Below are 54,850 nucleotides of genomic sequence, written 5' to 3' on the forward strand. Positions count from 1 at the left end.
GTTTCAATAATAGGTTGTGAATTGCTTTCAATTTCAAATTAACTTTGGTCTTTGACAACGGATTCCACAGACTTATAATGTGTCTACGTGTTGTGAATTGCTTTCAATTTCAAATTAACTTTGGTCTTTGACAACTTGTCAAATCTGCAGGATTAGAAGCTATCAGGTTGTGAATTGCTTTCAATTTCAAATTAACTTTGGTCTTTGACAACTCCATTCTTCTACATTCCCTGCGGAATATGTTGTGAATTGCTTTCAATTTCAAATTAACTTTGGTCTTTGACAACTAGTCATTCCATATATCACAGAAGCGGGCGGTTGTGAATTGCTTTCAATTTCAAATTAACTTTGGTCTTTGACAACGTATGCCTTCAAGTGCATGAGCTGCAGGATGTTGTGAATTGCTTTCAATTTCAAATTAACTTTGGTCTTTGACAACTCAGCTACACCAATAGATGCAAGTCGTAGTGTTGTGAATTGCTTTCAATTTCAAATTAACTTTGGTCTTTGACAACGAATTAGTATTGTTAATCCGGAATTCCTGGTTGTGAATTGCTTTCAATTTCAAATTAACTTTGGTCTTTGACAACGCGCCAAATGCTGATCCAAAGCCTGCAGAGTTGTGAATTGCTTTCAATTTCAAATTAACTTTGGTCTTTGACAACGGGCCCTGTTTTCGTGTATCTGCTCAAAAGGTTGTGAATTGCTTTCAATTTCAAATTAACTTTGGTCTTTGACAACAACTTTGTCGTACAGTTTAATCTTTTTGGTGTTGTGAATTGCTTTCAATTTCAAATTAACTTTGGTCTTTGACAACGGCTTCCCATCTAACACATCTACCATCTCAGTTGTGAATTGCTTTCAATTTCAAATTAACTTTGGTCTTTGACAACGTAGTACCGTTTGCCTGCTTAATCCGGCGTGTTGTGAATTGCTTTCAATTTCAAATTAACTTTGGTCTTTGACAACAGTCAAATAATCACATTTGAAGCGAAACTGGTTGTGAATTGCTTTCAATTTCAAATTAACTTTGGTCTTTGACAACGCCAGTGATAGTACCACCAAGAGTTTTTTGGTTGTGAATTGCTTTCAATTTCAAATTAACTTTGGTCTTTGACAACAAAATTTAATCCAATGACTGGCTAACATGCGTTGTGAATTGCTTTCAATTTCAAATTAACTTTGGTCTTTGACAACTCGGTCAATACATCATTGACGCAGTACATGGTTGTGAATTGCTTTCAATTTCAAATTAACTTTGGTCTTTGACAACCGATTCTAAATACGATTCTGATTCAGAATGTTGTGAATTGCTTTCAATTTCAAATTAACTTTGGTCTTTGACAACTAAAAGCTTTTTCGAGCTCATAGTCTTCCCAGTTGTGAATTGCTTTCAATTTCAAATTAACTTTGGTCTTTGACAACGGTGACGGTCTGTCTATAAGTGCCCAAATAGGTTGTGAATTGCTTTCAATTTCAAATTAACTTTGGTCTTTGACAACGGTTTTCCTTAAGACCTTTTTAAACAGCTTGTTGTGAATTGCTTTCAATTTCAAATTAACTTTGGTCTTTGACAACTAATGCCTGATTGTGTTATTAACCCATGGCGTTGTGAATTGCTTTCAATTTCAAATTAACTTTGGTCTTTGACAACCATTCTCTTCGAATTCTTTATAATCCATCAGTTGTGAATTGCTTTCAATTTCAAATTAACTTTGGTCTTTGACAACACGATTCTAAATACGATTCTGATTCAGAATGTTGTGAATTGCTTTCAATTTCAAATTAACTTTGGTCTTTGACAACACGATGGCGTCAGTGAAGAAGTTCCCATTAGTTGTGAATTGCTTTCAATTTCAAATTAACTTTGGTCTTTGACAACGAGCTTACAATGACGGAAGCAGCAGCACTAGTTGTGAATTGCTTTCAATTTCAAATTAACTTTGGTCTTTGACAACTGTCCTCATGTATGGCAAACCCAAAAACGGGTTGTGAATTGCTTTCAATTTCAAATTAACTTTGGTCTTTGACAACTAAAGTTTGCAAATAGTCAACCACCGGATGGTTGTGAATTGCTTTCAATTTCAAATTAACTTTGGTCTTTGACAACGTTGGGTAAGATAAAAAGTCGGTTCTACTTGTTGTGAATTGCTTTCAATTTCAAATTAACTTTGGTCTTTGACAACGCGTTTTGACCAAACCCTTAACAGCAAAGGATTTCAGGTTGTCAACAGCATAAAAAAACGGGCTAAATCGCCCGTTTTTTTATCGTATTTCCTCCTTTTTATATAAACCAATCGACTCTTTTCATATCAAAATAATTCTAATTGCTGTGCCGGCACCAGGGCTTCTGCTGCTTCCTTACCGTTAAATATCTCCATTTGTCCGAATTGCTTGTCGGTAATGCACATAATGCCGATATGGCCCTTTTGTGGCAGGATCTTTTTTACTCTTTGTACATGCACTTCAGCATTTTCACGGCTCATGCAATGACGGATGTACATGCTGAACTGGAACATATTAAACCCGTCGTCCAGTATCTGCTTCCGGAATTTCGCGTAACGTTTGCGGTCCGCTTTGGTTTCGGTAGGCATGTCGAACATAACAATCACCCACATAATCCGATAAGCATTTAACCGTTCAAAATTCATTTTAACTGAATGACGATGGCAGAACAGGATACAACAGCTTACGGCTGTTCCCTTCAAAACATTTGGCCAGGCTTGCCGTGGTACGTTGTACCGCGTTCATCAACGGACTTTTCTCTTCGCCAATCATTACATCCATAGCCGGAATACTTAACAGCTGCTGCTTCATGGAAGGGGTCATTTCCAAAAATTTGCCGTTTGTGCGCACTATTTCCCACACTACTTTATCCACATAAGGCCGGTAAGGCTCCATGATATCATCTGCCAGGCAATAGGCATTGTACTGGTTACGGTGAAAAATGCCCAGGGTAGGCAATAACCCGCTGCCAATTAAATTTCTCGCGACTATAGCCCGCAGAACAGCGTATCCATAATTCAATAAATTGTTCGGCGGCTCTCCTTCCCGGAATCGCTTGAAGCCGGGGAACAGGGGAAATACATTTTTCCAGTAATAGTTGGCCGCCTGGGCCTCGCAATTATCCGCATCCCCGCTTTTTACCCGGGCGGCCAGGTTCAGCAATATTTTGTTAGCAATACGATATTGGGCCAGCAAATGAGCCTGGTTGGTAATTTTAGCTATTACGGTTTGCTGCCATAGTTGTTTTTTCAGCGGTACCGAAGCCTCTATCTGCAGCTGGAAGCGCTGGCTTTGTAGCGTATGCCCGTCTAAGTTCAACATCAGTCCGGTAGGCAGGTGAATATCATCGCAGGTGATCAATGCCACATTATTGGCCAGCAATTTGGCAATAACGCTGTGCGTAATAGTGATCTGCTGATGGTCTAAGATCAGCACTCCTATATCTTCGATAGCGGCTGTTTTTACCTCGCCGGTATCGGCCAGCTCTACCAAAAGTTGTTCGTTTTTGGTTTTGAGATAAGCCGGGTTGCCGAAGTATAGGGTGCGTTTGATCATATAGCTTAAATTAGGTCGTTCTCCAGTTTCTTATATTCCTCGAAATAGATTTGCTTGTCTTGATGTAAGGTATTGTATTGTTCGAGATTTGTAAATAGCTGTTCTGTTAACCCAGGATAGGTATTGGGGAATGTCTTCCATGAGTTCCAGGGCCAACTGCTCATTTCTTTTACGAACCCATGTTTAACAGGGTTAAGATGAATGTACAGAATCAGACTACGCAAATAAGCATCATCGGTCACCTCCTTCCTTTTAAAATTCTTTATAAATAAAGAGCCACGTCTCTTATAAACTTTATTAAACGATTGAGTATAACTGCTGAAAAAATTAGAAAACTGTTTACTTAAAAAAGCGCTGCGCTGCTCAAACTTTTCTAAAGTTCCGAACTTTAGAAAAGTTGATGCTACCGCTTCTTCGCTTTTTATTTTTACCAGCAGATGAAAATGGTTCGGCATCAGGCACCAGGCAATGGTTTCAGCTATTGGGTCAATATGCTGATGATATTTCTTTTTAAAGAAATTGTAGTTTTCTTCTTCCCGAAATAGATTATCATCGCCATTGGCGTGGTTATAGATGTGATAATATGTTGAAAAAAGAAGCATGAGTTTATGCTTTTGAAACGTTGCCTAATCTATCCACGTCAAGTTTGAAACATAGCTCTTTATCTTTTATAAATTCAATTTTGTTCAATTGCGTATATTCAAATTTATTCACAATAACGGTTGCTACAGATACGGGAACAGCATATAGCCGGTTCCCAGTGAAACTAACGATTTTATAAATCCTGTTTACTTGCTCTTTCGACAACTTACTGAAATCTATCCCATGATCTCCTTCCTTTTCGTCTTCTGTAGGCACATACACCAAATCATTAGGAGATAAGTAGAATAATAACTGATGTCCTTTTTCATTAGTATCAGGCACAGAGCCTAAACCTTGCTTTTGTCTTTCGATAACAATATTCAATGGAATCGTATCATAGGATCTTTTTCCATCATTATCTGCATAAACGGCAAAAAACAGGTTCGTCCCTTTTGCCGCTTCAACATATTTGTGCTTCTTATTACCTGTTTCTCCAAGCGCAAACTTGCTTCCCAACTCAAAAATGCGGGCTTTATAAATAGGCTGATGCGCCTTACCGTCATTAAATTGAGCTATATTTTTATTCATTTCCTCTAACCCCTCCGGTGAAAATGCAATTTCTGGGTTATTACCTTTGAAATCGAGGTAGTTTTTCAATATCTTTTGAATGCCTGTATCAGTTATAGATTCAATGATTTTCAAATCAAATGAAGAATCGACATTCTTTCTTGTTGCCGTAAGCATCTTTCCTTTAGGAACTTTTATCCGTGGTAAATCAATTTTTCCGGAAACAGTGTCCTTATGCATCGGTTTGCGGATAGCCCAACTATCTCCTTTGGTTTGAGAAACAAGCTCACTGGTTATCTTTCCATTTTTTTCTACAAACTTCTCATATTTATTACTCGTTTTGTTGATAACACGAACGTTTTGTTTAAAGCTCACCACTATTTTGCCCAATTGAGCTTTGGTATCTTGCGTAAAGGTTTCCCACGGTTTTAAATAGTCTTTTGGCACTCGCTTTTCTATTTTCTCTTCAGACTTGATCCAAACATCATTATCAGCCTTCTTCCACTTGGATACTTCAATCGTTTCCATTTTACGAAGTTTTTGTGCAAGCCCCATCTGAAGGTGATATTTTTGAGATTTGGCATTTTCATTGTTCAGGTATTGAATATGCTCCCTGGTTGCACAGGCAATCACCAAGGCATCTAATGCATGATGTCGATGGTCGATACGCTTTTTTTGAAAACCTTTGGACAATTCCAATGGTACAGTTGGAATAGTTTTTCCTTCAGTATTTTTGGATGTAAACTGGTCTGAGTCGGACAACTGGTTCATTCTTTCAAACCGTGGAAGTATCAATTCATTCCAAATATCATTCAATCCCCAATCCTGACGAAGTGTTTGGGTGATCTTACCATTACCGGGCAGTACATTTTTACTTCTGAATTCTTCATCCTTTCCGCCCTCATTACGTACAGTATTTGACAATATATTAGAAATAAATTTACTGGTGTAACGTGTATCATTCAGTTGCCGCTCAATCATGGCATCAGGAATTTCTTCAAGTAAAAGTTTTCTTTTCTTGGACTGGTTTTTGGAATAATGATTTTTGACAAAATCTTTATACTCCGATTCTGTAAGCACTTTAAATTGCTTATCGCCATCCTGTACAATTTCGCCAGAATGTTTTTTTATAAATGCAAGCCCCAGTTGTTTATCCTTCAGTTTATTAACTGCCGATTCACAAATAATTTTATTGCTAAAGCTATCATCAAAATATCGCGACTGCGGAATGATATGTTCTATTTCATATTCAGATGTAAATAGTTTACCCAACGGAATTATTTTGCCTGTGTAAGGCGACCGGTAACGCTGTTCCAGCCACAACTTGTATCGCTGCAATTCAGATCTGGATGGTTGTGCTGTTTTGCTGATCTTTAAAATATCATCCGGCACATCGTAGGTACTCAAAGCCCCGTCTTCAAATATTTTCAACGCTTCCTGTTGCATTGGTGAATGAGGACGTACATTTTCAACATTCAGTTTACCGTCTGAATTTTCTTTTAACTCAATCAAAAGCTCTTTCAATCTTAAGTTGGTCGCTTCATTATCAGAAACGATAGCAGTCAATCGTTTTCTCTCTTCGGCAGTATTACGCATTTCGCGGCCGAGTTCTACGTGAATTTCATTGAAAAAATCTTTTTTACCGCTGCCGTATTTCTCCCAAATATCTCCCACCACACGCAAAGTTTCCATCACTACCTGCTCAACAATCGGATTGCGTAATGAGTGTTGTTTGAATTCTTCCAGATATTTTTTAAGCTCTTCTATTGATTGCCATTTGCCCGTAATTTCAGCTTCTGAATGCCGGTCATAAACTACATATTGTGCCAGCCATAGCGGTAATCCCTGAAAATCGATTTCCGTTTGCAATTGATTTTGAACTGCTTTCTCACGTACCCGGTTTTTGATGGTTTCGTCAAACTCTCCATTTATTATGTTCGCAATTCTTTTTTGCGTTGGCAGGTCTATATTTTTCCAATTCCAATATTTGCCGGTACGCATTAAAGGCAACAGTTTTTTAATCGCCTTTTCAGAAAAAGAACCATACTCACTTTTAAACGGCGGAAATTTTCTGAAATTTTCGACAAAAGAATTTTCGTCTAGATGATGTTTAGCAGCAAAGGAGTGCAATGCTTTTTCAAATTCAACTTTATCTGTAACTGAATAAATGAGATGCCATAATTGAAGCTCTTTTTCCGTAGTGAGAAAATCATCAGGAATATTTTCAACTTTGGCCAATCTTCTCCGTAACTCATACCCTGTTTCGTTCATCGGATATTTTTTCGATTCATCCTTTTCGTTATCATACACGTAATTCCAACGGTATTTCGAAATTTCTGTCGTCAAATTTTTTCCTTTCAAACCCTGCGGTTCCAATAAATATTTGATAATATTTTTATGATCAACCTCTTTTTGTTGCATCAGAAAATCAAATAAGCGAACCCTATCTTCATCACTATTAATATAAATTTGCGTAACATCCGCCTCATCTTCCCGTCTAAAAATTTTCAGGTTATACATCCATTGCCAAATGCGAAATTCCTGATATAACGGATGCGATTTCGGAATGGCTTTCAGGTATTCCTTCTTATCAAATTCTTTTCCGTCTTTACCTTTTGCTTTATGAACGCGGTACTCCAGGGCGCAATTGTTGATGGATGACTTTTGGCTTTTTAAAGGACGCTGATAAAAAATAATATCATTCACAAACAAATGCACAAAGTCCCGTTTACTCAATTGTATTTGATGCACTTCATTATTTCGATATAATTCCCTGACGCAATCACTGTATAAATCATCGGTAAATAATTCCGACTGTAGTTCAATTTGTTTTTTAAGTATAGTTTCCAGTTCTTCCTTATAAAACTTACGTTCTATTGTACGGACTAATTTGCCTTTTATTTTTTGTTTAGGATTGAGCAGTAAGTTTTCGTATATATAAGTGCCGACGGTTTTACCGGAGTGTTCAATATCCTGTTCTGTTTTCTTCTTAATCAATGTCCAGTCTTCCTCACCAGGCGCACGAAAACTTCTTCTTTCGTTCCCTTCTTTATCCGTTTTTACAGAGCCATCATCGTTTAGTTCTGTCGTTACAATAAAATCCCTGATTTTATTATTCCAGTCATATAAATCAATTTTACTCGATCGCCTGTAAATCCACCCGTTTTCCAAATGTATAGAATACCATATCTCTCCTTTCCTGTTAACCTCCGGATCAGGAACCACGTCCACCACCTTTAAGGAATAAAATTCTACCAGTTTATTGGCTTTTTCTTCCTCCTCTTCACCACGCAGTTGATAGTATCCACGTTTTTGGTTGAAATTCAAGATAAGCCATGCTAATTCTTCTTTACTTATTTTATGGGTAATGGCTTTTTTACGCAGGTAATAAATCGTCCAGTCATAAGGTGTTTTAATATCCTGGCCGTTGGCTTTAAAATCTTCCAGCATTTCATGGAAAGATTGCTGAAAAAGGAATTCAAATTTTCCTTCTTTATTTTTCTTCCAGGCAATTTTGGGCTCCGTTTCCTCCACAAACTGCCCCAACCTGTTTTCAAAATCAAGCTCATTCGCGTAATGTTCGGGTAAAAAACCAAGCACATTCAATACCCGGTGCAGGCGGTAACGGCGTAATAAATGGCGTTCCCGCAGACGGCGTGTACTTCTGAATCTTGTTCTGTCTGCAGTTTGGGATACAGAATTTCCTTTCCCGAATTCATCTTTAATATCCTGTGTCATTGGAATAATCCGGCTGCCCATTCCGAGTATTTTTCCTTCTTTATTTTCGAAATCGTTCTGGATAAGTGCCCACCCTATTGAGTTGGCTCCCAAATCAAGTCCAAGAATCGTTTTGCTCATAACAGTATCAATTTATTGCCAATAAAATTAAGATTAAATATTACTGTTGTTTACGGGTTTCCGTATTGATTAATAAAAACACTGTTTTATATTTGTACCTGAAAGCAATTCACAATAAGGATTATTCCGTTGTGAAAACATTTAGCGCCTCGCCTATCTGCGGGGCATTTTTATTTCACCCCCAAAACGCGAAACGCCCCGTTCCCGGAGCGTTGATCCCCGGGCGTTATCCGGGAGCTGTTCTGTAAATTCAATGTGTATTTATTTTCTCTACGAGGCTTTCCTCACTTCAATAATGGGCGCACCCAATTCGGCCTCCAGTTTGGCAATTGTTTTCAGTGTAAGGTTGTGATTTCCCTTTAACCATTTATTAATTTCTGATGGCTTCTTATTCATGCGCTCGGCAAGCTCCTTCTGTGTATAGCCTTTTTGCTGCAGCAGCTCATTAACACGCACGACAATATCCGTATATTGTCGAACAAAAATGCGCACTTCTTCCTGGGTTTCCTCCTGTATCCTTTTTGCAACCTTGCTTTTCATTTTAATTGAATTTATAAAATAATTTCACCGCTGTTATCGGATGCTATTAATTTCCGGTTCTTTATATCAACAATTATTTCCCCGGTACTTATTGCTTCTTCTATACGTTTTGCAAACCGACAGGCTTCCCTCCATTTGATATTTAAACTGCCGCTTTGTTGATTAGTTTGAGCTGATTTTATACCTCCATTAAACAACACCACCAGATCTTTCCGGTCTTTGATTCTTAAAGCATAAAGGCGAAGCGGAAAACCCGAATAACAAAATACAATTTCACCAACCCGTACTTTACTTATATTAGGCAACCCTACTACTTCATTCTCAAACCTGTTAAATAAAACATCAATAGCACCATGATCATCGCCAATACTATCCAGTATAAAACTCAACAACTGCTGAACAGCCGGCTTATATTCCGGTAACTGATCATATTTATTAAAGAATTGATCTGTTTCACTTTCTCCGGCATCGCTTTTACGAACCGTATAAAAAGTGCATTTTAATCCTTCATCATCTCATACTTCTAATGCAAAGGTATTCACTTATAAGTTAATTAACAAGGTTAGCAATCTTTTTTAAAGAGATTTTATTTAAACAATTGGTGTTGAACGTGTTTTATTTGTAGTACAGGGCCAGCAACGTGATCATTTTCGAATCTTGAGAAAGGTTTTCCTCCGATTATTTCTTTTCAATCAATTGCTCCAGCTTCGCCATCATCTCATCCTTTTCCTTCAACATGCGTTCATAAAGCGCCATTTTTTCATCATGCATTTTTAAAACAGCTTCAATTGGATTGAAAACAGGATGATGATTAAAAAATGCAGGCTGTTGACAATTCTCAAAAGTAGCATTGTTGGAAATCAGATTAATTGCCTGCTCCTCATCAAAATTCTGAAAAGCCTCCACGGGTATTTTTAAAGCCTCAGCAATCTGTTGCAGTAAGGGAACATCAATTGTTTCCTTTTGCTCCAATAAAGATATTTTCTGCTGGTTCCATGTTCCTTCGCTATGCTCAGGACAGGCTCTGCCCAGCTCGTAAGCCAATGCATCCTGTTTTATGCCCAGCATTTCGCGGAAGCGTTTTACATTTCGTCCTTCGTGTATCTTGTTAGGGTGTGCAGCAGAGTTCATAGGCAAATTTAAGCGTTATAAGTATATTAGTTAATACTATAAAGTTACAAAAAATGCAGGCTCTGCGCTTCCAAATCCTTAAAAAATATTTCCTCTCAATTACAATAACTCCTGTCCACATATACTTTACTACCTCCAGCAGTGTAATAATAACAGCCGCCTCTTGGCCCGCGGTAATAAACACGGCCACCAGCAGATTTGCGGGTTGTGGTTTTCTTTTTAACGGTACCGCTTTTTTTACTGCTGCTAACAACGCCAGAACTATAGGAGGAATTATCGGTATCTGAACTGCGCGAAGAAGTGGAAGGCGAGCTGCTGTACTCCCAGGTGTAGTCGTTGTACAGCTTTACAGTAGCACCGTCTGTAGTTTTCATTACGTGCTTTACTGCCCTTTGGGCGCAGGAAACCTGGGTGAAAAATGATAGCAGTAGTAATATAAAAATCCGATTCATTATATATAGTATTATATTTTGCTTTATACAAATTTATATGCGGGTAGCATGTTGCTTTTACGGGAAACTGCAACAGAGAATATGTTTGTTCGGGTAGGAAAGCCGAAGATCCCATCAGAGCGGAAACTTCTGTTTCATCATTCAAATATTTCGTAACGTTTTGATTGCATGCTGGTAATTCAAAAATGCGTTGGCAAAGGTTTCTGCATATTCATAATTACTGAATTCATATTCCTCATTTAATCCGGTTGGAGTTTGAAGCGAAATGTTACCATAACGCACAATTGGTATTTCATAATTGTTTTTAAACCTTTTATCCGGAGTTCCATTTTTATTAACTTTAGCCCATGTTCTGTCGATAATTTTGCTGTCGTTTGGAACTGCTCCGGTCTCCACAAAGCGGACTGGTGTGAAATTAAACAATAGTTCATTCAGCCCTATGATTGCAAATTTCTGCCTTGACGAATACACAATAATAAAGTTTGGATAAAAGTATATGTCTGCTCCATTACCATTCTGAAAATATAGTGGATTAAAGTTTGACTTAATATCAGGAATTGCTTTTATGTCAAGCCGGACCATTTTTTTATTTACTATGGTTGATGCGGCAGATCTAGCAATAACTCTGTCTTGATTATAAGCACTTGTTACATCCCAAATTTTATTGGAAGTGCACAATCTTTTAAAACAGTCCACGACGCCACTATAGCTTTTTAGAAAATCGTCTTCAAACTCAAAATCAAGTCGAACCGCACTATTTTCAATTTCCTCCTGAATTTTAATAATTGCAATTTTTTGGCTGGAAATATTTTCCTTTATCTTTTGTGAAATCGACTTTTTGATCAGTCCATAAAGAAATAGATAACTAACCGTTAGTTTATTTTTTGATTTGGACAAGGCTCTTTGAACGTCCTGTAAATCGTTATTCAGTAATATTCTTTGTGCATGAGCTGCAAGTATGGCTTCCTTAACCCCTTGCATATCCTGGGAAGTAATTTCCTGAGGATCAGCACTAAAAATATTGTCAACCGCTAAATTGGGCGCATCATTTAATTGTGGCGCTGGTTGATTGTAGTTTTCCGGAGCTATATCTATACCGGGCTTATTGCTTCCAGAAAGTTTTTGCCTATTGTAAATACCTAATCCGGGAATGCCTGAGTTTAAATAAGCTCCTTTCTTACCTAAAGTTAAACTGGCGCCTTTAACACCAATAGATGTACTAATACCACTTTTACTAAAGTTTAAATGTACACCCGGGATTATTTTTATCCTCCGCCTGTAACTCCATGCCATAAAGTAAGAGTTTATTTTAATTGAATGCTATTGGCTATTGTCGTAATTATATTACCGCCTGATTGATTAGCTAATGCTGATTAAACATTTACCGGATAGTGATTTAATTTCCTTCTATTGCTATTTTACCAGTTGATCTAATGTTCTGATTTTTTGTTTTAATTGATGTTCCACAACCAGATCGTAGTCAGATTTGGTATCTCCAATCTTACTTACAACAACAAATAATTCCAAAAACATTAAAAAACCGAAGAGAATCAGGTAGAAGAAAAGGGCGACTTTTCGTTCCGCCAAAATTTCTATAATTGCATTTAGTTCTTCAAGAAAACCCTGTTTAGTTTTTAACTCCTGCCTCAAAGTCGTTTCTGCCTGCATTTTACGTTGTGTATATGCTTCCTTTTGCTTTCGAAGCTCGTCTAAATGCTGGGTATTAACCTCTGCCTCTTTCACCTTTGGATTGGGAATTGGCGTAGTTGAAATAGTAGTTTGAGGTCTGGTAATACTACTTCCGTCTGCTTGCTTCATTTGTGTCGTTGTGGTTGTTCTGGAAACTGTAGGGATAGTTGGACGTCTGGATATCTCGTCATAAAGTTCCAGGTTTTTCCGGTCCAGCGAATCTATTTCGATCTGCAACTCCTGTAGCTTTTTATCAATAATTGTTAAACGATTAGGTAATTGTTCATTCACCTGCCGGTCTACTATCTGGATCATTTTCTTCTCAATATCATCCTTGAAAATAATCTGGTCCAGAATAGCCGACCCCAGTATCGCCATAATAAAAGCAATAACAAAGCGGAACAAGCCGAGCCATTTATTTTTTCCCACAGTAAGGATAATCTGTCGCTCAATTTGTACAATGATAATAACAAAAATAACAGCAGCTATTATACATCCCCACCAGGGAGCACCTACATACCTTTGGGCAAATAAATACCCGATCAAGGCCCAAAGAATGATCAATATTAAAATCGCTGAAGAATATTTTTTTAGCTGCTTCCTGCTCGCCTCTGTACAGGTTCCCAATATCTCATAATTCCATCCGGTTATCAAGCAACCTGTTTTGGTCCACCAATTGATTTTCATAAACTGTTGTCAATTTTTAAGTTATGCAGAGATATGGAGGCCAACCCGCGGGTAAATCCTACTTCGTACGATTTAAAAATACCCATCATATATATTTCTTCTTTGTCCAAATCTTCTTTCATAGTTTGTAACTCTTCCAAATGCTTTTCGTAGGTGTTTCTTTTCGACTTTAGCAGTTCAACTATATCTGTTAAACCTGCCTGGCTACGGGAATGAATATGAAAATCTATCTCGCGTAGCATATCTTCATATTTCAAAAACACCTGCTTGAACTTTATTTCCAAATTGCTGCGCACGATTGCCAGGTTTGTTTCTTTGTAAGATTTATCTGGATTCGTTAAAGCATCATTGTACGCTTTATTTTCATAGTCTTCTTTCAAAAAGCCATAAATAATATCAATTGGCAATTTGGATCCAAATTCTACCGAATATGTGGAAGTGCTTTCCTCTGCCGGCTCCGAATCATCAATAAAATCTTCCTCTTTTATTTCAGGAAGTATTGTACTCCTTGTTTCGTCTGGCATCTGTATAGAAGTTGGTGCTTTCTTTTTGAAAAAGTTGAAAAGTCCCATTGTGTTAATTCTTTTTTTGCGTAAAAAATATTAAATGTATTTGAAGGGTATTTTATACCTGTAATGGCCCCGGCTATGGCAACTTTCACAAAGTGTGGTTAAGAGGCTATCGTTATAATCCCAGGGGTTGGCATGTTTTTGTAGTCGCTTTATATAATGATACTGTTTATGGTGAATATGCAGTTTTCCTTCTGACTTACCACATATAGTACATTGGTTATTGTCTCTGTGTAAAATGCGCTTTCTTTTCTCAATCCACCTCGGATCAAAAAGCTTTTCTCCATAATATACTTTATCTATCATTGGAGGCCTCCTCTGTTTCAATTTTTTGCTGATAGTTATTGATTGTCGCCAACAACTCTTTCCTGTATTTATAAATATCGTCAAGGGATGCTAATAGTCTTTTCTCCCCGTTGTCTTTTCCCTTATGAAAAAGCTCCAGGTACTTCTTGGTGTAATTGAAGTGTAACCTCGCCAGTGGTTTCCGGTTATTATCGTCCAGCAGAATACCAAAGTAAGATTGTGTATCTCTAAAAGCAATCCGCGCTGCCGATACCACTTCTCTTAAAATGGCTTTTATGATTTGTGACCCTTCTATTTCTTCTTCAGTAGTGATAAACTTAGGAGCATCAGTATTTTCATCAATAGGATCCATTTCCTCATTCTCCTGCCTGGAAGGAATTTTTTCATTGATGCTTAAAGCATTTTTCAGCCGGAAGCTGATAGACTCGCTGATGGAGTTAGATATGGCCCTTTTGGTATATTCTTTAAAAGTAACTAACCGGGATGCGGTCAACGGCTTCTCAAAGAACCTGTTTACCAAAAGTTTTACCAGGTCGTCTGACGGCTCCCCGAGCTCCTTCTCAAATTCATTACGTATAGCCTTAATGTATTTAAGCGCTTCTGCCGAATCTAAAATACTTTCGAGGCTGTAGCCATTCTTCGTAAACATTTCAAGTATCTTGATATTAGCGTCTTTCAGGTTGGAAAGGTCTAAAGTAAAGAAAGGCTTATCGTCCATAATGTTGGGCCGTTCCAGGTCTGCATAAAAATTATAAACATGGCCGTTGGTTAATACCCCAAACCTGGATTTGGAAACATGGTAGTACCTGTGCAACTGGGAGTTGTGCGCATCTGCATTCTCTTTCCAGTGTTTACACTCGATGATTAAAATGGGTTCATTGTCTTTCTTAATCACATAATCTATTTTCTCTCCTTTTTTGGTCCCTATATCACAGATAAATTCAGGAATAACTTCTGTTGGATTAAAAATATCGTAACCGATTATCTGTATAAACGGCATTACGAAAGCATTTTTGGTGGCTTCTTCAGTATTGATCTGGTCTTTTAATGCATCTACCCTCTGGTGCAGTTGTTCCAGCTTTAATTTTAAATCATTTTCCATATCGAGGACATTTATTTTAGCAGTAACTGATGCTAAAATAAACAAGCGCTACCCCAATAAATTACGGGAAACCGTAAACAGTAGTTTTTAGGAAAATAAAAGGCGGGTTAAATACTTTTATCTGCGCCGCCAGTTCCAGGGAGCAATAGGAGTTTTATCTGCCCAAAGTCCAACCCTCTTCTTCCTGGCTGCTACTTCAAGTGCTGCATAGGCGGTATCATCAGAATACCTTTTAAAATGCCAGGCCAGGCCGTTCTTTACCAGCTCTTTGTTAAGATTTCTGCCGTCTTTCAATATCACTTCGGCTATCAGTCTTTTATTCCGATCGTAATTATTGTTATGGATGAGCGAAATCTGTTTTCCAAAACACGCATCAGAAGCAAATTGCTTTGCTTTATTTCCAAAGGGTTGCTTCTTTTCGGGGCAATCTATATGTGCCAGCCTTATAACCTGTTCTTTGCCGTTCATGAACAATACAAAAGTGTCGTCGTCTTTTATGCCTATGACTTTGTAACCTGTCTGCTCACTATTACTCACTGTAGCATATAGGCCGGCACTGCTGTATCGATTGCCTGTCGGGTCTTTACAGGCAATAAACAATACCACTAGCAATATTGCATAACGTTTCATTTATTGGGCGTATTATACAAAAATGAATGAGCATTAAAAAGTGCAACAACAGGAAGGACAGTAGAATTACCTTTTCTGTGGAAGAATGTATTTATCAAACATAAATTTTGTCAAGGGCTTTAATCGTTTATGTGTATACACAGGGTGAAAACCAGTATCGGTGTAGTACTCTATCCGGCCATCTAATTTTATATAAGCCACCCGGCCAATGTCGTCTTTGGTTATAATTTCCGGACGAATGATCTTCTTCAGCCGGAACAGCTTTGCCGAATCCAGCTCAACCAGTAAAGTATCTCCTCTTTTGGGTGTACAGGGTGTGGGCTCATAATGATCGCCCGCCCAATACATACAATGGCCGGAGTTGTGTAACGGGGAGCCTGCAAAGATGCCCATTGGCAGCGTATTTCCTTTTTCCTTATAAATGAAAATACCGGCCAGTACCACGATGGCAATCATTACAGGAGTTGCTACTGTTTTAAAATTCAGCTTCTTTTTTACACGAACCAGTGCCGGCGCTTCAGGCAAGTATAGTTCATTTTGAGGTTTTGCTGACTGTCCAAATGACATTTCAGGTTCAGTATCGTTATTCTCCGGATCATGCGGATGTGTTCCTTCATCGATAATTTTTCCACCGGCTTCACCTGGGTTGTAAACCCTCCCCAGCTCAAAAGGCCTCGGGTTAAAATCGATCAGCCAGGCAATCAAATCTACATTTTTCTTCTTCGGTTCATTAACCCCTCCTTTTAAAAATTTAACCAGCGGTCTGAATTTATCAATGGAATGGTTTCTTATACATTGCAGTCCCTCGTCTCTATTGTTAAACTGCCCAAAGAAAGTTTTCAAAATAATAGCATCAGCGTGATTGTAAGGCTTTTCAAAAGCAGCCTCGCATTCGTCTCTTAGTTCAGCCGGGCTTGGGTGAGCTAATCTCGATGAAAGTGAGCCATTTTCCCGTTTAGTATTATAGCTCTGTAGTACAGCTTTGGTATAATCGATAAAAAGCATTTACAAAGATTATTCTCTAAAACTAACGGAATTTCCGGAATCCCGTAAACTTTACCGGAGCGAGCAAGAATTTACCGAAACTACCGGATCAATCTGTTAACCAGCACATTATCTCAATCGATCTTCGTTTTCGCAATCAGTTAAGAAAAAGCTCCCTTGCTAAGAGCACTACTGTACAGAACTGGTTGCCACGGGCATTGAAAGCGGTTGTAATTAACCGGCCTGGGAAGCGTTTAACGGCTTCCGCGATCGATGCCCCACCCCACTTCCCAAATGCGTAAGAAGCGCTTCTTACCGCACAACTAATCATCTGCGCCGGAACCGGTGGCAGCATTCATTTACTTTTTTAAATTCTAAAACAATGATAGAGTTAATACTTGCATTCTTGCTATCGTTATGGCCTGGCCATACACATAATACGGGAACAAATAATAATGGACAGATAACCATTATGAGTGATACAGGTGGGGAAACAGAACATATTCCTCCCACACCGCCATCATCACCCTCAAATCCTAAATAGTTGAATAGAAAAAATAAGGCAAGCTCAATTCTTGCCTTATTTTTAAGAAGTTAATACCAAAGCACAATATGTCATTATTTGACTTACTTTTAAGGTAAATAACTTTTGTGTCAAAACTGCCTTCTTTCCTAACAATACTCATTGCTATCTGCTATTTGCCCGCTTGTAATCAATCACATGAAGAAACTACAATTAGTACATCTGATGAATACAAAATAGGCGAATCATTGTTCAACAAAAAAAGCGATTCTGCATTTTACTATTTTAATAAAGCCGCTAATTCATCCAGAGATAGTTTGCAAATCGCCATGGCTTATACTTATATGGCAATTATCCAATCTGATGCAGGAGACTATTTTGGTAGTCAGGAAAACTTGCTCCAATCATTGAAATATTTGAATGAACACGAAGAAAAAGATCGCCATTGCCTTTTATCCAACTTTAATGAACTGGGTAGCACGAGCATGAATATGAAAAAATACGATGCAGCAATAGGCTATTATGACAAAGCATTGGAGTTTATAAAAGATGATAATCTCAAATTAGTTGCTTTGAGTAATAAAGCTGTATGCTATCAGAAAATGCAACAATATGAACAAGCCATTTCTTTATATCAATCTATCATCAAGCAGACTAAAAACAATAATAAGAGATACGCTCGAATTTTGTCTAATATGGCTTATACAAAGTGGCTACAGAACTCTGGTTATTATGCAGCTCCGGAATTGCTTGAAGCTCTATATGTCAAAGAGAATGAAAAAGACAACTGGGGCTTAAATGCCAGCTATGCGCATTTATCGGATTACTATACCCAATCAAGGCCCGGTTTAGCACTAATGTATGCTGCAAAAATGTATGATATTGCAAAACAGCTTAACAGCCCCGGTGATGAACTGGAAGGGCTTCAAAAATTAATCGTACTAAGTCCATCTAATTCGGTGAAAAGATATATTGCCCGTTACCTCTCACTAAACGACAGCTTGCAAACCGCCCGCAACAGCGCCAAAAACCAGTTTGCATTGATCCGTTATGAAACAGAAAAACATAAATCTCAAAACCTGGCACTTCAAAAGGAAAACGCAGAAAAAAAAGTCCGGATTGTAACACAGCAGGTGATGATTGGCGGGATAGTACTCTTTTCTTTTGCAGTGTTGTTCTGGTACAGGAAACAAAAGCAGCAAGCCCTTAAAGAGCAACAGCTAAAAACCTCGCAAAAAGTGCATGATGTAGTAGCAAACGGCTTATACCGGATAATGACCAGAATGGAATACCAGCCTGGAATAGAAAAGCAACAACTATTAGACGATATGGAAATTTTGTATGAGCAGTCGCGCGACATTTCTTATGAAACAATAGAAACGCCAAAGCAAAGCTTCAATAACGAGATAGCAGAATTGCTGAAATCCTTTTCTACCGAACATACAAGCATTTCTATTGTTGGCAATACCGCTCACATCTGGAACGGGCTGAACGAGAGTGCCCGGGCTGAGCTGAAGCGTGCATTGCAGGAACTGCTGGTGAATATGAAAAAGCACAGCGGAGCAAAGAACGCTGTGATAAGGTTTGAGGAAACCGGAAACGGGTTGAATATCCGGTATACAGATGACGGCAAGGGAGTTCCTGCAGATTTTAGGTATGGCAACGGTCTCAGGAATACGGAAACCCGTATCAAAAATATTGGCGGACAGTTTACTTTTACTCCCCCGTCAGCCGGGGGCTTAAACATTCAAATATTTATTCCGATTTCATGACCCGAATGATACAAAAAGTACTAATTGCCGAAGATCACGAAAGCACCAGCATTTCTGTGCAAAAAACACTGGAGGAACTGGGCATTGGGCATACAGATTATGTATATTATTGCGATGATGCATTACTTAAAATTAAAAAAGCTATTCAGTCGGGCAGTTCTTATGACCTGCTTATTACAGATCTCTATTTTGATAAAGATCACCGGCCACAGCAACTATCGGGAGGGGAGGCCCTCATTGAAGCAACGCAAAATGTACAACCTGATCTAAAAATACTGGTGTTCTCTGCTGAAAGCCGACCTGCTATTATTGAAAATTTGTTTAGCCAGCTGCAAATTGATGGCTATGTACGCAAAGCCCGGGGCGATGCTAAAGAATTATTAAAAGCCATCAGCAGTATGAATAATAATCAGCGTCATATGCCGGGACTTTTAGCAGATCAGGTGAAGTATAAAAAAGCACACGAGTTTACTCCGTTTGACACAACTATTTTATCTCTGATGGCTGAAGGAAAAAGACAGCAGGAAATTTCGGACTATTTGAAATCAAAAAAGATACAACCTTCAGGACTTAGCAGTATTGAAAAAAGATTGGGCCAGATAAAAGATGCGCTCGGTTTCTATACCAATGAGCAACTGATCGCGCATTGTGTAAAAATGGGCATTATAACTGTAAGCACCTAAAGATCATTTAAGGAAAACAAATGCTTGCAAGTAACCTGTAGGAGTATCTTTATACCGGAACTTATCGCAGCTTCAGCTGCACCACATTTTCTATGTGAAGCGTATGCGGGAACATGTCTACAGGCTGAATTTTCGTTACAGTATATTTCTCATCCAGCAATGCCAGATCGCGGGCCTGTGTGGCCGGGTTACAGCTTACGTATACTACTGTGGGCGCAGCCATTTCATTTATTTTCTGCACCAGCTTTTCGTGCATGCCCGCGCGGGGCGGATCGGTGATAATTACATCGGGGCGGCCATGATTGTTGAAAAAATCATCATCGCAAACCTTTATCACATCGCCGGCATAAAAATGGGTTTTATCAAGATTGTTCAATGCTGCATTTTCTTTAGCATCTTCAATAGCTGCGTCAATTACTTCTACGCCAATAATTTTACAGGCATTTTCACTGCAAAAAATACCAATGCTGCCGGTGCCGCAGTACAGGTCGTATACGGTTTCTTTACCGGTAAGCCCGGCAAATTCACGCGTTACTTTATACAATTCTTCGCCCTGTCTTGTATTGGTTTGAAAGAAAGATTTCGGACCGATCTTAAACTGGAAATCTTCAAGCTTCTCTATCACATATCCTTTGCCGTGGTAAACTACCGGCTCCAGGTCGTGCAGGCTGTCGTTCCGTTTGGTATTAATGGTATAAAGCAGCGAGGTGATACCGGGAAACTGCTGCAGCACAAACTGCATTAATCTTTCAATCTTTTCCGGGTCGTCCTCCCCCACTATAATATTGGCCATCCATTCTCCTGTTTCGCAAAGGCGCACCTGCATGGTACGCAAAAAACCGTGCTGCTCCCGCAGGTTGTAAAAGCTCCAGCCGTTTTGTATGGCAAATCTTTTTATGGCCAGCCTGATATCATTAGTAGGCTCTGCCTGCAGGTAGCAGGTTTGTATGTCCACTACTTTATCCCAAAATCCTTTGGCATGGAAGCCGGCGGCTCCGGGACCGTTCTCATTCCCTGCTCCTGAAGTGGTGCGCATCGCTTCTTCCTTGCGTTTTGCAAATTCTTCTTTCGTTAAAAATTCATCGGTACCAAAAGTATATTCTATTTTATTGCGGTACCGGGTTGTGTTTTTTGCTCCGATAATTGGCCATATTTCAGGCAATTGGACTTTTCCTATCCTTTTCAGATTATCCTGTACCTGTTTTTGTTTGTATTGTAACTGCAGCGCATACGGCAGCATTTGCCACTGGCAACCACCGCAGGTTCCAAAATGACTGCAAAAAGGCGCTACCCGTTTATCGGAATAGCTATGAAAACGCAAAGGCCAGCCTTCTCCCCAGTCTTTTTTATTTTTGGTAAGGCGTATATCTACTATATCACCAGGAACAACCTGTTCTATAAAATATACCTTACCATCTATACGGGCCAGCGAACGGCCTTCGGCAGCATAGTCTTCGATTAAAACTTTTTCGAGCGTTATGTTTTTCTTTTTCCGGGACAAGATATATGATTTACGATGTATGGTGTATTTAGCATGCAGGATATTGCAGATGCACGTATTGCATATAAAAACTATATTTTCTTTATTACATTAGCCACCATTCCTGGTTTGCCCAGCGTGTAATAATGCAGCCCGGGAACACCGTTCTTCTTCAGGTCGCGGCTTTGCTCCAGCAGCCACTCTTCTCCTACCTTTTCTACATCTGTATTGTTTTTGCACCTGGAAACTTCGTCAGAAAGCTCCTGCGGCAGGTCAATAGAAAATATCTTGGGTAAGGTGGTTAATTGCTTTTTATTATATATAGGCTTAAGACCGGGCACAACAGGCACATTGATGCCGTTAGCACGACAAGCCTCTACAAAATCATAGTATTTTGCATTGTCGAAGAACATTTGTGTAACGATATATTCGGCACCTGCATCTACTTTTTCCTTCAGATATGCCAGATCGGTTTGCATATTGGGTGCTTCAAAATGCTTTTCGGGATAACCCGCCACACCAATACAGAAGGAAGTTTTGTTGCTGCTGATGAGCTCTTCTTCCAGGTAAATACCATGATTAAGGTTTACCACCTGTCTTAAAAGTCCTGACGCATATTTATGCCCATCAGGATGAGGAATAAAGGCGGTTTCATTTTTAGCCGCATCACCACGCAGCACCAGCACATTGTCGATACCCAGGTATTGCAGGTTGATCAGCGCATCTTCGGTTTCACTAACGCTAAAGCCACCACAAATAAGGTGCGGAACAGTATCTACATTATATTTATTCATAATAGCTGCACAAATGCTTTCCGTTCCGGGTCTTTTTCGTATGGTTACCTTTTTAAAAGACCCATCAGGATTCTGGCGGAACTCATGCTCACTGCGATGGTAAGTAACATTGATATATGCGGGCTTAAACTCCATTAACAGATCTAGATGATCATACACCCCTTCAATACCTTTACCCTTTAACGGTGGCAGTATCTCAAAAGAAACCAGTGTTTCCTTCTTCTCCCGCGCCCTGTTTATATGCTCTATTACCTTCATTCCAGTTTTTTAGAGTGCAAAATTACGGGTCACTGCTGTAAAAGCTGTATTATTTCACTATTTCCGCACTTTCGATACAATGAAGTAAACTTTTTATAAAAAACAGGCCATAACCTGTAACATTTTTATGGTTCTTACGACTACCAGTTATGCACATCCTATCGTACCCGCTATTGAGATATCTGCTGTTTTTTACTGTATTTGCCCTGTTTGCTGCTGCGCCTGTTTACGGGCAGGGATCCCTGTCAGGAAAGCTTGCAGACGCTGCTACACAAAAGCCCTTATATATGGCCACAGTTACGGTGTTTAAGGCATCAGACACCTCTGTGGTTACTTACAGGTTAAGCGCAGAAGACGGCGGGTTCAGGCTGCCCGGCCTCGCTACAGATATTCCTTACAGAGTACTTGTTTCTTTTACAGGATACGCAGTGTACAGAAAAGAGTTCCAGCTTACCAAAGATTCCGCCAGCTTTGATTTAGGCACCATTTTTTTACACCCTGCTGCAACGGAACTTGATGAGGTTTTAGTAGTGGCAGAGCGACCGCCCATGATCATCAGGAAAGATACCGTAGAGTTTAATGCCAATGCATTTAAAACCCTGCCCAATGCCATGGTAGAAGATCTGCTGAAGAAACTACCCGGGGTACAGGTAGATAAGCAGGGGAATATTATGGTGAACGGGAAGCGGGTGAACAGGATACTGGTGGATGGCAAGAACTTTTTTGGCAGCGACCCTAAAATGGCCTCCAGGAACCTGCCTTCCAATGTTATTGATAAAATACAGGTTACGGATGACAAGGATGAATTGCTGGAAAGCGGCGATGATAACCTGAACAATGTGGGAAAAGTGATCAACCTTACTTTTAAAAAGGGGGTGAAGAAAGGAATGTTCGGAAAAGCTTATGGCGGCGGCGGCATAGGCACGAATGGTAACAGGTTTGAGGCGGGAGCTATTGCCAACGTGTTCAGAGATACGCTGCAGGTAAGTTTACTGGGCTATAGCAATAACCTGAACAGGCCCGGTTTTGGATGGAGCGACCTGATGCAGACAGGTGGTCTGCAAAGGAACCGGGAGGTATCCGGCGGGGGCTATAACAACAGCAACAATAGCAATTTCGGGTCAAACATTAGTATCAACGGTATTAATTTCGGGGGCATGTCGCGCCTGGGAGGTGTAACTACCAGCAACGGGCTGGGTTTTAATCTTAATCATTCTCCTAATAACAAAAAAGCATTTTTTGCCCAGTACTATTATGGCAAAGTACGAACCGATCTTGAATCGAACAACACGACTCATATTTTTAATGGAGATACGACCATTACCAATAGCTCCCTGTATAATGCACTTGTAAAAGGCAACACCCATACATTTGGTATTGGCCTGAACCTGAAGCCAGATACGCTGACTACTATTACAGCCACTGCCAATTACATATTGGCTAACGAAAAAACACACAGCCTGAATACACAAAGCGGATCCAACAACTTTACAGGCAATTTAAATACAGGTGAAGTGAATATTAAAGGAAGAACAGATAATAATATCCTCCGTCAGAACTTTTCTTTAACCCGGCTGTTTAAAAATAAAACCGGCAGGCGTCTCTCATTTGCACAGGGCGTAACCCTCAATAGGCGTGATGTAAATAATTATACGGATGCGCTGATACAATACCTGCACCCTGCACAGTTTGACAGTACCACGAGCCAGCTAAGAGCAGAAGACGTTCCGAGCTGGTATGCATTTGCCGGCGTCAATTACCGGGAGCCTTTAAGTAAAAAGATTTTCCTGCGGGCAGGCGCAAGATATGAATATGAAAATCTTAAAAATGACATCACTACTTTTGATAAAAAAGAGGCCGGTTATAACAACAAAAACAATAACCTGAGCAGTGCCTTTTCGCGTAACAGCAACCGGTATTTTTTAAGTACCGGCCTTGAGTTTAAATATAAAAGCCTCGCCATTACGCCCGGTGTTCGTTATCAATACCAGCAGTTTAATAACCAACTGTCTTTTGTCGCCGACCCTGTTGTTCAAAAGCTGAATAATATTTTGCCGCAGCTTGAAATCACTTACCGGAAGCTGACTGTTAATTATAGCAGGGATATTGTACTGCCTGATTATAGTTATATGATCCCCGTAAAAAATAATACCAACCCTTATGTGGTAAGATTAGGTAACACCAATCTTTTGCCGGCCATCATGGACAGGGTCTATATGAACCTCAATACCTTTAATCCTAAAAACAACCTGAATGTATGGAGCTGGGGCGAAGCATGGATCGCCAATAACGATGTAGTGCAAAGTATTACTATGGACGAAAGCGGCCTGCAAACCACCCGGCCTGTGAATGCTGACGGCAGCAAACGTATAGCCGCTAATTTTGGCCTCAACCAGGATATTAAGTATAAGAGCAGCTTTACTTTTTCGTGGAATATAGGCACCTGGACAGAGTATCGTCAGAATTCTTTTTACTATAATGACGAGCCCAGTACCCAACAAAGGTTAATAAGCAATGTATGGAGCAACATAGGGCTTAACTGGAACGACAAACTGGAGCTGGGACCTGCTTATTCTTTCTCGTATATGAATGTAAAGAACACCAACCCGCTCTTTACGCCTAAAAACAGCTTTGAACAAACCATCGGTATAGAAGCCATTATGCGTTATATCAAGCATGTAATATTTGATTCGGAGCTGCGGTATATTAATAACAACGCCTTCCCAACAGCCAATCTCAGGAAAATATTTATGTGGAACGCCGGCCTCAATTTTACTTTCTTCAAAGATGAGCGGGCGGTATTGCGTTTATATGCCAACGATATACTGAACAAGACCATTAATACCGATATTATCCCCAACCAGAATACGCTGCAAACCTCGTACAGCAATGTACTGGGGCAATACTTCCTGGCTACTTTTACGTATAACCTGCGCCCGTCGGGCGCCAAAGGAAAAGTGGGTGGCGGATGGTCTTTATGGTAAAAGATTACACTACCGTAGCGCCTTTGGTTTCGGGATCATTACCATTGACAAGAGACTGAATATTGTTATAGGTAACCGTTGCGATCTGCTCCAGGGCTTCTTTGGTAAAAAAGGCCTGGTGGGCAGTAACCAGCACATTTGGAAAGCTCATCAGGCGCTGTATCATATCGTCCTGTATAATATCCCCGGAAAGATCTCTGAAAAATATCTGCTCTTCCTGCTCATACACATCAATGCCTAAATAACCAATATGTCCGCTTTTTAAAGCATCAATAGCAGCTTTGGTGTTGATCAGCTTTCCCCTGCCGGTATTGATAATCATTACCCCTTTTTTCATTTGGTCAATCGTTTCTTTTCTTACCAGATGGAAGGTATCATCCGTAAGCGGGCAATGTAAAGAAATAATATCACTTTGCTGCAGTACCCCTTCCAATGTATAGTAAGCTACCCCTGTTGCTTCCAGCGCCTTATCGGGGTACATATCATATGCTATTACCTTACAACCCATTCCCAGCATAATACGGATAAATGCTTTACCAATATTACCGGTACCAATTACCCCGACTGTTTTACCATAAATATCAAAACCTAACAGGCCCTGTAAAGCAAAATTCTGCTCCCGTACCCTGTTGTATGCCTTATGGGTTTTACGGTTAAGGGTCATGATCATTGCCAGCGCATGTTCTGCCACTGCTTGGGGTGAGTAAGCAGGTACGCGGCACACTTTAATGCCTAATTCTTTAGCAGCTTCTATGTCCAGATTATTAAAACCCGCACAACGCAGGGCTATGACCTTTACATTTTTAACTGCGAGCGCTTCCAGTACGGGCCGGGTCAGTTTATCATTAACAAACACACAAACCACCGTGGCATCTTTCACCATTTCAACTGAATGAGGCCCTAAGTGGGTTTCGAAAAATTCAAGCTCAAAATTATAGGGCTCATTAGTTTTGGTAAAACTATCCTTATCATATCTCTTTGTAGAGAAGAATGTAATTTTCATTCGCAATATATTTTTTAATGCTGAAGAAACCCAGCGTGTATTTTAACGCGCTAAATTAGGCAAATGTAACCTAAGAACAACTACAGGCTCTAACACTTCTGCAATATTTTTATACTGCCGAACTATTACACATTTTTGCTACCGCGATGAAGTAATAAAAAAAGCTGCGCCTCTTAAACGCAGCTTCAAAAAAACCTCTTACCTATCAGGCAGGTACGTCTTCTTTGATTTCTTCTATCATTTTTTCATTGAATGCCGGCAAATCATCTGGTGTGCGGCTGGTTACCAGGCCATCATCTACAACTACTTCCAGATCTACCCAATCTGCCCCGGCATTAATAAGATCCTGGCTGATGGACTTTACAGAAGTCATTTTGCGGCCCTTCACCAGGCCTGCATTAATGAGTGTTTGCGGGCCATGACAAATAGCAGCGACAGGCTTTCCCTGATCAAAAAAACCTTTTACAAAGCTTAATGCAGCGGCATTTACGCGCAGCTTATCCGGATTAATAACTCCACCGGGCAGCACAAGTGCATCATAATCGCCGGCATGTGCTTCATCCAGCGTTTTATCTACATCATATTCCGGTCCCCAGTTTTTATCTGCCCAGGCTTTGATCCTGCCCTTTTCAGGGCTTACAATATGCGCCTCCCAGCCTTGCTGCTCTATTTGCTCCTTGGGAGATTTTAACTCACTTTCTTCAAAGCCATGAGTGGCCAGTATAGCTATTTTCTTACTCATAATTAAAAAAAATTTAAATTGATGATTGTTGTTTTTTATTAACCTTTTCAAAAACCACACCTTAAAAAACAAAAGCTGTTTTTATTGTGTTAAATAATTATCAAAGCAGAAATAGTACCTTATTACTTTCCATTTTTAAGATCAGATTTAGTTTATTTATAGTATGGAAATCATTTTATATCTATCGGCGGGCATTGTAGCAGGATTGGTAGTCGGCTGGCTTTCAGGTAAAGGCCGTGCAGCAGCAGGCATACAGGCTGCTAAAGATGAAGCCCTCGCCCGGCAGCGTGAACTGGAAAAAGCATTGGCTGCCTTACAAGCCAGCTCTTCTGCCCGGCTGGAAGCGGCTAATAACACTTTAATAATGCGCGACCAGGACATTATTGCTCTACGGAAAGAGATTGCTTCCATTGGCGCTGAACTCGATCATACCCGCCAGCAGCATGCCTCGGTAAAGGCGGCTTATGATACATCGAGACAGCATCTTATTGAAAAGAACAACGACCTTTTAAGGGTTCGCATCCAGGCAGAGCAACTGCTGGCGGAGCAGGTTACCCTTCAGCAGCAATTAGCCACTGCAAATGCCAACAACAACGCTTTAGCCGAAAAGCTGCAAACCCAGAAGGAAGAAATTGAAACACTGGGTAAAAAATTTAATACAGAATTTGAAAATATAGCTAATAAAATCCTGGAAACCAAAACCGGCACATTCACAGAGCTTAATAAAACCAATATGAAAAACATACTGGAGCCGCTGGGTGAACATATACGCGAGTTCAGCAAACAGGTACAGGAGGCCTATGGCAAAGAGAGCAATGAGCGTTTTTCCCTGCAAAACGAAGTAAAGAGCCTGGTGCAGCTGAACCAGCAATTAAGCCAGGAAGCCCGGAATCTTACACGAGCCTTAAAAAGCGAATCAAAAACACAGGGACGCTGGGGAGAAATGATCCTCGAAAAGATACTTGACAAATCGGGCCTGCGAAAGAACGAAGAGTTCTTTATGGAATACCAGCTTTATGATAAGAACGGGAACGTATTGCTTAGCGCTGTCAGCGGTAAAAAAATGAGACCGGATGCGCTGATCATTTACCCGGATAACCGGCACGTGATCATTGACGCCAAAGTGTCGTTAACCGCTTTTATAAGATATGCTGAAGCAGAAGATGAGACGATTCAGGAAGCTGAGCTTTTATCGCATGTACGTTCGGTAAAAGCACATATTGATGAGCTGCATTTAAAGGCCTATGATGATTACGATAAATCGATGGATTTTGTAATGATGTTTATGCCCAATGAAGCAGCTTATTTTGCTGCGTTGAAAGGCGATGCCCATCTCTGGGAATATGCTTACGACAGGAGGATCCTGTTAATAAGTCCTACCAATTTAATTGCGGCGCTAAAATTGCTTGCCGATTTATGGAAACGGGAAAGGAATGACCGCAACAGCGCGGAAATAGCCAGCCGGGCCTTAAAAATGTACGAAAAACTGGTGAGCTTTACAGATAACCTGGATGCCGTAGGTAAGCACCTCGACAATGCAGTGAGCAAATATGAGGATGCCATAAAACAGCTGCATACCGGTAAAGACAATTTCTTTTCACAGGCCGGAAAAATGAAGCAGCTGTTACATTATAACAGGCCCAAAGATTTTTCCCAGGCGAAGCTGGACCTGGGAGAGGACAATGATAATGCCAGCAATTAAGCTATAAAAAACATATCTTAACATATTCATAAATATCTGTTACGCATTTTAGACGTCTTATATTTATACTGATCTTATAACTACAAAAAATAAATATAGCTATGACTGAAACCCTGATCCCAAAAGAGGAAATCTCTCATTTAACCCTTATACCAGCCGAAGAAAACAGGACCGGTTATTGGAAGGAAAAGCTGGAATACGCACAAAGACTGGGTAACGAGTTTAAAAGTAAAACCAGCATCACCTTTAATACAGCAGAAGGCCCGCGAACCGTGCACACTACTGTATGGTCTTTGACCGAACATTATATTGTGCTAAAAGCAGGGGTGCTCATTCCTTTAAACAGCATTGTAGATGTTCATTTCTGACGGAGATTATTTTATAAACAAATTGCAATGGTGTGGAACATCATACCTGCGTCAGAACGTCAACAGCTTAAAAGGGTCTTCCTGAAAATTCGAGGGCGTTGAGAATTGCATATTTCAAAACACATCGAACCGATATTGGGAATTTTTAATTCTCCAGCCACTTAAAAAACACTTTTCGTTGTTTTTTAAGGTCTAACCATCAATTAGTTGAAAATCAATGCTGCCTCAAAATAGCCGTTTTTACAGGAAAAGGCTCATTTTACGACCATCAAAACCTCTTGAAACTTAATGCTGGCGCGCGTTTCCCATTTTCAGGTAAACCTTTAAAAGGATGGAGGGTTGGGATTAGTTGTGAGTACGGGGGAAGATACTAAAGATCTGATCTACAAATAATGGTGAAAAAATAACAGGATCGGGATTAAAAAATCTTTATTCACCTGCTTTCGCCGTTTAAACTCATTTTATGTCAGATCTAAAACCAGCTTTTTTTCTTTCGGCTCCCTCCGCTCAGGCCTATAGCACCCAATAATGAACGCACAATGGTATTACCTGCAGTACGGGCCACGCTTCTTACAATAGGGTTATCCAAAATACCTTTTTCCTGCTTTTGCGTTTTGGCGGCTTCTTTTTGTTTTACAAGCTCTGTATTTCTGTCAGCAGCTTCCTGTAATTTCTGATTGAGTATTTCGTAGGCACTGTGACTGTCTATTGTTTCATTATAAAAACGGGCAATTCTTGAGTTATTAACTATGGCATCAATTTCAGCCTCTGATAATACATCCATACGGCTTTGCGGTGCACGCAACATACAATGCACCAATGGTGTGGGAACGCCCTTTTCATTCAGCATAGTAATTAATGCCTCGCCAATACCCACCTGGGTTAGCAATACATCGGTTTTATAAAATTCGCTTTCAGGGTAATTCTCCGCCGTTTGTTTGATCACCTTCCTGTCGGCCGCTGTAAAAGCACGCAAGGCATGCTGTACTTTCAATCCTAATTGAGACAACACAGAAGCCGGTACATCCATTGGGTTTTGCGTACAGAAATAAATACCAATCCCTTTGGAACGTATCAGCTTTACAATAGTTTCTACCTGGTTTAACAGCGCAGCGCTGGCCTCATTAAAAATAAGGTGGGCTTCATCTATAAATAGCACCAGTTTGGGTTTTTCCGCATCACCCTGCTCAGGACTGGAGGCATAAAGCTCTGCCAGCAACTGCAGCATAAAAGTTGAAAACAGTTTGGGCCTGTCCTGCAGGTCGGTAACCCGTACAATAGAGACCATACCGCGTCCATCACTGCTGATACGCATCAGATCTTCCACGTCAAAGCTTCTTTCGCCAAAAAACAGGTCGGCGCCCTGTTGCTGCAGCTCAATTACCTTCCTTAAAATAGTTCCGGTGGAAGTAGTAGAAACTTTCCCATAATCCTTTTCCAGCTCAGCCTTACCCTCCCCACTTACGAACTGGATCACTTTTATAAAATCTTTCAGGTCCAGGAGCGGCAGCTTATGATCATCGCAATATTTAAATATCATTGACACAAGCCCGCCCTGCGTATCATTTAAATCCAGGATCTTTGAAAAAAGTACAGGGCCAAACTCGCTTACCGTAGCCCGTAGCCTTGTGCCTTTTTCATGGCTCAGCGTTAAAAACTCAACAGGATAAGCAGCCGGCTCGAAGGTTATGCCCAGCTGCTGGCAGCGTGAATTAATTTTATCATTGGCAGCGCCGGGAGCGCCAATACCACTCAGATCTCCTTTTATATCCATCAATACAACCGGTATGCCGGCATCGCTTAAACCCTCAGCCAGTACCTGTAAGGTTTTTGTTTTACCGGTACCGGTAGCGCCGGCTATCAACCCGTGCCTGTTCAATGTTTTGAACGGGATAAAAACATCTGCGCCTTCTACTACCTGACCATCCAGCATCGCCCTGCCTATCTTATAATTTTCCCCTTTAAAAGAATAACCGTTTTGTATTGTTTCCAGGAACTTTACCGCGTCTGCCATAGAAAATTTTTTTGAAATATACTATAAGCTATAAAAAACTTAAAATTAATTTATACAGATGTTTTAAAGGAACCACTTTAACAAAAAATTGCTTATGTATTCAAAAGCATTAACTTTATTTGCCGTCAAAGAATTATTTATAATAAACTGATAATAAATGGAAGCAAATAAACCACACATTTTATTATGTGAAGACGATCCCAACCTGGGCAATGTGCTGAAGAATTATTTAGAGCTGAATGATTATGATGTTACCCTTGAAAGGGACGGAAGGTTGGGCCTTGCCGCTTTTCAGAGAGAGAAATTTGACCTCTGCCTGTTAGATGTGATGATGCCGCACATGGACGGCTTTACGCTGGCAGAAGAGATCCGTGATATTGATGCCGATGTTCCTCTTTTCTTTTTGAGTGCCAAAACCATGAAGGAAGATATCATTCAGGGATACAAGCTGGGAGCAGATGATTATATTACCAAGCCTTTTGACAGCGAAGTATTGCTACTAAAAATAAAAGCTATTTTAAAGCGCAATGAAGAGCTGAATAAAGAAAGCGAGAATAAGGAATATAACCTTGCCAGCTATCATTTCAACCCTAAACTTCGGCAGCTTATACATAACGACAATACGCAAACGCTTTCTCCTAAAGAAAACGAGTTGCTGAAAATGTTAGCAGAACATTTAAATGACCTGTTGCCGCGCGAGCAGGCTTTAAAGAAAATATGGGGCAGCGATACCTACTTTAATGGCCGCAGCATGGATGTGTATATTGCCAAGCTGCGTAAATACCTGAAAGACGATGAAAAGATCGAAATCGTGAATATTCATGGTAACGGCTTCAGGCTGGTAGTACAACCGTAAAAATATTTTTGAACTTTTTTACAGCCTCCTGTATTTGTTTACAAATTATGGGAGGCTTTGTTTTTATAATGCCCCAATTAAAAAATAATACGATATTTCATGGTTTGGGGAAATAGTGTTCAGTGTCAAAGTTAAAAAGAACAGCTGGCCATTGCGATAGCTAATTTGCCGTAGCCTTTTTCCCTGCGGGAGCCAAAAGCCTTATGCTGTACACTTCCGGCTACGCGCCGCTGCCGCCATCCAAAATATTCCTGCCCGGATGATTGCACACATCGTACACCGTACATAAAACGGCTAATTCTTCTTCACATACTTTGTTAAGATCACAATTACCTGCTCATTTATTTTCCCTTCGATCTGCCCGGTATTATCAGGCACTAACCTGATCTTTTTAACAACGGTACCCTTGGGCGCGCTGAAGCTGGTACCTTTTACATTTAATGCCTGGGTAAGTACTACAGTGTCGCCATTTTCCAGCGTGTTACCAAAAGCATCTTTATGTGTATCGGCCACTTCAAAAGCGCTTAAGGCCCATTGTACAGTGCTCTCATCCAGCTCAACAGAGCTTAAAACATCACTGGCCCATTCCTGGTCTTTACAGGTATACAAAATACGATAGCTCAGTGCCTGCACTGCCGGTTCGGGATTCCAGATGCTTCCTTCCAGGCATCGCCAGTAATCGCTGGTATCGCCACTTGTAATGTTGCTTAAACAGCTATCGCAAATAGCCACCTGGTTCTCTATTGTGTCATCACTTTTAGGACTTACTGTATATTCCTGTGTAGCAGGCAGGTTGCTGCATAGCTCGCAAGTGCCGCTGCTGCGTTCATTCAGCCTTACATTAATGCTCATAAACTTTTTGTTTTTTAAAATCGCGGCGAATGTAACATTATTTGTATAAATGGATTTTTGAAATGAATAGACCTTCCTGGTTAAAACTCGAAAGGTTATATAGTATTTACATTAATAAGTGCAGCTCCGTTCAGTTCAATTGATAATAATCAGGAAAAAGTGTAATTGAAGTCATGGTTTTCTGCCGCGGAAAAGACTACGTTGTAAAAGTATTTTTGATTCTCTAATCTGATTTTTTATGAGAAAAGTTGTTATAACCCTTTGTTTGCTGTTGAACACATTAATAGCTACGTCACAAACCAATGCTTTATCACCGTACACAACCTTTTTGAAAACACAAAATCAGTCTGCAAAAGAATATATTTTGGGATTGTTTGACCGGCATGATATCGTGATCATTTGCGAAAGGCATCATGGCGATATGACGCAATATGACCTGATTACTGATATAATTTCTGACAAAAGATTTTACGAAAAAGTAGGAAATGTTTTTACAGAAATTGGCGTAAGTACTTTAAACCCTAACTTAAATACATTCATGCATACTAAAAACCTGCCTGAAGATACAATTGCCCGACGCATCAAGCTCTTCCAGCAAAATTGCAGCATTTGGCCGGTATGGGGTCATAAAAACTACTCCTTTTTCTTAGATAAGATTTACAGGCTAAATAATATCATCCCCCGAAAATATGCCATAAACCTTTATCCATCCGACATTCCTTTTTCCTGGCCTACAGCAGACAGTACATCAATGCCAAAGCTGAAGAGAATGATAACAAACAGGGATAGTATTATTGCCGCTCAGGTGATTTCAAAGTTTAATGAAATAAAGCAAACGAAGACCCAAAGGAAAAAGGCTTTGGTTATCATGAACTACCGCCATGCGTTTGACAAAATATTTTTGATAAATAATATTACTTTAAAAAATGTTGGCTACTTCCTGTTCAAGGAATATGGGAGCAGTGCAGCTAATGTGTTACTAAATACAGTGGGATCAAATAATAGCGGGAATACTATATTATTGCAGAACGGCAAATGGGATGCGGCTTTTGAAATAGTAAATAAAGATAATATTGGTTTTGATTTTGCAAATACCCCTTTCGGAAAAGATGGGTTTGATGTGTGGCCTTATCAAACGGATTATGTGTATAAAGATATTTTTACAGGATTTGCTTTCTATAAACCTGTTGAACAGCATTACATGGTTGAAACATTCAAAATAATTGATCCGGGGTTTAAGAATGAATTAGTAAGGCGCATTAATTTAATAAGTTCTATAGGCGGTGAATTTTCGAAAATGATTCCGTTTAAAAAAGTTCTAGAGTCGAGTCCTGATATTTCCAATATTGAGGAAACAAAGAAATATTTTCCCTTAGATTCATTAATAAAAGAAAAAAGGAAGTGGATGAATTAAGCTTCAAATCTTCCTGAACCAGGAAGCGCTGGCAGATTTTAAATCCTGCGAGGGCTTTTTTTATGATAAAATATAACCGGCACAATGAAGTGAGCCCCGACAGCTCTATCGGGGCAATTTCGATGAGCTATGTTACCAGTTGACCCAATGAGAAAGAGCGAAATTTTTGTGTAAATGGTCGCTACGTCGCGCTTGTAAACTGCTTCAGGAACCGCACATCGTTTTCACTGAACAGGCGGATATCATTGATGCCGTACTTTAACATTGCCGGACGCTCAACGCCCATCCCAAAGGCAAACCCGGTATATTTTTCGGGGTTGATACCGCAGTTTTGCAGCACATTGGGATGTATCATGCCACAACCTAAAATTTCTACCCAGCCTGTTTTTTTACAGATATTACAGCCTTTCCCACCGCAGATAAAACAGCTTACGTCCATTTCGGCGCTGGGCTCGGTAAACGGAAAATAAGAAGGGCGGAAACGAACGCGCACATCCTGTCCGTACATTTCCTTTACAAAAAAGTACAGGGTTTGTTTGAGGTCGGCAAAAGATACATTTTCATCAATATACAGGCCTTCTACCTGGTGAAAAAAGCAATGGCTGCGGGCGCTGATGGTTTCGTTACGGTACACCCTTCCCGGGCAAATTACCCGGATGGGGAGCTTTCCTTTTTCCATTTCGCGGATCTGCGTGTTGCTGGTATGCGTACGCAACAACCAATCTACTGCTGAATTTTCGCCGGCATCTACATAAAATGTGTCCTGCATATCGCGTGCCGGGTGGTGCTCCGGCATATTCAGCGCGGTAAAATTATGCCAGTCATCCTCTATTTCAGGGCCTTCCGCCACAGCAAAACCCAGGCGCTGGAATATGGAAATAATACGGTTACGCATTAATGAAATAGGGTGACGGCTCCCGAGGGGCGTTTCATCTCCGGGGAGGGTAAGATCAATCCGCGATGCGGTGCTTTCAGCGGGAGCAACTGCCTCTTTCAGCGCTTCAAACCGGGCTTCTGCAAACTGTTTAAATTCGTTCAAAATCTGGCCAGCTTCACGCTTTTGCTCATTCGGCACATTTTTCATTTCTCCCATTATATCCTTTACCAGGCCCTTGCTGCCCAGCCATTTGATACGGAACACTTCTACCTGCTTATCGTCTGTGGCGTTAAAAGTCTGGATCTCGTTTTTGTACGCCTCAATCTTTTGTAACAAATCCTGCATAGGGCGCAAAGATAACCAAGTTTAATGTTTGATGCAGGGCGTTTTAAAAACAGATGTATATATTGTGCGTGCCCTAAAATAAGTGGACATTTTTTATAATACTCAATTTGCAATAGTCCTCGCCTGACCAATCATTCAGCAGAAATGTTCAATTTTCCTTCGAAATGAATTCCCGGTGAATATTGAGCATAGGTTGATTATTATAAGGAGGGCCGGGCCGGAACATCTTGTTCTGCGTCTTTGGCATACGATTTGAATTTAACGATGTAAAGTATCTGTAAACAATCAAAACTTATCGTATGACTACACACGAAATAGTGAGCATCGGGTTCCGGAAAGAGATTTCACCTGTTGCAGATGAATATATTAATGGTATTGTTAAAGTACAGGTAGATGCAGACCAGGTAGTTGGCGTATTTGTAACCGGTATCAGGCTTAGTTGCATAAAAAGTATTGATGAGCTGCAGTATATCTGCAAAAGAGTAAATGCGCAGGCCTGACAGCAACTCAAATTGGAAAGTTGAAGGCATTGGTCTTTTTTTCCAATTTTCCCCTGGCATTATGTGTTTAACGTAAAAAAGACTAAAGGCAATTCAAGGCTGCACGGAAAATACAGGTCTGGCTGAATTGTAATTCAAATGCGCATCTCCATAAAATGATCCATCGGGTCAGCATTTCTTTTAATGAGTTTATCCGGGCTTCCACATTCGTAATTCCTGCATCTTTGCTGAAAATTTTATCTTACATTTATCGACATAACCCTCCCTTCGTCTACGAACAGGAAAAATATACACAACCGGCCTTAACTTTATAGAAAAGGCAACTGTTTGTTAGCAAAGTATCCCATATTAAAACAATTATTCTACTGGCTGCTTTCCTTCAGCTTACTGGTATTTATTTATGGCACAGCCTATGACAGCTATGATCTGGGCGCAAAAATTATCCTGATGCTGCTGCCCGTGCATATGTGCTACTTTTATCTTATTGCCCATTGGGTAGTGCCGCGTTTTTTCTTTCGCGATAAATATATCAAAACCTTTTTCCTGTTGCTGCTGCTCATGTTATTAATAGCAGTATTATACAGGATGGTGGAGGTTTTTATTACCGACCCATATATATACCGCTTTTATAAACTAAGAGACAGCAGTTTTACATGGCCAAAGCTCAGCCTGTCCAAATGGACGCAACTGAAAAGCCCTGTGGATTTTGTAAATGCTGTTGAGCGTACCAATACGGTCGTATGGATTTGCATAACTTTGAAATTGTTCATCTTATGGAACGAGCGAAAGCAGGCGGTGCTTCAGGCCGAGCTCAATTTTTTAAAAGCGCAGTTGCATCCTCATTTTCTTTTCAACTCGCTGAATAATTTGTATGCCCTTTCTTTAAATAATGCGCCACAGACGCCGGGAATTATCCTGGGCCTTTCCAATATACTCCGGTATGTGCTTTACGAATGCACTGCTGAACAGGTATCGCTTAAACGGGATATTGAAGTGTTGCATGACTATATTGAGCTGGAGAAACTTCGTTATGAAGACCGGCTGGAGCTGAATGTAAGTATGAGTGATAATACGGGGAACGCAGAAATAGCGCCCCTGCTGATGCTTCCCCTGGTTGAAAATGCCTTTAAGCATGGCGCTGCGGAAACTACCGATACACCCTGGATCAATATTGAATTATATGTTTCCGGCGATACACTGGCCTTCAAAATTTCTAACAGTAAGCCTGAGCAGCCGGTTATTAATAACCCCGGACAAAAGCTTAGCGGGGAGATAGGGTTACTGAATTTGAAGAAAAGGTTAGAGCTGTTATACCCGGGTAAACATTCGTTCCGGTATTTTGATGAAAGCGATTGCTTTATTGCAGAACTCGAAGTTCAATTATCTTCAACAGCAAAAAATAAACGATGAAGATCCGCACTGTCATAGTTGATGATGAACCTCATGCCATGGAGATCATAAGAAAATATGCCATACATATCCCCGAAATAGAAATTGTGAGCACCTGCAGCAATGCAATAGAAGCATTCCAGACCATTCAGCATGATCAAATAGACCTTATTTTCCTTGATATAAAAATGCCCCGTCTTTTGGGAACTGACCTGGTACGCAGCCTGAAAAAGCCCCCGCTTATTATTTTTACAACAGCCTACCAGGAGTATGCTATTGAAGGATTTGACCTTAATGCGATAGACTATTTGCTTAAACCCATTCCGCTGAAACGTTTCCTCCAGGCAATAGATAAAGTGATGCACTTTATTAACGGAGGTAATAAAAAAAGCGAAGCTCATCAGGAGCAGGAAAGCCCGGTGCAACAGCATCAGGATCATTTTTTATACCTGCGCGTAGAGCGGCGTTTAATAAAAGTGAACACAAAAGATATCTTGTGGATTGAAAGCATAAAGGATTATATCAAAGTGATCACAAAAGATAAAACCTTTCATACAAAGCAAAAGATCAGCGTTACGGAAAAGCTGCTGCCTATTGGTGAGTTTATGCGTATTCACCGTTCTTTTATTATTCCTGTACATAAAATGGAAGGCTATCATCCCAATCATATCCTGGTTGAGGGGAACAAAATTCCCATAGGGCGCAATTATAAACAAGCCTGTGCAGATAAATTTAACCCGTTGCCTGCTACTGAATAGGCCTGAAAAGTATCCTTTTCATTTCTGATAGCAAAACTAAAAAAACAGACAATGAAAAATATTGCCATAATTTACCTGCTTCTTTTTGCAATTAGTTGTACTTGGGGCGTTACCATGTATCATCCTGAAAAATTGAAACAGGAGTTAAGGGCCGCAGAACAGTCATTTTCCAATGCTTCGGCCCAAAAAGGATTCTATCATGCCATGCTTGATGTTGCAGCTGATGAAATTGCTCTGTTTAATGATGGAGACACCATTCTTCATAACCTTGACTTTATTAAAAGGAATATAGCTAAATACCGCAATGGCACAAAAGCACCTTATAAAATCACGTGGGAGGCAAAGAAAATTGACGTAGCGGCAAGCGGTGACCTGGGTTATACATATGGCTGGTTTATACTCACACGAAAAGACACCCTGGGAAATGAAAAAATAACCAAAGGCCTATATAGCTCAGTATGGAAGAAAATAAATGGTAGCTGGAAGCTTGTTATGGATTAGCTTTTAATATAGACCTCTTTCAACCATCCTGCGCTTTTCTTATTCCTTTCTTCTAGCTATAATTTTTGAATAGCAGTACCAGCCTTCCCTTTATGTGTCTGTATAGTATAGATGGTGCTTTTATATGCAAAGATACAATGCGTATAGCTGATTATATCTTCCTGGTACAGCCTGTTCATGTTGAATTTCTGAAAACATTGGTCAATAAAAACCGGCATATAGCGATGAAAGCCGGCATACATCGCTGCTATTTGCTGGGGTTCTGAAATAGCCCCAATCTTGCATTCTTATCAGCAAAAAACAGCTATTCATGTATTCTTTTTTTAACATAAAAGTTATAGGTATGAAAAAGTTTTTTATCATCACCAGCACCTTGTTACTGTTCGCAAGCAGTGTGAAAGCCACGCCTGACAATCTTCCCAAAGCAAGCAACTACTGGGTAACTGAAACCGGCCCGCGCTCTAACCCCTATACTATAATCCGCGTATATGATGCAGCGGACAACCAGTTCCTTGAAATTTTAATGAACGGGTACAGGTTAAAGACCAATAAACCAGGCATGATCAGAAGATTAAACGGCCTTGCTAATGCGGTCGATGTGGATGATGCTATCAACATCGCCGCCTTGTTGCGCATCGAAACATGCCGGGTCTCTTCTGTTAAAAAAATCAACGGAACGCATATTGTATAAACCAGATAAATCATCAAAAATGGAATCCTTAATCACCACTGCCAGGTACAGAAGCTACCAGGGCGGCTATTTTCAAACACTTATTGCGCCGGAACAAACGGGCAACACACTGGCATTGCTTGAACTCACCCTGCCGAAGGGCGCCGAACCACCACCGCATGTTCATACAAATGAAGATGAAGCTTTCTATGTGCTGGATGGTGAAATAAGCGTAACCGTAGCAAACAACGTAACGGTACTGAAGCAGGGCGAAGCCCTTTTTGCACCCCGCAATGTACCACATTCGTTTAAAATACTTACGGGGAAAGCTACTCTTATAAACCTTATAACTCCCGGAGATCTCTGGAATTATTTTATAGCATTCAGCGAACCGCTTTCAGAACTGCCCGAAACAGTTGCTGCGCCCGTTGCACCGCCGGCAGAAAGAATAAAGACTATGATAGATTCAATTACCAACGTATATAAAGTAAAATTTTTATAAACAACTACAATAAACAAAAATGAAAAGAAAGCTGTATGCCGCGCTCATTGCTCTATCTGTGCTAACCGCATGTTCGCACAACGGATCAATAAGCCCAACCGATTTTAAAGTAAACGAAGAAAGCTCTGCTGTAGAATGGAAAGGCAGTGCACCCGACCATTTTCACAGGGGCGCTTTTAAAGTGTCCGGTACCCTGCAAACCAATGGGAAGGGAAAAATAACGGGCGGGGATTTCACCATTCCTATTGCCAGCATCAGCAATTTCGATCTTACCGATCCTGCTGTAAGAGAACAATTATTAAATCACCTGAAAAGCCCCGACTTTTTTAACCTGGCGGTGCATCCCGATGCGAAATTTCATATTGCAAAAGTGGAGCCTTACAGTAATGCGTCTTCAGCGGCCAATACCCTGATCACCGGGGATTTTACAATGATCGGGCAAACCCACAGCATCCAGATTCCCGCGGTAATCAAAACGGGGAACAATAAAATTTCTGCCGAAGGCAGCTTTAAACTGAACCGCCTCCAATGGGGTATGAATAGCTTTAATGATCCTGGTGCGGAGCTCTATATTTTGCCGGATGTGGATATTACGCTGAAACTTTATTTTAACCGTTCCGGCTCATAAGCAATTTTTACTTGCTGATTATTGCAAAACTCCGCTGCCTGGCGGGGATTACATCTGCCGGGATTTTTCTAATACGAAAATCTATTTATAATGAAATTTTTCTACCTGCTAATAATGGGAACATTGTTAGCAAAATGCTCAAAAGACACCAGCGAAACTTCTGGAGAAGCAACCTGGGAAGAGCAACCACCCTTACCCGTGGTAAACGGTCATGCCAATTTCACTATTGCCGCAAATGCTTACTATGTGAATGTTATGGGAAACACACTGCCACGAATGCCGGTTTTCCCTTCGTTATCAGCAAGGGCGGGTGTGGCCAGGGGCTATGTGGCTGATTTAAGCGGCAAACCTTTAAAGGGGGCACACATAGGAGTATCTTCATCACTTACCGGCGGATTCTATTCCAGTGGAAGCGGGCTCACCAATGATAACGGATATTATGAATTTATCATTCCGGCGGGTGCCGCCTACTTTTTTGGCACAGCCACTACGATCACTTATAATGAAACGCCAACAGTTGTGGCATTATATCCCGTTGGCGGCACTACCGCTTTCCCTTCCGGTAGCGGTGTTGTCAAAAACTTTGTACTGCTGTCTTACGGTCCTGCTAATCCGGATGAAGTAGCGCAGCAACCCAATAATGAAAGCAATTATTATGGCGGAGCCCTGTCGTTTAATTTCAATATTAATTATGCAGGAGATCCCTATCAAAATCCCGAATACCTGCCGGAAGATGGTATTGTTGAAATTGAACTGATCCCTGTAGGAACCGGGCTTTACGGAGAAACAAAATCTTTTAAGATCACCCGTCAAATTGGTGATTATACCGGGTTTTCCATCCAGAATATACCAGTGGGTAAATATACCATCAACGCTAAAATGAGCGATGGACGCAAATTGAAAATGAACGCAACAGGGACAAAGGCAAATGTATATGAACATCTCGGGCTTAAACCAGATAAAGCTATAGGCACATCTACGGTAACCTTTACGCCCAACCATCAATATACGCCTGTAATGGTGCCCTCTTTCAAAAGTAACTGGGATGCGCTGGAGATCGGTTTGAAATTATAAAAGTATAAATATTATGAAAAATCAATTGAGCTATATTATACTATGTGTGAGTTTCTTACTGTCGATCGGCTCTTGCAGCAAAGATTCCGATCCGGCAAATAAAGGGGAACTGGTGCTTATTAAGGCAGAACATGGTGTTGCACAGGGTGGCCAGGTAGTAAAGGTGATTGGTGCTGCGGGAGGACAGATCACTACACCCGACGGGAAGATAACGGTCGATATTCCCGTGGGCGCGGTGGACAGTGATGTACAATTTACCATACAGCCCATCAGTAAGACATTAGCGTTGGCAACCGGGCCTGCTTATCGTCTTGGACCGGAAGATGTGACTTTTCATAAGGAGGTCAAGATAACATTTGACTATACAGAGGAAGATCTGGTCGGGACATCGGAAGACTACCTGTATCTTGCCTATCAGGATAGAGAGGGATATTTTTATAGTGCGTTCATGACGGAGATTGATAAGGCGGCACACAAGGTATGGGTGAATACCCGGCATTTTAGCGATTGGTACCTTAATCGGTTATTTCATGTTGTAAAGGAAAAAAGGAGGCTTGTTGCTAATGAGGAAACAGCGTTACTTCTATTTTATACAGAACAATGGCCGGATGGACGACTGGGCTATAGAGATGGCGAACAAATCAAAACTGACACGTGGTTTGTCAATGGTCCCGGCAAGGTCACACGGGAGGGAAATGGAGGTGAGAACTTAAGCAGGGTCAGTGCAACTTATAAAGCACCGGCAAGCATTGTACAACCTGCAAAAATTGCGGTAGGGGCACAGATCAAAAATATGGTTAATAAAACGCATCCCGATAGGCCGGGCACATCGGGGTTGGTTATTGTTCAAACAGAAATCGAACTGGTGCCGGATGAATATTTTACCTGGGAAGTGGATGGAACTAGACATGTTGGTCTTTCAAATGATGCGGCGTTGATGGGTTCCATGACAATTCTAATAGGTACAGGGCTAACGGGTGGTATTTCTATAAACTTACATGCAGACAGGACTGATAATTTTGATTTGGGAAATGAGGCAGAACCGGATAAATTTGGTTTGACGGTCAATATATCAAGTGGGACCGATATCCCGTATAGGGGGGTGTACTATAAATGTAATGACAGTAAGCCGTATTATGGAAAAGGTAAACTAACTATTGATAAGTATGGAAGTATAGGTGGCATTATCTCCGGAAGTATTGAAGCAACAGTATATGAAGTAGGAGCATGTACGCCGAAAAGCAAAAAGGTAAGTGGGACTTTTAGACTAAGAAGGAAACTTTAAGCAATAGGATAGCAAGAATGCGGTTACTTCCAAATCATTGAATGAAAAGAACCTATTAATTTATCGCGTAATACCCTGTGTTTTACTGTAGTCCGGAGCTTTCATAGCCCTGGACTTTTTTTATAGCTATGGAAGTTATCTGTATTTTTCTGCTGGTATTAGCAAATACGGTGTTGCATATACCCTCAATATGTTCTGAACATGCTAGTTTTGTTGCAGCTCTATTTCTTTTTTGTTGTCTTATAAAACTGTTGTAAGGCTTGTTTTTTATCTGGCGATAATTTGTTCCATTTAACTCCTTCTATGGCACCTTGTAATCCATACAGTAAACTCAAACAAGCGCCAGGATCAATTGCCTGGAGCCGCATAAAAGCCCCCTCACTTCCTGTTAGCACTAATTTTTCATAAGAATCTATGCCCGTCTGGATCAGCTTGGTTTCCGTATCCTTACCAATGTTTATTTGATTGGACAGATCACTTGCCATATGAGAACTATTTTGTTTTGTCATAAATATCTAAAGCAGTTGGAAGGCAGCTGGCTACTCCTTTTAATCCGCACACAGACAGGGTAATTAAAATAGTATCCCTGATTTCTTCCCTGGTAGCTCCAAGCTCTTTTGCCATTTGCACGTGAAAATATATTGCAGTGCTATCACCCATTGCAGACTTTATCCCTATATAAACCAATTGTTTTGTTTTAGCATCTAACCCCGGTGAGCTTTTTAACGCTTCAATCAGTCCATCAAATGCTGCTGCTACTTCCGGGGCTTCTTTGTGAAAAATTTCAAGTGGATTCATACTTTTTATTTTATCTTGTTAATGTGAGGGCTATAAAAGTACAGGGCTATTGGATTTAAGTCTTTGGCCGTAGGGGTTTGTTGCTATAGTTTCAGATCGCTTCTTGTTAACTGGTCTTTTACGAATGAAACTATATAAGATCAATCCTGTAATAATTGCTGCTGTGGCTATTGCTGTCGGCATAAAATTGGTAACAGCTCGTTGATACCTCTCACAAAATTACATAAATATCCCAAGTGCCGGTCAGTATAAATTTTCTGGGTCAGTACAAACACATCTGATATTGAAGGGCTCCTATGCTTTATGACGCTACAGCAGGGAGCAGTGAAATAGGTTTCATACCAATGAACGGTGCTGGGTAAATATAGTTTTGGGAGCCCGGATGAGGCTAAAAACCACTTTCACCGGTTCTTATGACCTGGACATTTCTCATGGTGGTTACGCCGAATGCGAAACCTTTAAAAAAGTATTACGGGAATGGCAGTGTTGTTTTTGAAACCTTCGGTGAAAGCAGCAGCAGTATCGTACAGGGAAGTTTCCAGAGAACACTTTATAATTCAAAAAATTGCAATGTTACGTTCCGTAATGTATCAGGCTCTTTAGAATAAGAAGAACGTATTAGTTGATCCGGCAATGCGCTGTTTTTTAACCAAAGTTCGGGGCGAAGAATGCCCCGAACTTTTTATTTGATGCCCCGATCATATTTTATGTTGCTGACTCCGGCCGGTTATTCCTGGTTAGTACATTTTTTACTTGGTATCGATTTGCTTGCTGGCCCTGACCTGCTTTATTGGGATGTACCTTGATACTAAAGGCAATATCGTATAAATCAAATAAATTTGTTTTATGGAACAAACATTTGAAAGGCCCGGAACCTTGGAAGAAGCTTTTTCTTTACTTGAAAATGGAACGTCTGTAGAAGTAAATACAATGGATGCCATACGTATTCTTCAAAGTACGCAAAATGTAGCGTATAAGGTCTATTTTAATATACCCGCCACGGGAAGGTCTGTTATTATGCTATATCAAACGCATCAGCATACAGCAGGCATCAGCCGGTAGAATGTAATCCTGTACCCGTGAAATGAAGCAGGGTACGTTGAACATGTTTGGGTTTTTCTCACGTGATGCGGGTGCCTGCAGCTGTTTTATGCTTTGCTTTTGATATTTGAATATTCTGAATAAACGATGCGTATGAAATTTTTTAGGGCTTATCCTGCTGGTATCTTTTTTTTGTGGCTGACAATATTTTCACCTTTTGTTTCCTGTTCTCATAAGGAAGTAGACGAAGTAAAGCAGTTGTCTTCCGAGGCCCGGATAGAATCTTTTATCCTTGCCTACACTTTGAATGAGGGTTTGGAAGAAACAGCCACTGGCGTGATCTCCGGCAATAGCATCAGGCTGTCTGTGCCCTATAACGTACCGCTGAACGGGTTGGTAGCTACATTCGCCTATGCAGGGGCATCAGTAAAAGTAGGGAGCACAAAGCAGGTCAGCGAAGTGACCAGGAATGACTTCAGCAAGGACGTTATTTACAGCGTTATTGCCGAAAACGGCAAAACAACAGATTATACTGTTACCATAACAAAAAAGCTGCCGCGCATTCCCCAGGTATTTATAAATACAGAAGGCGCTGCAGCCATTACAGATAAGGAGCAATATGTAAAAACATCTGTTATAATAAAAGATATTGACCGGTTTTATACAGATGGCGTCCCGTTCACGGCTACTGCAAGGATCAAAGGGCGCGGAAATTCAACATGGGGAATGCCTAAAAAACCCTACCGCCTGAATTTAGACAGCAAGTCTTCCCTGTTAGGTATGAGCGCCGATAAAGACTGGGCGCTTTTGGCCAATTACCTGGACAAAACACTGCTGAGGAATATGGCAGCATTGCAGATAGCTCGCACAGCAGGGATGAGCTGGACACCCGGCTCTGTCAGCGTTGATCTTTACCTGAATAATACCTACCAGGGTGTTTATGCTTTGACAGAGCATGTTAAAGTATCGGAAAAAAGGGTTAATATGAATCTGGTAAGTGCTTCTGATAATTCAGGCATAGCCCTTACCGGGGGGTATTTCCTGGAGCTGGATTTTCATTACGACGAACCGTATAAGTTTAAAACGGATATCAAACAGCTTCCCATTATGTTCAAAGACCCCGATGAGCCAACTCCTCAGCAATATGATTATGTAAAAGGATTTTTTAATACAGCTGAAAGCGCGCTGTACTCCGAAAACTTCAAAGACCCGCAGAATGGCTATCGCAAATACATAGACATCGCGTCTTTCATTAACTATTATATCGTACAGGAGCTTGCCAAGAATGTGGACGGGAACATGCGGGGCAGCTGCTATATGGCCATTCGCCGGAACGGCAAAATAGAAATGCCGCTTGTATGGGATTTTGACCTTGCTTTTGGTAATGCCGATTATATTACCTGGGATCAGGGCGCTTCCTCCTCAGAATGGGACGGGTGGTTCATTAAAACCAATGCGCCCTGGTTCGACCGTTTGTTTGAAGATCCCGCTTTTGTTTCGGCGCTGAAGCAGCGATGGCAGGTATTGAAGCCCGAGCTGGACAAAATACCTGCTTTTATCACAGACCGTGCTTTGCTGCTGGACGAAGCTCAAAAAAGGAATTTCGGCCCATTGGCAAACGGTGGCGCGGGATGGGATATAACAAAAGCAGAGTGGAACACCAATAAGATCAGGGGCTCTTATGACGCAGAAGTGAATTACCTGGCAGATTTTGTGGCAAAACGGCTTTCCTGGTTAAATACAAACATTGAAGGCTTATAAAAAAATCCCCTCGTAGAAACGTGGGGATTAAACCAAAACTAACTGCTTATGAGAAAAACTTGCTTGTATTTCCAGTAATTAGACGCCTTACAGAAGTATTTCTTTCGAGTGAAAACTTAAAGTGGCACCATTTAACATTTTCTTAATTATTTCTTATGGAAGAATTTTTCAATTTCTTTTCCAAGCCCCTGTATGTCTACAGTTCCGTCCAGCACTTTATTGTGCCCGGCGGTATAAAAATCATCTTCCGGAACTGTTTTAATTTGAGACGGGTAGATCAGCAGGAAATTATTCTGCCTGAAATACCGGTCCAGGTAAGTAAATACCCGGTCCATATGCGGGTTATACGATGCCCCTTCTTTTCTGCTTAGTACAAAAGTGAGGAGGTCGTTAGGCGACACTTCACGGCCGAGGACCAGCAGGTCTTCCCATTCGGTAAATTCCTGCAACGTATAATTGATCGGATGGACCTCGTTCAGGGTTTTTATAACGGGCGTTAGGCGGCCTGGCCCAAAAAATATAGTGCCGCCGCCACAGTTTTTGGATAGCCGCCATATATTGGACAGCCAGTAATAGAACCCGCTTTCCTCTTCTGCATGAGGTGGTATTACTATTATATGCTTCCTGATAGTAGAAAGCGGCTGAACCGGGTTATAAACATAAGTAGTGATTTTATCGTTTTCCAGGATGCCGTTAATAAGCATGAAGCTTTTATCGGAGCTGTAAGGAGAGGTGCTGTAACCGAGTATGAGGTCGGTAATTTTATTGGCTTTTACCTCTCCGGTAATCCCGTTTATAATCTCATCATACCGTATAATATCTGTTACAGCTATATCTGCAGCAGCGCCGGTTTGCACGGCGATCTGAAGTATCTTTTTGGCAGTTTTATCCGATTCGTCAGGAGCATCCTGCTTATTGATGATATTCAGTGCGAAAAAATGATCTGTTGCGCTGTTTTGCTTAATACTCAGCGCCAGCTGAACCAGCTGCTCTGTTTTTTCAATAGAATTGGTCGCAATCAAAATGTTCATGCCTTCCTGGGCCGTACTTTTATTGTCATTTTTTCCCGCTTCTGTTTCCCGGGCCAATTGGCTTCCTCCTTTTTGCGTAACCAGGGAGGCCAGGGTGCAGGTAATGAGTATCACCAGAATAGACCCGTTCAGCACATCTTCGTTGAGCAGCCTGATAGGAGCGCCATCGGGCGTTTCAGAAATAACAATATTATAGCCTACCATTACAGCAGCAAGCGTTGCTGCGGCCTGTGCCACACTTAACCCGAAAATTACCTGGAGCTGGTTTTTATTCATCCTGAAGGTTTTGGTAGTGGCCCATGCCGCCAGCCACTTGGCAGCAATAACGCCTGATGTAAGCACTGCTGCTACTTTCAACGTATTAATACTTTTAATAAATACGGTAAAGTCGATAAGCATGCCCACGCTTATCAGGAAAAAGGGAATAAAAAGTGCGTTCCCCACAAATTCCACACGGTTCATTAGGGGAGAAGTATGTGGTATCAGCCGGTTCATGGCAAGGCCTGCAAGAAAAGCGCCGATGATGCCTTCCACTCCGGCCAGCTCGGCCAGCACTGCTCCCAGGTAAACCATAACCAGTACAAAAATGAACTGCGAGATCTTATCATTTACTTTTTTAAAGAACCATCTTCCTATAATGGGAAATATAAATATAACGATAAGGCCAAAGGCGAGGATAGAGGCCGTCATCCTGATCCAGAAAGCAGTATCCACTTCACCCTTGGTCATACCTACTATAACGGCCAGTACCAACAGGGCCAGGGTATCGGTGATCATGGTTCCGCCCACTGTTATATTTACCGATTTGTCTTTTGTAATGCCCAGCTTACTGGCAATAGGGTAGGCCAGCAGGGTATGAGACGAGATAAGGCTGCCCAGCAAAACAGCTGTCATCGGATCAAAATGTAAAATATAAAAGCTTCCCAGGGTGCCTATAATCATCGGTATACAAAAAGTATACAAACCAAAACCAATGCTTTTCCACCGGTTCTTTTTAAATTCCACAAGATCTATTTCCAGGCCGGCCAGAAACATAATATAAAGCAAGCCGGTGGTGCCCGAAACCACAATACTGCTGTCCCGTTCCAGTACCCCGAAACCATTGGGTCCTATCAGCGCCCCGGCGATGATCAATCCTATTAAATGCGGGATCTTTAATTTATTGAGCAACAGGGGCGCCAGAAGCACTATTAATATAACTACCAGGTATCTCAGGATGGGATCTGAAATGGGAAGCGTGGTATCGGCAATATTCAGTAGCATAGGAGTGGATTCTAAAAGAAGGAAAGGTTATTTTGGGGTATTTGCAGAGCGGGTCGCATCTATTTTAAAAACAGAGCTGCAGCCATCTGCCTGTGTTATGACACGCTCACCGCTCATTTTATTGATGTTATCCACTTTAAGCATTACGGTCATAGCAGCAGCAGCAGAATCCGCAACATTGGGGGGTACCATGAGCCGAAAACCTGAGCCATTGAATGATCCGGTGTATACACGTACAAGCTTCTCTCCCTGCAACGCACTGACGCTTACCGCTTCGTCTCTCTGGGCAAACAGCCATGATTCTTTCCTTGTGTCGCCAACAGCAAACCCCTGGCAATTGGTACGGGTACAAAGCATAGATACTTCCCAGGTTCCGGCCAGCGAATCGGGCAGGGGAATGCTGGTTAAAGCCAAAAGAGCCGATGTGTCTTTCTGTGCCAGGTTGCGTTTAAGACTATCTTCCAGCAGTTGCAGCTCTTTCTCTTTTAGCAGGATCGCCTGTTCCCGACCCGCAAGCTTTTTCTCCCGTTCGTCCAGTTCCTGCCTGCGGCTCTGGAAACCGCAGCCGGTTAAAACAAATACAATAAGCAGAAAAAAGATGATTTTCCCCATAAAATAGATATAAATGAATAACCGGAAAACAAAACAACCGGCTGTTAAAATATAGAATGAAAGCTAATAGCACAAAAATAGATCATCGGATATTATATAAGGTTTATTAATTTATATGAAGCTGTTACAGGTGATCGCATTATCCTTTTGAGGTTTGAGATTTTATATGATATCCGGCACTAAAGTTCTGTTTCTATTATATACTCATCTTCTAATGGCGGCAGCTTTTTGATAAAACTATTATTTAAAGATACTACAGATGACGCTGAATACAGCCCTATCAACTGGTTATTATAATTGTAATCTATAAGCGTAAGTTTCACCAATCCGTCGATAGACAGTTCTATATAAGCGCCATGCCTGATGAGCTTAAAATGGTAGGTGTACGAATCATTGATCTTAAAGATATTATCCTGCAGGATATTAAACCTGAAGTTGGACCGTATGTCCGTTTCATTAAAGCCCCAGGCTCTTATTTCTACGTGGCCATTTACTACATCAAAGGAATAATAGTAACCAGAACCTTCTTCATCCATATCCGTAACGAGGCCTAATTTACCCATGCCTTCTACTGATAATACTCCTTCCCAGATAAAATTATCGTCAGGTTTTTCAAATACGAAAATTTCGTACCCACTGCGCGACCCCATTACGAGCCTGTTATCTTCCGTCGAAAAAGATGCCGTGTTGTTGTTGAATAATCTTTTGAAGGTGGGAAAGCTGTTTTGAGGAATATCGTCGTAAGCAATCGCTTCCCAATGATCAAAACTTTTAAGCAAGAGCCTCCCCTTTTCATCAGTGTCTAATTGCTTGGGGGGTAAGAGCACGCGATGGGAATTAATAAGGCCCGAGGTATAAAAAAACGCGTAGATCAGGAGCTTTCCGCTTTTGCTTTCTATGACCCTTGCAGCATAATTGCCCTGTGGCAGCAAAACGTTAGCATGGAAGGCATGGTATTCTTCCAGGAAATCGTGGCTGAACCAATAGCGCACCTTAACATCTTCTCTTATGGACGCGATAGCGTAATATTTGCCGTTGAGCTCAAATACACAGGGGCATTCCAGGTCATCATATACCATGGGGTAATGAAGTGGCGGTAAGTATTCAACACCTTCTTTATGGTATTTTAAAAGCCCGATACAGCCACGCCTCGATACGGGACCGCTAGCTGTACGCGCGCACACCAGATAGTAGGTTTCATTCTTATAATCAAACCGGAAAGGATCCCTGAAGCTCAGCCATTTGCGGGGGCTGTCTTCTATACTTTCATACCAGGGTCCTTTTGATGCTATGGGAAACACCCCTTCATTTTTCTTCTTCCAGTTATAAAGGTCTTCCGATACGGCCAGGCCAATTAATGAATTGGTACCACGCAGCTTTCGCTGCAGGCCGGTATAATACATTTCAAAGCCATCAGTGGTCTTATATACGTGCATGGTCCACAGCATATCATCGTCCCATTCTCCGGGATCGCCTACAAATAATGCATTTTTTACACGTTTCCACGAAATACAGTCTTTGGATACCGCATGCGCTATATAATCATGATTAGGTATGATAAGATGAAACAAATGATATACCCCGTTATGGAGGATGATCGTAACATCACCTATTTCCCAATCGCTGAATCCCGAACCGGTATAGAAGCTTCTTTGTATATTTTGCATTTATTTAAAAATAATTATATTTCGGCTATCTCAAAAACCACGACCTGAAAAATGGCATGGTTATAACAGTATTTCGCTGGCTGCCATACAAGTCAGTATTTTATCATGTGCTAAAAAATCGCCGGGGCAACCTCCGCCGGGATTCTTTGAACTTTGAACAGGGAGCAACTTATAAGTCCCTGTATGTTTGAAAAATAAAAAAAATATACAGATGAAGCAATATTATATACAATTATTCAGTCCTCACGGCTTGATAAGGTTTGAAAATGCAGAGATAGGCCGGGATAAAGACACCGGAGGGCAGGTAAAGTATGTGCTGGAGTTGCTTGAGGCATTGTCCATGCATCCGCAGGTAAGAAAAGCTGATCTGTTTACCCGTAGGATTACAGATAAAAGAGTGTCTGAAGCCTACAGCCGGCCGGTAGAAACCGTAAATGAAAAAGCACGTATTGTAAGAATAGATTGTGGCGGGCATCTTTACAAGGAAAAAGAGCAGCTGTGGGATCACCTGGATGAGTTCATTAATAATACTATCCGTTTTTATGAGGCGGAGGATGATTATCCGGATGTATTACATGGCCATTATGCCGATGGGAACTACATTGCATGTGAGCTGAGTAAGATTTTTGCACTGCCGTTTATTGCTACAGGACATTCGCTGGGCCGTAACAAAAAGAAAATACTGCTAAGCCAGGGTTGGGATGAAAAAAAAGTAAATGAGCGCTTCAATATGCAAAGGCGTATTAATGAAGAAGAAAGGATTATCGCCAATGCCGATGTAGTGATCGTAAGCACGCAGCACGAGATCAATACCCAGTATAAAGAGTATAATAATAAGCATAATGCCTGTTTTAAAGTAATACCACCCGGTGTTAACAGCGATGTTTTCTACCCGTATTACCGCTTAGAGATGCCGGCTTTTGAAATGACACTGGAACAGGAGCAGGCGATGTATAAGATCCACTCAGAGATTGAGCGCTTTTTATTTAACGCTGATAAGCCCCTGATACTGTCTATTGGCAGGGCCGACAAAAGAAAAAATTTTGAAGCCATTATTAACAGCTATGGCCAGGATAAGGAGTTACAGGCTATGGCTAACCTGGCTATTTTTGCCGGTGTGAGAAAGGATATTTCGCAAATGCCAGATGATGAAAAGGAAATACTGACTAACCTGCTCCTGCTTATGGACAAGTACGATTTATATGGGAAAATGGCGCTGCCCAAAAAGAACGACCCTGCTGTGGAAGTGCCCGAAATATACAGGATAGCCGCACGTAAAAAAGGCGTGTTTGTAAATGCCACTCCCGGCGAAAATTTTGGATTGACTATCGTGGAAGCTGCGGCCTGCGGCCTGCCCATTGTAGCCTCTCCAACCGGGGGGCCGAAGGAAATTGTTGAGAACGCAAATAATGGCTTATTAGTAGATGTGGAAGATACAGAAGCCATAGCGGCGGCATTAAAAAAAATCATTGCTGACCGGACTTTATGGGAACAATACTCTGCCAATGGTATAAAAGCCGGTGCAGAAGATTATGCATGGAATAAACACGCCGAAAAATACGTTGAAACGATCAATAATATTTTTGAAGAGAAAGCTGAAAAATTTCATGCCTCCACTTCTTTTGGCCGCAGGCTGGCCGATGCCCGGTTATTCCTGATCAGTGATCTGGACGGTACACTCGTAGAGGGCGACGATATAACCGGCCTGGAAACCCTGACGGACTGGCTGAAAGCGCATCCCGGAACTGTTTTTGGTATTTCAAGTGGCAGGAATAAAGAGCTGTTAAGAGAAGCCGTTGTAAAATATCCTTTTATTAACCCGGACATTCTTATTTGTTCTGCAGGAACAGAGCTGTACTATACGAAAGATTTTATCCCGGATACCGGCTGGGAAACACATATTAACCATCAGTGGAAAAGAGCGGCTATTGTAAAAGCGATGGAAGAAATTGCTCCTGTTACGTTACAGGGAGCCGCGGCACAGTGGCCTTACAAAATAAGCTATTTTACAGAGGATAGGTTTAACGGAGATGACCTGGCCTACATTAATAAGATTCTGTACGATAAAAAGCTGTACGCCAAAGTATTACTTACAGATAATAAATATCTTGATATCATACCGCGAAGGGCCGGTAAAGGCAATGTAGTGCGATATTTAAGCTATAAGTGGAAAATACCTGTGGAACAGTTTATTACAGCCGGTAACGGAGGTAACGATATAGATATGCTGCAGGGGCAGGCAAAAGGAATTGTAGTAGCAAACTATAGTAAAGAACTGGATGTGCTTAAAGGGAAACGCAACGTGTATTTTGCCCGGAACAGGTTATCTGCCGGAATTTATGAAGGCATCCGGTTTTATTTAAAAGAAAAAGATGAGGCTCCTGCCTGAAATTCCGTATTTAACATTTCTTTGGAGATTGTGTTATAAATCATATATTTGCTCGTTAATATATATTTATGATTACTTTATAGTAGTAAAGCAGCATAAATAATTATATATTGATATATATAGCCAAAATCAAAAAAGAATATGAAACATTCAAAAATTCTGAGCCTTATCCTAGGATCTGCTGCCTGTTTAGGCAGTGCACATGCGCAGGTGAGCCCCTCGCATCCTTATACGGCGCCGCATGCTATTTACGGCACTTATTCTGTAACAGATGACAACTATTACAATAGTAAGCAATTATCCCAGCACAAGGAGTTTATGGTGGGTAATTACGACTATCCCGGTAAGCCCAAAGACATGTGGGAAATTGGCATCAAAGGAGGTATGTTTACTGTAAATGGTGATGTAGCTTCGGTGTTGTTAAGTCCCGGTTTTGGTGCCCATATCCGGAAATCACTGGGTCATACGCTTTCCTTACGTTTAGAATACATGTATGGTATAGCCACCGGCCAGGACTGGAAGCCTTCCCAGGGCTATCAATATGCGGGATATGCAAATCCGTGGTTTTACCGTTATACCAAGAACAGCGTTCCTGAAGGCGGTAATGTTTGGAATCCTATTCAATATCCTAATGTTTACTATAATTACAAAACTCATGTACAGGAACTTAGCCTGCAAATGGTGGCTAACATCCATAACATACGTTTTTATAAGGCGCAAACCGGTGTTACTTTTTACGGGTTGGCTGGTATTGGTATAAGCACCTGGAAGGGACGGGTAGATGCAATGCATCCTGTTCAGGGAAGTGCTGAAAGCGCTGCTTATGATTACAGCAAAATTAACAGCAACGCCGAATATGCCAACCGTAAAGATATCTTAAAGCAATTAAAAGATCTTCAAGACGGTGAATATGATACTCCTATAGAAAGAAATCCCAGTGTGCCCTATTCCAAAATGTTCCGTGGTTCCATTGCTCCTTCAGTTTCTGGCGGACTGGGCGTGGCCTTCCGGTTAAGCCCAAGAATGAACCTGGCTATTGAAGACAGGATCATCTACAATGGTTCTGATCTGTTAGATGGCCAGCGCTGGGATGAAAAAGGTACCTTAACGCCTGATAAAGATTTCATGAACTATCTTACGGTAGGTTTGAACTTTAACCTGGGTAATAAATCTAAAAGAGTAGAGCCTCTTTACTGGCTGAACTCGATGAACTATGCTTACGGTGAACTTCGCAGGGTTCCTGAGATCGTTCTTCCGGATGCGGACGGTGATGGTGTAACTGACCAGTTCGACCAGGAACAAACTCCTGCAGGCTGCCCTGTCGATACACATGGTGTAAGCCTTGATACAGATGGTGACGGTGTACCTGATTGTAAGGATAAAGAGCTGATCACCCCCACCTACTGCCAGCCGGTAGATGCGGATGGTGTAGGTAAATGTCCTTGTCCTGAAGGTTGTGCTCCTGCTCCTAGCGATTGTGCCGTTTCTTTAGGTGCATTGCCAAGCATTCATTTTGCGCCTAATTCTAACAAGCTTTCTTCAGATGCGGCTGCTACTTTATCCACTGTAGCTGCTAAATTAAAAGCGAATCCGAATTGTAAAGTAGTAGTAGTAGGATATTGTGCAGCTACCAAACGCCAGCAGCAATTAAGCTGG

50 protein-coding genes and 1 CRISPR repeat array are annotated in these 54,850 nt (G+C 40.9%); of the genes, 21 read left to right on the forward strand and 29 right to left on the reverse strand.

From position 1 onward, the window contains the following. The first annotated feature begins 13 nt into the window (after positions 1-13). Positions 14-2,186: a CRISPR direct-repeat array (repeat unit 46 nt; unit sequence GTTGTGAATTGCTTTCAATTTCAAATTAACTTTGGTCTTTGACAAC). A gap of 126 nt (positions 2,187-2,312) precedes the next feature. The 16 genes from cas2 to ACYVBM_RS12700 all read right to left on the reverse strand — a co-directional run bounded on the left by cas2 (position 2,313) and on the right by ACYVBM_RS12700 (position 17,013). After that, positions 2,313-2,618 (reverse strand): CRISPR-associated endonuclease Cas2, encoded by a 306-nt coding sequence (cas2, locus tag ACYVBM_RS12625; RefSeq protein WP_460686025.1) that lies wholly within the window; start codon positions 2,616-2,618, stop codon positions 2,313-2,315. 34 nt (positions 2,619-2,652) lie between these two features. Beyond that, positions 2,653-3,561: a type II CRISPR-associated endonuclease Cas1 gene (gene cas1 / locus ACYVBM_RS12630; protein WP_460686026.1), complete on the reverse strand. Its 909-nt coding sequence runs from the start codon at positions 3,559-3,561 to the stop codon at positions 2,653-2,655. Between the two features lie 5 nt (positions 3,562-3,566). After that, positions 3,567-4,163: a transposase gene (locus ACYVBM_RS12635; protein WP_460686027.1), complete on the reverse strand. Its 597-nt coding sequence runs from the start codon at positions 4,161-4,163 to the stop codon at positions 3,567-3,569. Positions 4,164-4,167: 4 nt separating this feature from the next. Continuing rightward, positions 4,168-8,568 (reverse strand): type II CRISPR RNA-guided endonuclease Cas9, encoded by a 4,401-nt coding sequence (cas9, locus tag ACYVBM_RS12640; RefSeq protein WP_460686028.1) that lies wholly within the window; start codon positions 8,566-8,568, stop codon positions 4,168-4,170. 270 nt (positions 8,569-8,838) lie between these two features. Then, the gene (locus ACYVBM_RS12645) at positions 8,839-9,108 is read right to left on the reverse strand and encodes a helix-turn-helix domain-containing protein (protein ID WP_460686029.1); all 270 of its coding nucleotides are present in this window, start codon (positions 9,106-9,108) and stop codon (positions 8,839-8,841) included. 11 nt (positions 9,109-9,119) lie between these two features. Next, entirely contained in the window at positions 9,120-9,500 is a 381-nt protein-coding gene (locus ACYVBM_RS12650) for a hypothetical protein (protein WP_460686030.1), read from the reverse strand. A 286-nt stretch (positions 9,501-9,786) separates the two neighbouring features. Next, positions 9,787-10,239 carry a helix-turn-helix domain-containing protein gene (locus tag ACYVBM_RS12655; RefSeq protein WP_460686031.1) on the reverse strand — a complete coding sequence of 151 codons (453 nt, stop codon included), beginning with the start codon at positions 10,237-10,239 and terminating at the stop codon, positions 9,787-9,789. 95 nt (positions 10,240-10,334) lie between these two features. Continuing rightward, positions 10,335-10,691 carry a DUF3157 family protein gene (locus ACYVBM_RS12660; protein ID WP_460686032.1) on the reverse strand — a complete coding sequence of 119 codons (357 nt, stop codon included), beginning with the start codon at positions 10,689-10,691 and terminating at the stop codon, positions 10,335-10,337. A 141-nt stretch (positions 10,692-10,832) separates the two neighbouring features. Beyond that, a complete protein-coding gene (locus ACYVBM_RS12665) occupies positions 10,833-11,984 on the reverse strand; it encodes a DUF4236 domain-containing protein (protein WP_460686033.1) in 1,152 nt (383 codons plus the stop codon). A gap of 120 nt (positions 11,985-12,104) precedes the next feature. After that, positions 12,105-13,067, reverse strand: a complete 963-nt coding sequence (locus tag ACYVBM_RS12670; protein ID WP_460686034.1) for a DUF4407 domain-containing protein — start codon at positions 13,065-13,067, stop codon at positions 12,105-12,107. Next, positions 13,064-13,591: a hypothetical protein gene (locus tag ACYVBM_RS12675; protein WP_460686035.1), complete on the reverse strand. Its 528-nt coding sequence runs from the start codon at positions 13,589-13,591 to the stop codon at positions 13,064-13,066. Before ACYVBM_RS12675 ends, ACYVBM_RS12670 begins: the two co-directional genes overlap by 4 nt. 78 nt (positions 13,592-13,669) lie before the next feature. After that, positions 13,670-13,942 (reverse strand): HNH endonuclease, encoded by a 273-nt coding sequence (locus tag ACYVBM_RS12680; protein ID WP_460686036.1) that lies wholly within the window; start codon positions 13,940-13,942, stop codon positions 13,670-13,672. Then, positions 13,932-15,044, reverse strand: coding sequence for a type I restriction endonuclease (locus tag ACYVBM_RS12685; protein ID WP_460686037.1), 1,113 nt, complete (start codon positions 15,042-15,044; stop codon positions 13,932-13,934). Before ACYVBM_RS12685 ends, ACYVBM_RS12680 begins: the two co-directional genes overlap by 11 nt. Positions 15,045-15,161: 117 nt before the next feature. After that, positions 15,162-15,674, reverse strand: coding sequence for a thermonuclease family protein (locus tag ACYVBM_RS12690; protein ID WP_460686038.1), 513 nt, complete (start codon positions 15,672-15,674; stop codon positions 15,162-15,164). A 66-nt stretch (positions 15,675-15,740) separates the two neighbouring features. After that, the gene (locus tag ACYVBM_RS12695) at positions 15,741-16,679 is read right to left on the reverse strand and encodes a hypothetical protein (RefSeq protein WP_460686039.1); all 939 of its coding nucleotides are present in this window, start codon (positions 16,677-16,679) and stop codon (positions 15,741-15,743) included. 136 nt (positions 16,680-16,815) lie between these two features. After that, the gene (locus ACYVBM_RS12700) at positions 16,816-17,013 is read right to left on the reverse strand and encodes a hypothetical protein (RefSeq protein WP_460686040.1); all 198 of its coding nucleotides are present in this window, start codon (positions 17,011-17,013) and stop codon (positions 16,816-16,818) included. A 416-nt stretch (positions 17,014-17,429) separates the two neighbouring features. Here ACYVBM_RS12700 and ACYVBM_RS12705 point away from each other — a divergent pair, with 416 nt between their 5' ends. Both ACYVBM_RS12705 and ACYVBM_RS12710 read left to right on the forward strand, forming a co-directional pair. Then, positions 17,430-18,953 carry a tetratricopeptide repeat-containing sensor histidine kinase gene (locus tag ACYVBM_RS12705; protein WP_460686041.1) on the forward strand — a complete coding sequence of 508 codons (1,524 nt, stop codon included), beginning with the start codon at positions 17,430-17,432 and terminating at the stop codon, positions 18,951-18,953. Next, positions 18,950-19,636, forward strand: coding sequence for a response regulator transcription factor (locus tag ACYVBM_RS12710; RefSeq protein WP_460686042.1), 687 nt, complete (start codon positions 18,950-18,952; stop codon positions 19,634-19,636). Before ACYVBM_RS12705 ends, ACYVBM_RS12710 begins: the two co-directional genes overlap by 4 nt. 61 nt (positions 19,637-19,697) lie before the next feature. Here ACYVBM_RS12710 and rlmD read toward each other — a convergent pair whose 3' ends face one another. Next, positions 19,698-21,137, reverse strand: a complete 1,440-nt coding sequence (gene rlmD / locus ACYVBM_RS12715; RefSeq protein WP_460686043.1) for a 23S rRNA (uracil(1939)-C(5))-methyltransferase RlmD — start codon at positions 21,135-21,137, stop codon at positions 19,698-19,700. A gap of 71 nt (positions 21,138-21,208) precedes the next feature. After that, a complete protein-coding gene (gene metF / locus ACYVBM_RS12720) occupies positions 21,209-22,168 on the reverse strand; it encodes a methylenetetrahydrofolate reductase [NAD(P)H] (RefSeq protein WP_460686044.1) in 960 nt (319 codons plus the stop codon). A 149-nt stretch (positions 22,169-22,317) separates the two neighbouring features. Here metF and ACYVBM_RS12725 point away from each other — a divergent pair, with 149 nt between their 5' ends. Then, positions 22,318-25,152: an outer membrane beta-barrel protein gene (locus ACYVBM_RS12725; protein WP_460686045.1), complete on the forward strand. Its 2,835-nt coding sequence runs from the start codon at positions 22,318-22,320 to the stop codon at positions 25,150-25,152. A 4-nt stretch (positions 25,153-25,156) separates the two neighbouring features. On the opposite strand, the gene ACYVBM_RS12730 is transcribed toward ACYVBM_RS12725, so the two are convergent. Next, positions 25,157-26,155, reverse strand: coding sequence for a 2-hydroxyacid dehydrogenase (locus tag ACYVBM_RS12730; RefSeq protein WP_460686046.1), 999 nt, complete (start codon positions 26,153-26,155; stop codon positions 25,157-25,159). Positions 26,156-26,360: 205 nt separating this feature from the next. After that, positions 26,361-26,897 carry a type 1 glutamine amidotransferase domain-containing protein gene (locus tag ACYVBM_RS12735; RefSeq protein ID WP_460686047.1) on the reverse strand — a complete coding sequence of 179 codons (537 nt, stop codon included), beginning with the start codon at positions 26,895-26,897 and terminating at the stop codon, positions 26,361-26,363. A gap of 163 nt (positions 26,898-27,060) precedes the next feature. On the opposite strand from ACYVBM_RS12735, the gene ACYVBM_RS12740 reads away from it, so the two are divergent. Beyond that, positions 27,061-28,599, forward strand: a complete 1,539-nt coding sequence (locus ACYVBM_RS12740; protein WP_460686048.1) for a DNA recombination protein RmuC — start codon at positions 27,061-27,063, stop codon at positions 28,597-28,599. 101 nt (positions 28,600-28,700) lie between these two features. Further along, positions 28,701-28,967 (forward strand): hypothetical protein, encoded by a 267-nt coding sequence (locus ACYVBM_RS12745; protein ID WP_460686049.1) that lies wholly within the window; start codon positions 28,701-28,703, stop codon positions 28,965-28,967. Positions 28,968-29,439: 472 nt separating this feature from the next. Here the strand turns inward: ACYVBM_RS12745 and ACYVBM_RS12750 are convergent, their stop codons facing one another. Continuing rightward, positions 29,440-30,981, reverse strand: coding sequence for a helicase HerA-like domain-containing protein (locus ACYVBM_RS12750; protein ID WP_460686050.1), 1,542 nt, complete (start codon positions 30,979-30,981; stop codon positions 29,440-29,442). 157 nt (positions 30,982-31,138) lie between these two features. On the opposite strand from ACYVBM_RS12750, the gene ACYVBM_RS12755 reads away from it, so the two are divergent. Continuing rightward, the gene (locus ACYVBM_RS12755; protein WP_460686051.1) at positions 31,139-31,837 is read left to right on the forward strand and encodes a response regulator transcription factor; all 699 of its coding nucleotides are present in this window, start codon (positions 31,139-31,141) and stop codon (positions 31,835-31,837) included. 131 nt (positions 31,838-31,968) lie between these two features. Here the strand turns inward: ACYVBM_RS12755 and ACYVBM_RS12760 are convergent, their stop codons facing one another. Next, complete coding sequence (locus ACYVBM_RS12760) at positions 31,969-32,124, reverse strand: hypothetical protein (protein WP_460686052.1); 156 nt, start codon at positions 32,122-32,124, stop codon at positions 31,969-31,971. A 7-nt stretch (positions 32,125-32,131) separates the two neighbouring features. After that, positions 32,132-32,689: a PhnA domain-containing protein gene (locus ACYVBM_RS12765; RefSeq protein WP_460686053.1), complete on the reverse strand. Its 558-nt coding sequence runs from the start codon at positions 32,687-32,689 to the stop codon at positions 32,132-32,134. Between the two features lie 238 nt (positions 32,690-32,927). Here ACYVBM_RS12765 and ACYVBM_RS12770 point away from each other — a divergent pair, with 238 nt between their 5' ends. After that, positions 32,928-34,103, forward strand: a complete 1,176-nt coding sequence (locus tag ACYVBM_RS12770) for a hypothetical protein (RefSeq protein WP_460686054.1) — start codon at positions 32,928-32,930, stop codon at positions 34,101-34,103. Between the two features lie 181 nt (positions 34,104-34,284). On the opposite strand, the gene pheS is transcribed toward ACYVBM_RS12770, so the two are convergent. Then, the gene (gene pheS / locus ACYVBM_RS12775; RefSeq protein WP_460686055.1) at positions 34,285-35,325 is read right to left on the reverse strand and encodes a phenylalanine--tRNA ligase subunit alpha; all 1,041 of its coding nucleotides are present in this window, start codon (positions 35,323-35,325) and stop codon (positions 34,285-34,287) included. Between the two features lie 299 nt (positions 35,326-35,624). Here pheS and ACYVBM_RS12780 point away from each other — a divergent pair, with 299 nt between their 5' ends. The 9 genes from ACYVBM_RS12780 to ACYVBM_RS12820 all read left to right on the forward strand — a co-directional run bounded on the left by ACYVBM_RS12780 (position 35,625) and on the right by ACYVBM_RS12820 (position 42,632). Then, the gene (locus ACYVBM_RS12780) at positions 35,625-35,825 is read left to right on the forward strand and encodes a hypothetical protein (protein WP_460686056.1); all 201 of its coding nucleotides are present in this window, start codon (positions 35,625-35,627) and stop codon (positions 35,823-35,825) included. 327 nt (positions 35,826-36,152) lie between these two features. Then, positions 36,153-37,235, forward strand: a complete 1,083-nt coding sequence (locus tag ACYVBM_RS12785; protein ID WP_460686057.1) for a sensor histidine kinase — start codon at positions 36,153-36,155, stop codon at positions 37,233-37,235. Continuing rightward, positions 37,232-37,972, forward strand: coding sequence for a LytR/AlgR family response regulator transcription factor (locus ACYVBM_RS12790; protein ID WP_460686058.1), 741 nt, complete (start codon positions 37,232-37,234; stop codon positions 37,970-37,972). Before ACYVBM_RS12785 ends, ACYVBM_RS12790 begins: the two co-directional genes overlap by 4 nt. 51 nt (positions 37,973-38,023) lie before the next feature. Next, entirely contained in the window at positions 38,024-38,473 is a 450-nt protein-coding gene (locus ACYVBM_RS12795; protein ID WP_460686059.1) for a YybH family protein, read from the forward strand. 343 nt (positions 38,474-38,816) lie between these two features. After that, positions 38,817-39,164, forward strand: coding sequence for a hypothetical protein (locus ACYVBM_RS12800; RefSeq protein ID WP_460686060.1), 348 nt, complete (start codon positions 38,817-38,819; stop codon positions 39,162-39,164). A 19-nt stretch (positions 39,165-39,183) separates the two neighbouring features. After that, positions 39,184-39,645 (forward strand): cupin domain-containing protein, encoded by a 462-nt coding sequence (locus ACYVBM_RS12805; RefSeq protein WP_460686061.1) that lies wholly within the window; start codon positions 39,184-39,186, stop codon positions 39,643-39,645. 19 nt (positions 39,646-39,664) lie between these two features. Then, a complete protein-coding gene (locus tag ACYVBM_RS12810; RefSeq protein ID WP_460686062.1) occupies positions 39,665-40,273 on the forward strand; it encodes a YceI family protein in 609 nt (202 codons plus the stop codon). Between the two features lie 90 nt (positions 40,274-40,363). Then, the gene (locus tag ACYVBM_RS12815; RefSeq protein ID WP_460686063.1) at positions 40,364-41,347 is read left to right on the forward strand and encodes a hypothetical protein; all 984 of its coding nucleotides are present in this window, start codon (positions 40,364-40,366) and stop codon (positions 41,345-41,347) included. A 13-nt stretch (positions 41,348-41,360) separates the two neighbouring features. Next, positions 41,361-42,632, forward strand: coding sequence for a hypothetical protein (locus tag ACYVBM_RS12820; protein ID WP_460686064.1), 1,272 nt, complete (start codon positions 41,361-41,363; stop codon positions 42,630-42,632). A gap of 221 nt (positions 42,633-42,853) precedes the next feature. Here ACYVBM_RS12820 and ACYVBM_RS12825 read toward each other — a convergent pair whose 3' ends face one another. Next, complete coding sequence (locus tag ACYVBM_RS12825) at positions 42,854-43,117, reverse strand: TfoX/Sxy family DNA transformation protein (protein WP_460686065.1); 264 nt, start codon at positions 43,115-43,117, stop codon at positions 42,854-42,856. A 7-nt stretch (positions 43,118-43,124) separates the two neighbouring features. Beyond that, entirely contained in the window at positions 43,125-43,430 is a 306-nt protein-coding gene (locus ACYVBM_RS12830) for a carboxymuconolactone decarboxylase family protein (RefSeq protein WP_460686066.1), read from the reverse strand. A gap of 413 nt (positions 43,431-43,843) precedes the next feature. Here ACYVBM_RS12830 and ACYVBM_RS12835 point away from each other — a divergent pair, with 413 nt between their 5' ends. The 3 genes from ACYVBM_RS12835 (at position 43,844) to ACYVBM_RS12845 (ending at position 46,232) form a co-directional block, all read left to right on the forward strand. Beyond that, entirely contained in the window at positions 43,844-44,038 is a 195-nt protein-coding gene (locus ACYVBM_RS12835) for a hypothetical protein (RefSeq protein WP_460686067.1), read from the forward strand. 238 nt (positions 44,039-44,276) lie between these two features. Next, entirely contained in the window at positions 44,277-44,492 is a 216-nt protein-coding gene (locus ACYVBM_RS12840) for a hypothetical protein (protein ID WP_460686068.1), read from the forward strand. A 132-nt stretch (positions 44,493-44,624) separates the two neighbouring features. Then, a complete protein-coding gene (locus tag ACYVBM_RS12845; protein ID WP_460686069.1) occupies positions 44,625-46,232 on the forward strand; it encodes a CotH kinase family protein in 1,608 nt (535 codons plus the stop codon). 146 nt (positions 46,233-46,378) lie between these two features. Here the strand turns inward: ACYVBM_RS12845 and ACYVBM_RS12850 are convergent, their stop codons facing one another. The 3 genes from ACYVBM_RS12850 to ACYVBM_RS12860 form a co-directional block, all read right to left on the reverse strand. Then, the gene (locus tag ACYVBM_RS12850) at positions 46,379-48,526 is read right to left on the reverse strand and encodes a cation:proton antiporter (RefSeq protein ID WP_460686070.1); all 2,148 of its coding nucleotides are present in this window, start codon (positions 48,524-48,526) and stop codon (positions 46,379-46,381) included. 27 nt (positions 48,527-48,553) lie between these two features. Continuing rightward, entirely contained in the window at positions 48,554-49,138 is a 585-nt protein-coding gene (locus ACYVBM_RS12855) for a hypothetical protein (protein ID WP_460686071.1), read from the reverse strand. A gap of 179 nt (positions 49,139-49,317) precedes the next feature. Further along, on the reverse strand, positions 49,318-50,805 hold the full coding sequence (locus tag ACYVBM_RS12860) for a glycoside hydrolase family protein (protein ID WP_460686072.1): 1,488 nt from the start codon (positions 50,803-50,805) through the stop codon (positions 49,318-49,320). A gap of 211 nt (positions 50,806-51,016) precedes the next feature. Between ACYVBM_RS12860 and ACYVBM_RS12865 the strand changes: the two genes are divergently transcribed. Further along, positions 51,017-53,194: an HAD family hydrolase gene (locus ACYVBM_RS12865; protein ID WP_460686073.1), complete on the forward strand. Its 2,178-nt coding sequence runs from the start codon at positions 51,017-51,019 to the stop codon at positions 53,192-53,194. Between the two features lie 141 nt (positions 53,195-53,335). Continuing rightward, the coding region (locus ACYVBM_RS12870) for an OmpA family protein (RefSeq protein WP_460686074.1) at positions 53,336-54,850 on the forward strand (1,515 nt) is incomplete at its 3' end.

The organism is Niabella aquatica, from assembly GCF_054779315.1.

Excerpts from the sequence above, each read along its gene's own strand:
- cas2 (WP_460686025.1), bottom strand. The coding sequence starts at position 2,618 with ATGTGGGTGATTGTTATGTTCGACATGCCTACCGAAACCAAAGCGGAC.
- cas1 (WP_460686026.1), bottom strand. The coding sequence starts at position 3,561 with ATGATCAAACGCACCCTATACTTCGGCAACCCGGCTTATCTCAAAACC.
- ACYVBM_RS12635 (WP_460686027.1), bottom strand. The coding sequence starts at position 4,163 with ATGCTTCTTTTTTCAACATATTATCACATCTATAACCACGCCAATGGC.
- cas9 (WP_460686028.1), bottom strand. The coding sequence starts at position 8,568 with ATGAGCAAAACGATTCTTGGACTTGATTTGGGAGCCAACTCAATAGGG.
- ACYVBM_RS12645 (WP_460686029.1), bottom strand. The coding sequence starts at position 9,108 with ATGAAAAGCAAGGTTGCAAAAAGGATACAGGAGGAAACCCAGGAAGAA.
- ACYVBM_RS12655 (WP_460686031.1), bottom strand. The coding sequence starts at position 10,239 with ATGAACTCTGCTGCACACCCTAACAAGATACACGAAGGACGAAATGTA.
- ACYVBM_RS12660 (WP_460686032.1), bottom strand. The coding sequence starts at position 10,691 with ATGAATCGGATTTTTATATTACTACTGCTATCATTTTTCACCCAGGTT.
- ACYVBM_RS12665 (WP_460686033.1), bottom strand. The coding sequence starts at position 11,984 with ATGGCATGGAGTTACAGGCGGAGGATAAAAATAATCCCGGGTGTACAT.
- ACYVBM_RS12670 (WP_460686034.1), bottom strand. The coding sequence starts at position 13,067 with ATGAAAATCAATTGGTGGACCAAAACAGGTTGCTTGATAACCGGATGG.
- ACYVBM_RS12675 (WP_460686035.1), bottom strand. The coding sequence starts at position 13,591 with ATGCCAGACGAAACAAGGAGTACAATACTTCCTGAAATAAAAGAGGAA.
- ACYVBM_RS12680 (WP_460686036.1), bottom strand. The coding sequence starts at position 13,942 with ATGATAGATAAAGTATATTATGGAGAAAAGCTTTTTGATCCGAGGTGG.
- ACYVBM_RS12685 (WP_460686037.1), bottom strand. The coding sequence starts at position 15,044 with ATGGAAAATGATTTAAAATTAAAGCTGGAACAACTGCACCAGAGGGTA.
- ACYVBM_RS12690 (WP_460686038.1), bottom strand. The coding sequence starts at position 15,674 with ATGAAACGTTATGCAATATTGCTAGTGGTATTGTTTATTGCCTGTAAA.
- ACYVBM_RS12695 (WP_460686039.1), bottom strand. The coding sequence starts at position 16,679 with ATGCTTTTTATCGATTATACCAAAGCTGTACTACAGAGCTATAATACT.
- ACYVBM_RS12700 (WP_460686040.1), bottom strand. The coding sequence starts at position 17,013 with ATGCTGCCACCGGTTCCGGCGCAGATGATTAGTTGTGCGGTAAGAAGC.
- ACYVBM_RS12710 (WP_460686042.1), top strand. The coding sequence starts at position 18,950 with ATGACCCGAATGATACAAAAAGTACTAATTGCCGAAGATCACGAAAGC.
- metF (WP_460686044.1), bottom strand. The coding sequence starts at position 22,168 with ATGAAGGTAATAGAGCATATAAACAGGGCGCGGGAGAAGAAGGAAACA.
- ACYVBM_RS12725 (WP_460686045.1), top strand. The coding sequence starts at position 22,318 with ATGCACATCCTATCGTACCCGCTATTGAGATATCTGCTGTTTTTTACT.
- ACYVBM_RS12730 (WP_460686046.1), bottom strand. The coding sequence starts at position 26,155 with ATGAAAATTACATTCTTCTCTACAAAGAGATATGATAAGGATAGTTTT.
- ACYVBM_RS12735 (WP_460686047.1), bottom strand. The coding sequence starts at position 26,897 with ATGAGTAAGAAAATAGCTATACTGGCCACTCATGGCTTTGAAGAAAGT.
- ACYVBM_RS12740 (WP_460686048.1), top strand. The coding sequence starts at position 27,061 with ATGGAAATCATTTTATATCTATCGGCGGGCATTGTAGCAGGATTGGTA.
- ACYVBM_RS12745 (WP_460686049.1), top strand. The coding sequence starts at position 28,701 with ATGACTGAAACCCTGATCCCAAAAGAGGAAATCTCTCATTTAACCCTT.
- ACYVBM_RS12750 (WP_460686050.1), bottom strand. The coding sequence starts at position 30,981 with ATGGCAGACGCGGTAAAGTTCCTGGAAACAATACAAAACGGTTATTCT.
- ACYVBM_RS12755 (WP_460686051.1), top strand. The coding sequence starts at position 31,139 with ATGGAAGCAAATAAACCACACATTTTATTATGTGAAGACGATCCCAAC.
- ACYVBM_RS12760 (WP_460686052.1), bottom strand. The coding sequence starts at position 32,124 with ATGTACGGTGTACGATGTGTGCAATCATCCGGGCAGGAATATTTTGGA.
- ACYVBM_RS12765 (WP_460686053.1), bottom strand. The coding sequence starts at position 32,689 with ATGAGCATTAATGTAAGGCTGAATGAACGCAGCAGCGGCACTTGCGAG.
- ACYVBM_RS12770 (WP_460686054.1), top strand. The coding sequence starts at position 32,928 with ATGAGAAAAGTTGTTATAACCCTTTGTTTGCTGTTGAACACATTAATA.
- pheS (WP_460686055.1), bottom strand. The coding sequence starts at position 35,325 with ATGCAGGATTTGTTACAAAAGATTGAGGCGTACAAAAACGAGATCCAG.
- ACYVBM_RS12780 (WP_460686056.1), top strand. The coding sequence starts at position 35,625 with ATGACTACACACGAAATAGTGAGCATCGGGTTCCGGAAAGAGATTTCA.
- ACYVBM_RS12790 (WP_460686058.1), top strand. The coding sequence starts at position 37,232 with ATGAAGATCCGCACTGTCATAGTTGATGATGAACCTCATGCCATGGAG.
- ACYVBM_RS12795 (WP_460686059.1), top strand. The coding sequence starts at position 38,024 with ATGAAAAATATTGCCATAATTTACCTGCTTCTTTTTGCAATTAGTTGT.
- ACYVBM_RS12800 (WP_460686060.1), top strand. The coding sequence starts at position 38,817 with ATGAAAAAGTTTTTTATCATCACCAGCACCTTGTTACTGTTCGCAAGC.
- ACYVBM_RS12805 (WP_460686061.1), top strand. The coding sequence starts at position 39,184 with ATGGAATCCTTAATCACCACTGCCAGGTACAGAAGCTACCAGGGCGGC.
- ACYVBM_RS12810 (WP_460686062.1), top strand. The coding sequence starts at position 39,665 with ATGAAAAGAAAGCTGTATGCCGCGCTCATTGCTCTATCTGTGCTAACC.
- ACYVBM_RS12815 (WP_460686063.1), top strand. The coding sequence starts at position 40,364 with ATGAAATTTTTCTACCTGCTAATAATGGGAACATTGTTAGCAAAATGC.
- ACYVBM_RS12820 (WP_460686064.1), top strand. The coding sequence starts at position 41,361 with ATGAAAAATCAATTGAGCTATATTATACTATGTGTGAGTTTCTTACTG.
- ACYVBM_RS12825 (WP_460686065.1), bottom strand. The coding sequence starts at position 43,117 with ATGGCAAGTGATCTGTCCAATCAAATAAACATTGGTAAGGATACGGAA.
- ACYVBM_RS12830 (WP_460686066.1), bottom strand. The coding sequence starts at position 43,430 with ATGAATCCACTTGAAATTTTTCACAAAGAAGCCCCGGAAGTAGCAGCA.
- ACYVBM_RS12835 (WP_460686067.1), top strand. The coding sequence starts at position 43,844 with ATGACCTGGACATTTCTCATGGTGGTTACGCCGAATGCGAAACCTTTA.
- ACYVBM_RS12840 (WP_460686068.1), top strand. The coding sequence starts at position 44,277 with ATGGAACAAACATTTGAAAGGCCCGGAACCTTGGAAGAAGCTTTTTCT.
- ACYVBM_RS12845 (WP_460686069.1), top strand. The coding sequence starts at position 44,625 with ATGAAATTTTTTAGGGCTTATCCTGCTGGTATCTTTTTTTTGTGGCTG.
- ACYVBM_RS12850 (WP_460686070.1), bottom strand. The coding sequence starts at position 48,526 with ATGCTACTGAATATTGCCGATACCACGCTTCCCATTTCAGATCCCATC.
- ACYVBM_RS12855 (WP_460686071.1), bottom strand. The coding sequence starts at position 49,138 with ATGGGGAAAATCATCTTTTTTCTGCTTATTGTATTTGTTTTAACCGGC.
- ACYVBM_RS12860 (WP_460686072.1), bottom strand. The coding sequence starts at position 50,805 with ATGCAAAATATACAAAGAAGCTTCTATACCGGTTCGGGATTCAGCGAT.
- ACYVBM_RS12865 (WP_460686073.1), top strand. The coding sequence starts at position 51,017 with ATGAAGCAATATTATATACAATTATTCAGTCCTCACGGCTTGATAAGG.